We start from the raw sequence: 56,003 nt of genomic DNA on the forward strand, positions 1-56,003 counted from the left end.
CGGCATCCGGCCCCGACGAGGCGTCGTCGACGAGCCCGTCGGAATCGACGATCTGCACGGAGATACTCGGCGCCCCGATGTCCGAGGCCCATCGCTCGACCTGTTGCTGCAGTGAGGGCGGCGGATCAGCGTGGGCGAACATCGTCGCCCCGGAGGCCACCAGGAGGAGCAGAACTACCAGGAACCCACGTCGAACAGCCGTCACCGCACTCGCTCCCACCCGAAGTCGTTTGCCCCTCGAATCTTGACGGCGTAGCAATCCGAGCGCAACCCTCGGCCCACCCAGTGGGCCCGCACCCGTCGGACCAGCAGTTATCATGGTTCGGATAGTTCAAAACTTGTCCAGTTCAGGAGGCCTCATGATCGAGGACCCTGACTTCGACACGGAAGTGAACACGTCCTGGACAGTGTTCGCTGCCCGTCTGGGCCGGTATCTCGACGGCATGCGCGCACCCCAGACCCTCACCCTTCTGTCGGACTCGGTCTGGCAGGTGAGCGGACTGTCGGTGGTTCTCGCCAAGGACCGTGACCTCGTCGACGCGGTGGCGCACGTCCCCAGGTCGCTACTCGACGCACGCACTGCGGAGGAGCGAACGACCCTCGCGTACGCCCGGTGGCGCGCCAGCCCCGCCCGGTCGCACTCGGACGGCACGGAGCTCAGGATCAGCGGCAACGGCACGCCCATTGCCCGCACGGTCATGACACTGTTCCGGGATTTCGGACGGATCAGCCACCCATCGTTTCTGGCGCTCGACGCCACCGGCGCTTCGCCGGGTTGGATCCTCGACGGAAGCCGAGCCCGAACGGACGACGATCTGACCTCGCGTGTGTTCGCCGTGCTAGGACCTGTCGCCGTGGATCGCCTCGTCCGCGACGCGCACATCCGAGTACTCGACGACGAGGCCGTCGTCGAGTACTCGGCAACCTACACCGGGGAGCCGCCCACACCCGCGTCGATACTTCGATTGGCAGAATCGTGGCCCGACATGGCATTTCGCGTCTCGCCCGACGCGGTTGCCGTGGTGGCGCGCGTCGATTGCTCTCCGTTGGTCGAGGAACACCTGGTCCGAAAAACTCGTATGTTCCTTCGATTTCTCGACGAGGCAGGCGCCCGCTTGACGAACCGCGAATCACGGAGCGCAAGCCGTCGACGCTGAGGTCACTCTCCTCCGAAAGTGTCGTTCCCCTGGGCTGCGGACACGACCAGGTTGTTCGCGGTGAGGCTCGATCCGGACTTGACGGCCTCGATCCAGTCCGACGTCGACGCCACCGCGGCGAAGTTGGACTGATAGAGCACCATCAACGTGCTGTGCAGATCCTCTGCCGACACCGTGCCGGCCTCGTTCGCGAGATTGATCGCGCCGGTGGCGTCGGAGAGGATCTCAGCGCTGACATCGAGCGCCTCCGCACCGGCTGCCGTGGCCAGGTCGCAGTTGTTGGTCATGTATCCGACGATCGTGATCGTGTCGATCCGGTTGGCCGTCAACCACTCCGCGACGGAGGTTCCCTCGAACACGCTGCTGAACTTCTTCTCGACGCGTTCGAACGTAGGTTGTACCAGCGCAGCGATCCGCGGATGGAGTTCCCAGGTGGGTGTGCCCTTGACGAATGCGGGCGACCCTTCCGGCATCTCGTGCTGCACGATCGCAACCGGAATATCCTGCGAGGCAGCAACTTCGATGGCGCTGGCAATGTTGGCCAGCGACTCCTCGCGCGGTGGGTACTGAATTTTCAGTACACCGTCGAAGTACTCCTGCTGGACGTCGACGACGATCAGCGCGCGGCGTGGTGCAGTCATGGTCATCCTCCTCGTGTTGGGTAGCTCCGATTCTTCAGCCTGATTCTTGCGCCGACGAGTGGCACGGATGCATACTTTCGATGACTTTGCGCCACAGTTGGAGGGGTATGAAGATTGCGCTGTACGCATTCGATGGAATCACCATGTTCCATCTCGCCGCGCCGCTCATGGTGTTCGGCGAGGTCACTCGACTCGACGAGGCGCAGGACTGGCAAACGCGCGTGTGGTCGGACGATGCACAGCAGGTAAGGACGGCCGAGGGCTACTCGTTGGGTGACCTCGCGGGACCCGAGGCAATCGAATGGGCGGACATCGTGATCGTCCCGTCCTGGCCGGTGTCCCTGCCGCCTGTCGACGTCGAACTCGGCTCACGCATACGACAAGCTCATCGGCGCGGCGCAGAGGTCGCCGGACTGTGCCTCGGCTCCTTTGCGATTGCCGACACAGGCATCCTCGCGGGCCGCCCGGCCGTCACGCACTGGACCAAGATGGCGGAACTGCAAGCGAGGACCACCCAGACACAACCCGACTCCTCGGTGCTCTACGTGGACCACGGCGACGTCCTCACGTCGGCGGGAACCGCGTCGTCGATCGATGCGTGCCTGCACATCGTCCGCAAGCACCTCGGATCCGCCGCGGCCACCTCCGTCGCGCGCAGCCTCGTCGTCGCACCCCACCGCGAGGGCGGTCAAGCCCAGTACATCGAGCGGCCCGTCACGCACGCCGAGGACACGACCATCGCCGACGTCCTGGAGTGGGCTCTTGCACGCTTGCACGAGCCTCTACCGATCGACCGGCTAGCCGAACGTGCGCACATGAGCCGGCGGAGCTTCATCCGGCAGTTCCAGTCGGCAACCGGAACCACGCCCGCACGGTGGGTGCTGGATCGACGCCTCGACGAAGCCAGGAGCCTGCTGGAGACGACGACGAAATCCATCGACGACGTCGCGACTGCCTGCGGATTCGGCAGCACGGTGACCTTTCGCCAGAACTTCGCTTCGGCGTTCGCGGTTGCACCCACGACATACCGAAAACAGTTCGCCCCCAGGCGGTAGCGGGCTCGCTCACTCCCCTCGAGCTCGGCGACGATCCTCCTCCGAGAAGCCCTGCACCGGGGGCGCCCCCATCACCGAGGCGCGCTTGCGACTCTGATAGCTCGCCACCGAATCGAACGCGGACGTGACGCCCACGGTGGTGGACACGTACGTCATGGACTTGTCACGGGCGAAGCCGAGGCCGGTGCCCACGTCCACTGCATCGATGTTGGCGCCGAGAAACACGAAGTCCCACTGATAGTCCCGCTCCTGCTGTTCGATGAGGGTGCGAACAGCCGTGTTGCTCCACTCCTTGCTCGCGTTCTCGTGACCGTCGGTCATCACGAGGAAGGTGACGGAACCAGGACGCTCGTCCTCGGGTGTTGCTGCGAGCTCCGAGCCCACATCGGTGATGAGCCGGCCGATGGCATCGTACAGCGCCGTCATGCCCCGAGGCTCGAGCACGAGAGGCGGAACCGAATCGATCGGTTGCGAGCTGTAGACCATGTCGTAGCGATCGTCGAACTGCGCAAGAGTGACCATCGTGTCACCCTCGTGCGCACGCTCTTTCGCGATGAACGAGTCGAAACCACCGCGAGTGTCATCGGCAATGGCGTTCATGGAACCCGAGCGGTCGAGCAACGCGGCCACCAGAGACAACTGTGGATTCGTCAAAGAAAACCTCCTGAGAAAGTGCGCGGACTCGCGCGGGTGAAGCTGATGAAAAGAACCGTACCGAGGGGTACCGACACGTTTGCCCGCTATTCTCGGACAAGACAAAACGGACACCACGACGAGTAGGCAAATTTCATGGCGATCGACTACACCCGCAAGCCTTCGACCCCGGCAACGCCCGCAGTGAGCCTGAGCAAGGTGACGCTGTCCAAGTCGGCGCCCTCGGTGAACCTGACGAAGGCGGGCGAGTCACAGGGCACGATGCGTGTCAATTTGAACTGGTCGACGGGTGCGACCCCCGCACCGAAGAAGAAGGGCTTTCTGGCGAAGCTGGCCGCGGCGTCCTACGGGACCGGCGGCGTCGACCTCGACCTCGGCTGCCTCTACGAACTCGCCGACGGCTCCAAGGGCGTCATTCAGGCGCTCGGCAACAGCTTCGGCGCGGTCGATCGCGCTCCGTACATCGCACTGGACGGTGACGATCGCTCGGGCACTGTCGTCGGCGGCGAGAACATGCACATCAACCTCGCCCGCCCCGAGATGTTCAAGCGGGTCCTGATCTTCGCGATGATCTACGAGGGCGCCCCCAACTGGGCCGCAGTCGACGGCGTCGTCACCCTGTTCCCGACCTCGGGTCCACAGGTCGAGGTGAAGCTCGAGTCGGACAGCAACTCCGCTCGAATCTGCGCAATTGCGTTGCTGGAGAGCGGGAAACAGGGAGTCACCGTAACCCGCTTGGTGGAATACATCCAGGGCAGCCAGTCGGATCTCGACAAGAAGTACGGCTGGGGCATGAAATGGGCTGCGGGACGAAAGTAGCCGAAGGCGATTGTCCCGCCCCGCGTGGATTCGAGGTTCTACGTCAGCTGGTGCTCGTCGAACGCGGGCTGCTCGGCCGGCTCCTCGGTGACACTGTAGGCAAGGTGACCACCGATGACGCCGCCGAGACCGGCGGCGGTGAGTCCGGCGAGCGCGAGACCCTTCGCGGCTCCGTCCGTGCGACGGCGTCGGCGGAGGAACGAGCCGAGAAACAGGAACACGCCGGTGGCGTTCGCTCCCGCATGGATGATCCCGACTCGGCGTGCACGTGGGCCGCGGGTGGACCAGTCACCCCACCCGGTGGCAATGGTTGCGGGCGCCGACAGCAGACCGAGCCCGATCAGCCGCTGAGCGGCCTTCGACTCAAAGCCGACGAGGTCGAGCACGACGGCGCTCGTCCACGCGCCGACCGTGACGTTCACCAATGCGGGGTGGATGGGGTGGCCCACGAACGACCCGCGTAGGAGCCCACCGACCACTGTGTCGTCGAGTGCGGGCTTAAGGACGCCGTTGATCGCATCGCTCTCCTTGTCCAGGAAGGACGCATCTTCGAGGCTGTTCAATACTCCGGGGAAGCTCATGTGATCTCGCCTACCCCGCGGATCACGACGTCAACCTATGGGTTGCCTAACCAAACCAGAGTTTACCGTACACTGTACGGTATGCTGCGCGAGCATCCCGTCGGATGCGTCGAGCTTGTCGAAAGGTGCCTGCAGAGATGACCACAGCCGAAGCCTTGAACACCATCCTCGTTCGAGGCGCACGCGAGAACAATCTGCACGGCGTGGACCTCGACTTACCCAAGCGTCGGCTCATCGTGTTCGCCGGAGTCTCCGGTTCCGGCAAATCCTCGTTGGTGTTCGACACCATCGCCGCCGAAGCGCAGCGCCAGATCAACTCGACCTTCACCGCATTCGCCCAGACGTTCCTTCCCTCCTACGGCCGACCCGATGCCGATCTGATCGCCAACCTCTCCGCCGTCGTCATCGTCGACCAGAAGCGTCTGTTCGGAGGGCCCCGGTCGACCGTCGGCACCATCACCGACATCGGCGACTGGCTGCGCATGCTGTGGTCCCGCGGGGTGACGCCGTCGATCGGCTACGCGAACGCGTTCTCCTTCAACGACCCGGCCGGCATGTGCCCCGAATGCGAGGGACTCGGGGAAGCGAAGATCATCGACATGGCCGAACTCGTCGACGAATCGAAGTCGTTGCGCGAAGGCCCTTTCAAGCACCCGGACTTCGAGCCGGGCAAGTGGCCGTACCGGGTGTTCGCCGACTCCGGGTTGTTCGATCTGGACGTTCCCGTCGAGCAGTACTCCGCCCGTGAACGCCACATCTTCTTCGATGCCAAGCCCGGTGAGGTCGACGTGGTCAACACCGAGGCCCTCATGAAGAGCTACGAAGGAATCGTTTCGCGCTTTCGCCGCAGCTATCTGTCGAAGGATGCCGATGCGCTGAAGGGCAAAGCGAAGGCAGCGTTCGACCGGATCGTCACACGCGGCGAGTGCGAGGCATGTGGCGGCACCCGCTACAACGAGGCCATCCGCGGCGCGACCCTCCACAGACTGTCGTTACCCGACGCCTTCGCCATGCAAGTGTCCGAACTCGCTGAGCGTATCGCCGGATGGAACCTGAAGGACCTGAACACCTTCCGTGACGAGATCGTGCTGCAACTGCGCAGGCTCGTCGATCTCGGGCTCGGCTACCTCAGTCTGAACCGAGCGACGTCGACCCTGTCCGGGGGCGAATCTCAGCGCATCAAGATGGTGCGCCACCTCGGCGCGACGCTCAACGACATGCTCTACGTGTTCGACGAGCCGACCACCGGCCTGCACCCACGCGACGTGCACCGCCTCAACGACATGCTCCTTGCGCTGCGAGACAAGGGAAACACGGTCCTCGTCGTCGAGCACGATCCGGAAGTGATGGCCATCGCCGATCGCATCGTCGAAATAGGTCCGGGCGCAGGCAAAACCGGAGGGAACGTGGTGTTCGAAGGAACCTACGACGAATTGGTGGCGGCCGACACCAGAACAGGTCGTGCGCTCCGCCGCGACGGTCACTCCATCTCCGCTCCACGAACACCCACCGGCTACCTGCACATCACCGGCGCCGACACCCACAACCTCCGGAACGTCGATGCTGACATTCCACTGGGCATTCTGACAGCCGTCACCGGCGTCGCGGGATCGGGGAAATCGAGTCTCATCCACGGTCATCTGCGTTCGGTCGCACCCGACGCCGTCATCATCGACCAATCGCCCATCCGCGGATCACGGCGTTCCTCCCCCGCAACGTATTCCGGACTCCTCGACCCCATCCGCGCGTACTTCGCGAAGAAGACCGGCCAGCCGGCGTCCCTGTTCTCTCCCAATTCCGACGGTGCCTGCCCCGACTGCCAGGGCAGCGGCATCATCTTCACCGATCTGGGGTTCACGGACCCGGTGTCCAGTACCTGTGAAACGTGCCAGGGACGGCGTTTTCGGCCGGGAGCGATCCGGCACACCGTCGACGATGTCAGTATCGCGGACGTATTCGAGATGTCCGTCGAGGACGCGCAGGACTTCTTCGAGGTCAAGAAGATTCGTGACATCCTGCACCGGTGCTCCGACGTCGGCCTCGGATATCTCTCGCTGGGCCAGAATCTTTCGTCGTTGTCCGGTGGAGAACGTCAGCGCCTCAAGCTCGCGACGGAACTGGTCGGGTCGTCTCCCATCCTGGTCCTGGACGAGCCCACTACCGGCCTGCACCCGTCGGATGTCTCGAATCTCATCGCACTGTTGTCCGGCATGGTCGACGAGGGCCGCAGCGTGATCGTCATCGAGCACAACCTCGACGTCGTCGCAGCGGCCGACTGGGTCATCGATCTCGGACCCGACGGCGGTCTGGGCGGAGGTGAGGTCGTGTTCACCGGAACGGTCGCGGATCTGGTGAACACCGACACGCACACAGGTGTCCATCTCGCCAAGAGCCTGAGGCGCCGACCCGACGGCAGGTAGGTTCGGTGATCATGAGCAGCGACACATCGACCGCCCTGGCCCGCGCCGCCTACACGACGTTCGAGCCGTTTCACATCACCGCCTATTTCAATCCCCTGCTGAAGACGGTCTCCGCGGACGCCGGGGTGGACGGGCACGCGTGGTACGTCGGGTCGCGTGCCGCACCGCTCGGCGAGACCGCGGCGAGTGTCGTCGCGGCGACGTTCTACAACTTCAATCCCGCGCTGATCGAGAGCGTGTGGCCGGCCGCCGTCGACGCCGGGCTGGAGAAGATCACCGAACGCCGCTGGACCATGCTCGACACCGTCCTCGGCGACGCACTGGGCGAACTGGCGTCCGACCCCGATCTCCCCCGTGTGGCCGATCGACTGCGCGACATCGGCGACACCGCCTGTTTCGCAGGTCGGCCACTGTCTGCAGCATGGCACTCGACACAGCGACCGGACGCACCACATCTGGCGCTGTGGCATTCCATCGCCGTGATCCGCGAATGGCGAGGCGACGGGCACCTGGCCGCACTCGTCGACGCCCAACTCGATCCGACGGAAGCCGTCGTGTTCCACGAGGCGGAGCATCCGGACCCGAAAGCTCGACGAGTGCTCGGCAAGCGCATCACCCAACTCACCCGCCAGTGGTCGGACGAGGAGTGGGCCGCTGCCGCGGATCGTCTCGCTTCCCGCGGACTGCTCACGACCACCGACGGGCGAGAAGCCCTCACCGATCGAGGCGTCGAACAGGACGCGCACATCGAAGCCAGGACCGATGCGCTGGCGTCGTCGATCTGGAAGAACGTGCCCGACGCGGAAGCCCTGGTCACCAGTGTCCGCCCGTACGTCAAGGCCGTCATCGATGCGGGCATTCTGCCCGGCACCAAGAAGAAGAGCTGATCGACCGAGCGTCTCCGAGCATGAGGCCCCGTCGACCGTGGTCGGCGGGGCTTCGTGCTGCCCGGGGGAATTAATTCTTGTCGGAGGGAATTGATATCGTCGCGAGCACGTTAATTGAGCCGAAGACGCTCAACCTTGCAGTAGGAGGAACGAATGCCGGCATACCTGGGTCCGCAGGGTCCCCGCCGTATCGACATCAGCCGTTTGATGAGCACGGCTACCCAGTCGCTCATCGGAGATGCAGCCACGTTCGCTGCCGGTCGCGGTGATGCAGAATTGGATGCACTGCACGTTCTGCACGTCATGGCGAAGAACGACCCCACCCAGGACCTCTTGCACCGTGCGGGTGCGACGCCCGACTCGGTGGCGGACGCCGTGGAGCTTCGGCTCCCCCAGGCGCGCGAGACCTCGGTAAGCGCCACCACCCTGAGCAGCACTTTGAAAACCGCCATTCTCGAGGCTCACCACATCGCACAAAGCCTCGGTTCGACGTACATCGATCCCGAACACCTGTTCCTGTCCTTCGCCGCCGATCCGGAGCACATCGCCGGCCGGCTGCTTGCGGACGAGGGCATCACTCCCGAAGGCCTGCAGACCGCACTGAAGGGTGGTTCCGTGGAACCGCAGTCGCAGTCCGAGACGCCGACGCTCGACAAGTACGGCGTCGATCTGACCGAGCGTGCGCGCGAGGGTGGTATCGACCCGGTCATCGGCCGTTCCGACGAGATCGCGCAGACCATCGAAATCCTCTCCCGTCGCACCAAGAACAACCCGGTCCTCGTCGGCGAAGCAGGTGTCGGCAAAACTGCCGTCGTCGAAGGGTTGGCTCAGCGCATCGTCGACGGTGACGTTCCCGATCGGTTGTCGGGCAAGCGCATCGTGCAACTCGACCTGTCGTCCATGGTCGCGGGCACCCGCTACCGCGGTGATTTCGAGGAGCGCTTGACCAAGGTGATCGACGAGATCGTCGCGCACTCCGACGAGCTCATCGTGTTCATCGACGAGGTGCACACCATCGCCGGCGCGGGCGGAGGCGCCGAGGGCGCCATGGATGCCGGAAACATCCTCAAGCCCAAGCTCGCTCGCGGCGAACTGCACATCGTCGGCGCCACCACCCTGGACGAGTACCGCACGAACATCGAGAAGGACCCCGCCCTCGAACGCAGGTTCCAGCCGGTGACGGTTCCCGAGCCGAGCGTGGACGACGCCAAGGCCATCCTCACCGGGCTGCGTAGTCGGTACGAGGAGCACCACGGTGTCACCTTCACCGACGAGGCAATCAGTGCCGCCGTCGAACTCTCCGATCGCTACATCGGTGACCGCTTCCTCCCGGACAAGGCCATCGACCTGATCGATCAGGCGGGTGCCCGCAAGCAACTCGCCAGGCCGAGCATCGACGTCGACGCGATCGAGAAGAAGATCGCCGCAGTGGAAGTCGAGAAGGCGACGGCCATCGAGAAGGAAGACTACGAGCGCGCATCTCAGCTTCGCGACGAAGCACAGCGGCTGCAGGACCGCCTGAACGGAAAATCCGATGACGATGCACCCGAGGTGTCCGCCGAGGACATCGCCGACATCGTCTCGCGGGCAACCGGCATCCCGGCAAGCCAGATGACGCAGGAGGAGAAGGAACGTCTACGGCGTCTGGAATCCGAACTGCACGAGCGCGTCGTCGGTCAGGACGAGGCCGTCGAGGCCATCGCCCGTGCGGTCCGGCGCAGCCGGACCGGCATGAGCGATCCGGACCGTCCCGTCGGCAGCTTCCTGTTCCTCGGTCCGACCGGCGTCGGCAAGACCGAACTCGCGAAAGCCTTGGCTTCGTCTTTGTTCGGTGACGAGAAGAAGATGCTGCGCCTCGACATGAGCGAGTTCGGCGAACGCCACACCGTCAGTCGACTCGTCGGTGCACCTCCCGGATACGTCGGTTACGGCGAAGCCGGTCAGCTCACCGAGCAGGTGCGGCGCAATCCGTACTCGGTGGTGCTGCTCGACGAGATCGAGAAGGCCCACCCCGACGTGTTCGACACACTTCTCCAGGTGCTCGACGACGGCAGGTTGACCGACGGTCAGGGCCGCACGGTGAACTTCAGGAACACCGTGGTGATCATGACCAGCAACCTCGGCTCGGACATCATCTCCAGCAAGTCCGGCGGCACCGGATTCAACACCGGTGTCCTCGACGAGAAGCCCTTGCGTGCGCGAGTCATGGGACGCCTCCGTGAATCGATGCGACCGGAGTTCCTCAACCGCATCGACGAAATCGTGGTGTTCCGAAAGCTCGATACCGAGCAACTGCATCGCATCACCGATCTGATGCTCGCCGAAAGCCGGGAACGTCTCTCGGCCAAGGGCATCGAGATCACGTTCAGCGACTCGGCCGTCGACTGGCTGGCGAAGAACGGTCACCAGCCCGAATTCGGTGCCCGGCCGTTGCGCCGATCCATCCAGAGGGCACTCGACGACAAGATCGCCGACCTGCTCCTGGACGACATCCTCGCCGAAGGCGGCAGCGTATCGGTCGACGTCGCGGACGACGAACTCGCCTTGAACGTGGCGTAGCGACGCTGCACGGCCGGTACCGGGGAAGTCACACCTGTCGTGACTTCCCCGGACCGGTTCTGGACCTGAAGTAGCGGAATGCTGTGATGATCGTTGCGAGAAGGGGAACGATCGCCCACGCCGTGAAGAAGTACGCCACCGGCGTCCAGAGCAATCCGCTCACCGCACTCAACACAACAACCCCGATGGAGCGGAACCCCTCGTCTACGACGGTGAACGCCATCATCCCGATCGCGTAGGCCAGAAGGGTCCAGCCCGAAAGTCGCAATCCACAGAGACCAGAACGTCTTTTCCTGATCTTTCTTCATACCGCCCCCGGCTCGGTACTGTACCCCGCTCGGTGAACAATGAGTGCATGATTCTCGAGCACGCTCTCCTTCACGTCGCACCCGCTCGCTCGGAGGAATTCGAGACCGCTTTTGCGCACGCCAAGTCGATCATCTCGACGATGCCGGGGTTCGTGACACTTTCCCTCTCGCGCGGCGTGGAGCAACCAGGGGTCTACCTTCTGCTCGTCGAATGGGAGACCCTCGAAGCCCATACCGAGGGTTTCCGCGGATCAGCGGAGTACCAGGAGTGGAAGGCGTTGCTGCATCATTTCTACGATCCGTTTCCGGTCGTCGAGCACTTCTCGCCGGTTCTTCGGGCCTAGCATGGATGCACCCCTCAGCACCGAAGGAGACCAACCAGTGCCCACTGCAGCGTCGTACACCTCGAAGCAGGATCAGCTCGAGATCAGCACCAATACCTGGCCCACAGCGGTCACTCCTGCTCGTGGTGTCGTTCAGATAGCCCATGGTCTTGCCGAGCACGGCAGTCGATACGCCCGCTTCGCCGGGGCGCTGAACGACGCCGGGTTTCACGTCGTGGCATCCGATCATCGAGGCCATGGCGCGTCGATCGAGCAGACACCGGGCGATCTGGGGGCACGGGGCTTTCCTGCGCTGTGGGCGGACATCGAACAACTGGGCGAGCACCTGTTGAACGAGTACCCGAACCTACCTCTGTTCCTCTTTGCACACTCGATGGGTTCGTTTGCTGCCCAACATGTTCTGATCGAGCGGTCCGATCTGTACGAGGGCGTGGTCCTGTCCGGGTCTACCACCCTCGATGTGCTCGCCGCGGGCATGGTCGACGCCCCGGCCGGTGATCTCAGCGTGTTCAACAGCGCCTTCGAGCACCGCACCGGATACGAGTGGTTGTCGCGCGACGAGTCGGAAGTCGACGCCTACGTCGCCGACGAGCTGTGCGGCTTCGACCTGCCCGCGGCGACGGTGCCCGCGTTGTTCACCGAGGCGGACAAGCTTGCAGATCCGCACGAGCTCGAGGAGATCCGGTCCGATCTGCCGCTGCTGATCACGTCGGGATCCGACGACCCGCTGGCCGGCGGCGGACAGCTGATCGAACAACTGGCCGCGCGCTACCGCGAGGCCGGGCTCAGCGATGTGACGGTGAAGATCTACCCCGGAGCCCGCCACGAGATCCTGAACGAAACGAACAGGGACGAAGTCACCGCAGACATCGTCGGATGGCTGACGAGCCGCCTCACCTGAGCCGGAGCTTCACGGGCTGCCCGTCCTCCGGGAAGGGCAGCGACGTGAAGTTCAGTGGTGCAACGTAACTCGGGTCGACTTCCCAGTCGAATCGGAGCAACAGATGATGCATGATCGTCTTGATCTCCGCTCCGGCGAAGAACATTCCGATGCACTTGTGCACTCCGCCGCCGAACGGCTCCCACGCGTAGCGATGAACCTTGTCCTCGCGTCGATCTGCACAGAACCTGTCCGGATCGAACTTCTCCGGATCCGGCCAGTACTGCGCCATGTGATGAGTGAAGTGCGGGGCTACGGATGCGTATGTTCCGGCGGGGACGAACTTTCCCTGCACCTCGGTGTCCTTCACAGCGCGACGAGCCACGACGGGAGTCGGCGACACGAGGCGCAGGCATTCCTTCATGACCAGGTCGACGCTCACCAGTTCGTCGAGTTGATCCAGCGTCGGCGACTCCGTTTCCAGCGCAAGCGATTCGGCTCGGCACTTCTCCCGCCACTCCGGATGCTGCCCGAGATACTGCATCATCGTCGACAGCGTGATGGTCGAGGTATCATGCGCCGCCATCAGCAAGAAAATCATGTGGTCGACCACTTCGTCGTCCGAAAAACGCTGACCCGTATCGGATTCGATGTGACAGAGAACGGAGAAGAGATCATCGGTCTCGCGGGCGCGACGCGCAGGCAGATAACGCCGGAAGAAGTCGTCGAGCACCTTCCGTCCGTCGAGCCCACGCTTCCATCGAGTCCCGGGTAGGCGGTATCGAACGATCGACGTGGCAGCCTGGACGCAGGCCACGAAACTTGCGTTCACGACGTCGATCTCGGCATCGCTGCTGTTCTCGGCTCCCCCCATGAACACCGACGTCGCGACGTCGAGAGTCAGCGCCTTCAGTGCCGGATAGACCTGTACGGCGTCACCGGCATGCCACCCGTCGAGCCCCGAGGCGACCACCGGATTGAGAGAGTCGACCGATCTGACGAGCCTCTCACGGGTGAACGCCTGCTGCATGATTCGTCGATGTCGCAGGTGCTCGTCGGAATCCAACAGCATGAGCCCGCCGTGGAAGAACGGGCCGATGAGCAGCGACCACCCGTCGCTGTTGACGAACGCCTTGTCCTTGTTCTGCAGGACCTCCTGGCATGCGTCCGGCCCGAGGACGGTGATCCATCGCTGCCCGGCCATCGTCAGCCACGACACGTCGCCGTACTTGTCCCATCGACTACGAAACAGAGTCAGGGGATCGCGAATGTATTCGAGCGTGTGACCGACGACGGGCAGTCCCCCGTCACCGGAGACTGCTTTCAACGGGGATCGAGCCGGTGGTTCCGCCAGGATTCGTGCCATTCGCCAGACCTTCCTCGATCTGACAGGGAGCCCTGTCAGATAACTGTAGTGTGCGTCACACTTCTCGCGTCTGTCAACATCTACTCATGTCGACAACCCGCAGATACGCAGGCATGAGCGCCGACGACCGTGCCGCCGACCGTCGGGCACGCCTACTCGAAGCCGGGCTGGAGGTGTTCGCGGCCTCAGGAGCCAACGGCGCAACCATGACTGCGATCTGCGCACAGGCCAAACTCACCGAACGCTACTTCTACGAGAGCTTCACCAGCCGAGACGATTTACTGCGCAACGTCGTCGACGCGGTGTCCGACGAGATCCGCACCGCAGCCCTGGACGCACTCCACTCCCCCGCGGACAGCGTCGAAGCACAGGTCCGACACGCCATCACCGCGTTCGTCACGGTCCTCACCGACGATCGACGCAAAGGCCGCGTCGCGATGATCGAGTCCTCGGCCGTCGAGTCGCTGCGCACGCATCGCCGGGAGTCGATGCGTGAATTCGCCCGCCTCGTCGCCGCAGAAGCCCACGAACTCTACGGCGACCACGCATTGCCCGAGCCCGAGTCGCAGATCACCGGCCTCCTGTTCATCGGAGGCCTGGCCGAACTCGTCGTCGCCTGGTTGAACGACGAGATCGACGTGACCCCGTCACAGATCGTCGACGCCGCAACACGCCAGTTCGTCGCGACGACGCATCGCTGAAACGTCAGAGGTCGAAGTGCGCCTTCGGAATCTGCCCGTGCACTCCGACGGTACGGTCGACGACCTGCGAGACGGTGAAGTTCGCCGCCGCCGACAGGTAGGCGTACGCGGTTGCGCGATCCATTCCCAGATCGGTCTCGAGAAAGTCGAGTGCGTTGACCACCGCACGACGCATCGCCGCGTTCAGGTCCGAACTCTGGCCGCCGACGGCGCCATCGGGGTCGGACAGGCCGATAGGAATCCACGAATCCTCGTTCTCAGCAAAGGGATACGAGTACGCAACCGAAGGAGCGTCACCGCTGCCCGGCGTGCAGACGGTGAGACGGAACGTTCCACGCAGTGAACCCTCCATCGCAGTGAGGGCAACTTCACCATCGCCCATCGCCATGTGCGGGTCACCGACGTAGAACAACGCACCTTCGGCGAAGACTGGAAGGTAGAACGTGGACCCGACACCGAGCAGGCCGACGTCGATGTTGCCACCGCCCAAGGTCGGCGGGATGGAGTTCGCGTTGGGCGAGGTCAACCCAGGATCGCTCGCATAGGCGACACCCATCATTCCCATGAACGGTCGCAACGGAAACCTCACTGCCGCATCCCCGTACCGCATCACTCCCTTGCCATCTTCGACAGCGGTGAACGTCGAGACGTTGCCGTACGCCGTCGGGTCACCGGAACTGCGTCCGTCACCGTCGATGGGGGGCATGACCTCGTCGAGCCCGATCCCGGCGGGTGCGTCACCCGATGCCGTTACGGCCAGCGCCCCTTTACCGTGTCTGCTCGACACGACTCCGTATGGCACCCGCGGCGTTGCCTCCAGAGTTTCGATCTTCAACACATCGCCCGGCTGCGCACCCTCCACGAAGACCGGACCCGTCACAACATGAGGGCCGTCCACGTCGAAGTTCCTCTCGGTCCGGTCGTATTCGGCCGCGATGTCGATCGCGTCGGACAACACGTCCGATCGCGCGACGCCGTGTCCTCCGAAGTACTCGACCGGATCGCGACCTTGATCCTCGAGGATCCCCTCGTGACTCAACGCGTCGATCGTGATGGTCTCACCCGACTTCATCTGCAGGGCGGGCGTCGACTCGATCGTCGGGACGTAGCCCCACAAAACTTGGTCGACCTCCGAACTCAGGTAGTGATCCCCCGCGATTTCCCCAGCTCCGGGCTGCAGTATTTCACCGAAACCTGGTGGTGCTGCAGCACTGGTCGAGGTGACACTCGACCCGGACGAAGAGCAGGCGGACGCGGACCCAGCGACTCCCACACCCGCGCCGAGCGCAGCCACCGCGCGTATGAAGTTCCGTCTACCGATGCCCTGACTGATGGTCTCGGCAGCCTGTTCCGCGATGGATCGCACCATGAAAACCCTCCTGATTTGTCGGAATCCGAAACGTAAAGGAGGCACGTTTCTCACCAGTTACAACGGTGATTCCGAGGCATGTCACACGCGGTCCCCGATACACAGGGTTACCGTGGACAGGGTGGCCCACACTCGTCGACCGAAGCAGTCGACACCCGCGGACAAGACCTGTGCGTCGTGTGGGCGGCGCATCGAGTGGCGCAAGAAGTGGGAGAAGAACTGGGATGACATCAAGTACTGCAGCGATTCCTGCCGGCGGCACAAGGTGAGCGCGACGGACCGTCAGCTGGAGGACAAGATCCGGGAGCTGCTCGACGCCCGCTCGCGGGATTCGACGATCTGCCCGTCGGACGTAGCGCGCGCGATGTCCGAGAACGACTGGCGAGACCTGATGGAGCCGGTGCGCAAAGCTGCACGCCGCCTGGTCGACGCCGGGGAAGTTCAGATCACCCAGAAAGGTTCGGTCGTGGATCCGTCGACAGCCAAGGGCCCGATCAGGATCCGCTGGACGCGCTAGTCGTCCAACCGCGGGAGCAATGGGGGTTCCGAATGCAACTGCTGCATCACTGATTTCAAGTTTCCCAGGATCCGCGGCAGCGCTTCGGCATCGTCACCCAGTTCGCGCATGGGGCTTCCTTCGCCGACGAGCTCGAGCACCATCGTCGCCATCCGGGCAGTCGCCTTGCTGTACAGGTCGTCGTGCGGGCGTCCGAGCCTGTCGGCGACCGCCTGCTCGAGCATCACGCGCTCGTGCATGTACTGCTCGAACAGCCGTGTCGTGAGCGACGGCGTCACGTCCAGAATCTGCTGAATCTGCACGAAGCGCTCACTGCCCGCCCGAGGCGTGAGGAGCAGCGCACGGAGCGCATGGCCCAACGACACCTCCAGTGGCTCGTCCTCGGGGCGCGAACGCAGCTCGTCCGCCATCTGCCCGTTGAGCTCCAACGGTCCGACGACCAGTAGGTCCTTCGTTGGGTAATACCGGTACAACGTGGTCGTGCCGATCTCGGCCTTGGCCGCGATCTCTTCCATCGTCGTCTTCTCGTATCCGCGATCGAGGAACAGCGAGAATGCCGCGTCGAGTATCAACTCACGCGTCTGCGCCGCGTGCACTTCACGTAACCCCATGCTCAGCAATGTAGCAGCTGCCCCCTTTTCGGTAGTGACTACCGTCACGGGTCAGAAATGTGGTAGTCACTACCAAGTAGGTTTACGCTTCTCAATCAGAGATCACCTCCAATCGAAAGGTGCCACCCATGGCATGGCAACTGTTCAGGCTGGGCCGATGGTCCTTCCTGCATCGCAAACTCGTCGCCGGCGTCTGGGTGGTATTACTGCTGCTCGGAGTGCTCGGCGCGTCCACGTTGAACACCCAGACGTCCGACTCGTTCGAGCTCGACGGCATCGAGTCCACCGAAGCCTTCTCGCTCATCTCCGAGCGCAGCGGTGGATCCGCAGACGGTGCCACCGCACGCATCGTGTTCGAAGCGCCCGAAGGCCAGTCGCTGACGGAACCATCGAATCGAACCGCAGTCGCCGACGCCATCGCGTCGGTCCAGTCCGAGCACGTCGCGTCGGCAACGGATCCGTTCACCGCAGGCACCATCTCGGAGAACGGTCGGGCCGCCTACGCGACCGTCACTTACACGACGCCGGCTATCGATCTCGTCGACGCGGACCGCACCGCTCTCGACGAGGCGAAGACGGTCGGTGAAAACGCAGGACTCACCGTCGCTGTCGGTGGCGACGCCGTCACGGCCATGGGAGAGGTTCCCCTCGGAGAACTGATCGGCATCGGTGTCGCGATCATCGTCCTGGCCATCACCTTCGGATCGCTCGTCGCCGCAGGCATGCCCCTGCTGACGGCACTCATCGGTGTCGGAATCGGCATCATGGGCATCACCGTCCTCGGCGCATTCGTCGAACTCAGCTCGGTCACTTCCGCATTGGGCACGATGCTCGGACTCGCCGTAGGAATCGACTACGCGCTCTTCATCATGTCCCGCTACCAAAGCGAAGTCAGACAGGGACATTCACTGGAGGAAGCGGCAGGCAAAGCCGTCGGCACTGCCGGGTCGGCGGTCATCTTCGCCGGACTGACCGTCATCATCGCGCTCGCCGGACTCTCGGTGTGCGGCATCGGATTCTTGACGCAGATGGGCGTCGGCGGCGCCTTCATGGTGTTCATCGCCGTGCTCGTCGCACTGACGTTGCTGCCCGCGATCCTCGGTTTCGCCGGCAGGAAGGTCCTCGGAGGGAAGATCAAAGGCCTGAAGACCGTCGATCCCGAGAACCCGGAGACACGCACCAACGGGCAGCGGTGGGTCGAGAAGGTGAGCGCGTTCAAATGGCCCGCGCTCGTCGCAGGTCTGCTTGTCGCCGCTGTGGTCTCGCTGCCCATCGCCTCGATGGAACTGGCACTGCCCGACGACGGTACCGCCCCCACCGGCAGTGACAACCGCGTCGCGTTCGACACCATCGCCGACAACTTCGGCCCCGGCGCCAACGGTCCCCTCGTCGTCGTCGTCGACACCGAAGGTGCTGCGGATCCCGTCGCGGCCGTCGGCACCGCCGTCGACAAGCTGGAAGGAATCGGCACCGACATCTCGACCATCGTGCCTCCAGTCGCCGAGGTACTCGAACCCCAGCTTGCTGCAGTCGGATTCACTACGGTGCAGATCATTCCGGACAGCGCACCGTCCGACGCTGCCACCAAAGAGTTGGTCTCGACGATCCGCGACACGATGTCGGACCTGCCCGCCGAAACCGGCGCCCGTGCCCTGGTCACCGGACAGACGGCAGTGGGAGTCGACATCGCCGACGAACTCACCTCGGTGTTCCCGCTGTACCTGGCTGTGGTCGTCGGGCTCGCCTTCATCCTGCTGATGTTGGTCTTCCGCTCGATCCTCGTGCCTCTCAAGGCTGCTCTCGGATTCCTTCTGTCCGTGGCCATCTCGCTCGGAGCGACGGTGGCAGTGTTCCAGTGGGGCTGGTTGGCGAACCTCATCGGCGTCGACACCCAGTCACCCGTCGTGTTCATCCTCCCGCTGCTGCTGACCGGCATCCTGTTCGGTCTGGCCATGGACTACGAGGTGTTCCTCGTCAGCCGCATGCGAGAGGCCTACGTCCACGGCACCCCCGCGAAGCAGGCCGTGATCGTCGGATTCCAGCACAGTGCTCGCGTCGTCGTCGCGGCAGCCGTCATCATGTTCGGCGTCTTCGCCGGCTTCGCGCTGACCGACCAGGTGATCATCAAGACCATCGGATTCGCCTTGGCCATCGGCATTCTCGCCGACGCGTTCCTGGTCCGCATGATGATCGTCCCGGCCGTCATGGCCATCGTCGGCGACAAGATGTGGTGGTTGCCCAAGTGGCTGGACCGAGTCCTGCCGAACCTCGACGTCGAAGGCGAAGGCGAAGGCTTGAACGACAAGCTGGCCCCGGCGAGAACTCCGGAACCTGCACACAGCTGACCTCAGGATCCGTCGTGGCCGCCTCGATCGCCCGAGGCGGCCACTTCGGCTTCGTGCGGGCGGCGTGTCAGCGAAGCAGCCCCGCAGCGGTGGTCGCGTCGATGATCAGCGAGGACACCAACCCGGACTTCAGAACGGACCGAACAGCCTCGAGTTTCTTCTCGCCCGCGACGATGGCGACGACGTCGGCGATCCCCCTCAAGTCCTCTTCCGACACCCCGATCCGGCGATCGTCCAATCCCTCGACGCGATTACCGTCGGAGTCGAGCAACAAAGCACACGACTCGGCAACCACACCTCGCGCCGTCAGTTCTTTCGCCTCAGCCGGCGACACCAAGTCGTAGACCTGAGACAACCCCGGTTGCCACGCGCCGATGGACACAACAGCTTTGGTCACCGACGCATGATGTTTCAGCGTTTCCTGAATGCCACGACTTCCCCGCAACGCGTCGCCGGTTCTGGAGTCGGCCACCACCAGCGGCGCATACATCGACCACGCGTGTCCGCCACCGAGTTCGGTGATCCGACGCACCAACTCGGCCGAGGTCGAGCTGACTGCTCCCGCCATTCCGGTCAACTGCACCACGTCGCACGTCGCGATCGAATCCAGATGCGTCGTCATCCTCGACAACGTTCGACCGCAGTCCACCCCGAGTACGTCAGTGGGAGTGACGATTTCGCTGAGCAGATCAGCGGTGACACGGCCGACGGCGTCCCAGAGAACGCCCTGCTCCTCCCCTCCCGTACGCACTGCGAACGCCATGCGTAACCCGAAGGTGTCCTTGAGCGCACGAGACAGTTCGATGTCGATGGACTCGGGTGCATGAACCTTGATCTCGACCATGCCCGACGCCACGGCGTCCTCGAGTATTCGCGCCACCTTGAATCGGGAGAGCCCCAGTTCCTCGGCGATCTGTATTCGGGTACGGCCGTCGAGGTAGTAGCGCCGCGCGACCAGTCCGCGTTGAGTCAGTTCTTCCGGACCAACCCGCGGAACATTCTGCTCCGGCATGACCCCTCCCTTCGGCTCACATGAGCCTCATCATGATGCCTCATGCTCATATGAGCAACCTCGTTGACATATGAGCAACTAGCCATGCATGATCCTGTTCACAAATCACGTGAGCAGTGAGGTACTACATATGAGCGAGCTCGACGACGCTGAACTGCAGCGTCTCGCGCACACGGTGTTGGTCCGAGAGGCCTCGGGCCTGAACGGCCTGGCCGACACCGTCGAACCGAGCGTCGTTCGCGTCGCCCGGGCACTGGTCGAGACCAGGGGCAAGGTCATCACCACCGGTTCCGGCACGTCCGGGATCATGGCCGAACGACTGGCTCACCTGTTGTCGGTATGTGGAACCCCGTCCCTGTACCTCCCCGCGATGGATGCACTCCACGGCGGGATGGCTGCGATCAGCACCGACGACCTCGTCCTCGCGATCTCGAAGACCGGTCGATCGGCCGAACTCACACAATTGACGAGCCGACTCGTCGGTCGCGGGATTCGAGTCGTCGCCGTCACGGAAGCTGCGAACTCTCCGTTCGCCCGGGCAGCAACCGACATCGCCGAACTACCCACCACCGCACCCGATGCCGATCCCGGCAACATGATCGCGCTCGCCAGCACCTTGGCCGTCGGCGCATGGGGCGACGCAGTCAGCGTCGTCGCCATGGCGCTCACCGGCCACACCCTCCACGACGTCGTCAACTCGCATCCCGCAGGGGGCGTCGGCACCCGTGAGGACGTATTGGACAGCAACGACGCACCGGTGGTGGGACTGTGAGCCGCAGCGTCGTCATCGGCATCGACTCGTCCACCCAGTCGTGCAAAGCGGAGGTCCGCGACGCCGACACCGGTGACCTCCTCGGCTCCGGCACTGCGCCGCACACGCCCGCATTCCCGCCGTGCAGCGAACAGGATCCACGGTCGTGGTGGGACGCCCTGGTCACCGCCGTCCGCGCCGCGCTGGCGGCCGCAGGCGACGTCTCGGTCTCCGCGATGTCGGTGGCAGCACAATGCCACGGATTGGTTCTTCTGGGCGCGGACGACGAACCCCTACGTCCTGCCAAACTGTGGAACGACACGACCGGCGCCGACCAGCTGGCGAAACTCGTCGAGCGAATCGGCGGGCCGGAATGGGTGCGCCGGATCGGGTCACTGCCCACCGCCGCCTTCACGATCGCGAAGCTCGCATGGGTGGCCGAGCACGAACCCCGTGTACTGGATGCCGCGCAACGCGTTCTTCTTCCGCACGACTACCTGACCTACCGCCTCACCGGCCGAGCCGTGACCGATCGCTCCGACGCGTCCGGCACCGGATACTTCGACGCCACGACCGATTCCTGGCTACCCGAGTACCTCGATGCCGCTGCCGGCGCACGTGACTGGCTTCCGATGCTGCCGACTGTCCTCGGCGGCGCCGACGCGGCAGGCCACGTGACCGAGCGCGCAGCCACCGAGCTCGGCATCACCGGACCGGTACTCGTCGGCGCAGGTGCAGGCGATCAGCACGCCGCGTACCTCGGTCTCGGCCTGCGCGACGGCGATCAATACGTCGGTCTCGGCACGTCGGGCGTCGTCGCGACCTCCACGCGCACCCCGGTGTTCGACGAAGGCGGCGTCGTCAACGGGGTCGCCGACGCGACGGGCGGTTACCTACCGCTCATCTGCACCCTCAACGCGGCACGGGTAGGAGACACTGCGGCCAGGATCCTCGGAACCGATCACACCGGCCTCGCCGAGCTCGCACTCGCCGCGGGACCGACTGTCGGCCCCACGCTGGTGCCGTTCCTCGACGGCGAACGCACGCCCAACCGTCCCCACGCCCGTGGGCTGCTGTCCGAGATCACGTCGGCGACGACGCGCGAGGAAATGGCACGTGCATTCCTGGAAGGCCCCCTGCTGTCCCTGCTTTCGGGCCGAGACGCACTACGCTCGTTCGGCATTCGCTGCGAAGGCCCCCTGACGGTCGTCGGAGGCGGTGCCCGGTCGCGGGCGACCCTGCAACTGCTGGCGGATCTCGCCGGCGACACGGTGACCGTGCCCGACGCCGACGAGGCGACCGCTCGCGGCGCGTGCGTACAGGCCGCGGCGGTCGCTGCGGGTCACGACATCGACGGCATGGTCGCGCTCTCTCAGCGCTGGACGCCCACGGACCGCGCGACGGTTGCGCCCCGCAAGACCGAGCGCGACATCGACGCGGTTCGCGAGAACTGGCGTCGGGCAGCAGCTGTGGACGTGCTCGATCGGAGCGACGCGCCATGACCGTCGCGCTCGCTCCCTGGCACACCGGCCTCGAAAGCATCCTGGCGGGAAGCATCTACGCTGCTCCATCCGGCTCACGCATCGACGCCGCGCGTGCCCTCGTCGCCGCGGGAATCTCGGTGCACGTCGACGTCATGGCGCCAGGGGAAGGTCTGCCCACCGGCATCGACCCCGCCGAGCTCGCCGAACTCGCCCAAGTTGTTCCGCAGCCCATGATGGGGATCCATCTCATCGGCAGCGCCGCAGGAGTTCGCATGATGCTGCCGACGATCCCGGACTGCGGAGATCTGTACGTACCCATCGGGATTCGGGACGAACGCAACTGCCGATTCTGGGCAGCGGTCTGGGACGAGTTCGACGACACTCCACCCACCACCGAGGATCTGCAGGGATACCACGGGGTGCTCGTCATGCTTCTGGAGCCGGGTACATCCGGCACTGCAGACCCGGATCGACTGGAGTCCGTGCGAACGTTCTCCGCCCACGGTGACGTCACTGTCGACGGCGGTGTCACACCCGACCTGATACCCCGCTGCCGCTCCGCCGGCGCCACGACGCTCGTCGTCGGCCGCGCCCTACTCACCGATCCCTCACTGCCGGAAGGACAATCATGACCACCGCCACACCCACACCTCCCGCATCGTCGATGCGCGCGAGCGTGATGACCGGCGTGCGCACGCTCGAGATCGAGGACAGACCCGTCCCCACCCCGGCACCGTACGAAGTTCTGATCGAGGTCGCTGCTGTCGGCGTCTGCGGCTCGGATGTGCACTACTACCGGGAGGGACGCATCGGCGACTTCGTCGTGAACGACCCGATGGTGCTCGGCCACGAATTGTCCGGCCGCATCGCCGCTGTCGGTGACGGTGTCGACACCGCGCGGATCGGCCAGCGCGTCGCCGTCGAACCACAGCATCCGTGCCGCCGCTGCGCGCAGTGTATGGCCGGCCGCTACAACCTGTGCCCCGACATGAAGTTCTACGCGACACCGCCGATCGACGGCGCGTTCTGCCGGTACGTCACCATCGACGCCGACTTCGCACACCCCGTCCCGGATTCGCTGTCCGACGAGGCTGCTGCACTTCTCGAACCGCTGTCGGTGGCCGTCACGACGATGCGCAAAGCGGGCATCGTGCCGGGATCGTCGATCCTGATCGCCGGAGCCGGACCCATCGGCATCATCACCGCCCAAGCAGCGCGTGCATTCGGGGCGGCACGCATCGTGGTCTCCGATCCCGTCGAGTCGCGGCGTGAACGCGCCCTCACCTTCGGCGCGACCGAGGTCATCGACCCGATGACCCAGGATGTCGCAGCACTCGCCCCCCAGGTCGACGCGTTCGTCGACGCCAGCGGCGCAGTCCCCGCCGTCCAGAGCGGCATCCGCGCCGTCGGCCCGGCAGGCCGTGTCGTCCTCGTCGGGATGGGCGCCGACAACTACCCACTGCCGATCAGCCATATCCAGAACCTGGAGATCACCGTCACCGGCGTGTTTCGTTACACCGACACCTGGCCGGCGGCAATCCATCTCGCGTCCAGCGGGCTCGTCGATCTCGATCGACTCGTCACCGGACGCTACGACCTCGAACACGTCGCCGACGCGCTCGAGAGCGACACCGACCCTGCCAGCCTCAAGTCGATAGTGGTGCCAGCATGAGCAAGAATCCTTTCGATCTGACCGGACGAACCGCAATCGTCACGGGCGGCAACCAAGGACTCGGACGCGCGTTCGCGTTCGGTCTCGCCGCTGCGGGCGCCCACGTCGCCATCGCCGGACGCAGCGCAGAACGGAACGAGAAGGTCGTCGCCGAGGCCGCAGCCGAGGGATACACGTTCGAGGCCATCACCGCCGACATCACCGAACGTGCCGACATCGAGCGCATGACTGCCGAGGCACTCGAGAAGCTCGGTCGGATCGACATTCTCGTCAACAACGCCGGCACTTGCTACCACAACGATTCGTGGGACGTCACCGAGAACGAGTGGGACAACGTCTTCGATCTCAACGTCAAAGCATTGTGGGAGTGCAGCATTTCTGTCGGCGCACACATGCGCGAGCGCGGCACGGGCTCGATCGTCAACATCGGGTCCATGTCCGGCATCATCGTCAACCGCCCCCAGATGCAACCCGCGTACAACGCATCGAAGGCAGCCGTGCACCACCTCACCAAATCACTTGCCGCGGAATGGGGAACGCTCGGAATACGCGTGAACGCAGTCGCACCCGGCTACTGCAAGACGGAGATGGCACCCGTCGACCGGCCCGATCTGCAGCGCTACTGGATCGAGGATGCACCGATGCAGCGCTACGCGATGCCCGAGGAGATCGCCCCGAGCGTCGTCTTCCTCGCCAGTGACGCCGCAAGCTTCATCACCGGATCGGTTCTCGTCGCAGACGGAGGCTACACAGCATGGTGAGCACCGAAACTGCAACCGTTCGACGCATTCTCGTCGAAGGAATCGACGACGTCAGCGTCGAGACCGTCGACGTTCCCGAAGCCGGACCCGGTGAAGTGCGGGTGCGCAGCACGGTCGTCGGAATCTGCGGATCCGACATTCACGCCGCGCACGGCCGTCATCCGTTCATCGACCTGCCGTTCCGCCCCGGCCACGAGGTCGTCGGCGTCGTCGACGCCGTCGGTGACGGTGCCGACGCCTCGCTCGTGGGCACCCGCGTGGTGATCGAGCCGAACCTGGCGTGCGGGCACTGCACCCAATGCCGCGCGGGACGCTACAACATCTGCGCCGAACTCGCCGTCTTCGGATGTCAGACCCCTGGCGGACTCACCGACGCCTTCACCATCGCCGCGGATCGCGTCATCCCGCTGGCCGACGGCCTGGACGACCGCCACGCCGCCCTCATCGAACCTCTCGCCACACCGGTGCACGCCGTACGCCGCGCAGCGGGTCTGGTCGGCGGTCTGGAGGGCAAACGCGTCGCCGTCCTGGGTGCGGGGCCGATCGGACTGTTCGTCCTGCTCGCCGCACGCCGCGCCGGTGCCGTCGTCGTCGTCGCGGACCTGCTCGATTCCAAGCGGGCACGCGCCGAACGTCTCGGCGCTGTCGGCAGTTTCGATCCGACGTCGGGCGACGCCGTCTCTGCCGCGAAAGACGCTCTCGGCGGGCCGGCCGATGTGGTCATCGACTGCGTGTCCCGTGAATCGTCGGTTGCGCAGGCGATCGACATCGTCGACAAGGGCGGCGCCGTACTGATCGTCGGTGTCGCAGCCGGCGCCACCCCGGTCCCCCTCGATCTGATCCAGGACCGCGAGATCGTCGTCGCCGGATGCCTCATGTACGTGCGAGAGGACGTCCAGGAAGCAATCGACATGCTCACCGAGGGCACGGTCCCGATCGACGAGTTCGTCACGGCGGAGTTCCCGCTGGAACGCGCAGCGGACGCGTTCGCCGCCTCGACCGACCCCGAGCACGTCAAGGTCCTGATCACCGTCGGTGACCGACCATGACCGGGCTGCTCGAATGTCGGGACGTGACCAAGAGTTTCGGCGGCGTTCCCGTGCTGAAGGGAATCACCCTCGAGCTCGAACCCGGCACCGTCACGGCTCTGGCCGGCGAGAACGGTGCGGGCAAGTCGACGCTCATGAAGATCGCGACCGGTCAGCTGCGCGCCGATACCGGCACGGTCACGATCGGCGAGCACACGCTCTCCTCCGGTGATCCCCGCGACGCAGTGCGTCACGGCGTCGCGATCGTCCCGCAAGAGCTGGCATCGATCGACGACATGACGGTGTACGAGAACATGTTCGTCGGACGCGAGAAGCGGCGCGGCCTCTTCCTCGACCGTCGCGCGATGATCAAGGAAGCCGCCGAGACCCTCAGTGTCTTCGACGTCTCCATCTCCCCCACCGCACGTATGGGGTCGCTACCGGTCGGCCTTCGACAGATCATCGAGATCGTCAAGGCCGCCCGCACGGGTGCACAGGTGGTCATGCTCGACGAGCCGACCTCGGCCATTTCCGAGCGGGAAGTCGAGGGGCTGTACAAAGTCATGCAGCAGCTCCGCGACCGCGGAGTCGCCATGGTGTACACCACCCACAAGATGGCCGAGATCCGCGCGATCGCAGACCGTGTCGTCGTTCTGCGTGACGGCAAGTTGATCACCGACGAGAAGCTCACGGACATCACCGACGACGACATCGTCACTGCGATGATCGGCCGGGAACTGGAGAATCTCTTTCCTTCCGTCGGCAAGGACACCGGAGACGTCGTCCTGGAAGTCGAGAACCTTCAGGTCGTCGGCGCATCCGAGCCGGTGAACCTGACCGTCCGCCGCGGCGAGATCGTAGGCCTCGCCGGGCTTGTCGGCGCCGGCCGCACCGAGTTGCTCGAAGCGCTGTTCGGCATGCGCGCGGTGACGTCGGGAACCGTGAAGGTTTCCGGCAAGACGGTTCCGAAAGGTAAACCAGCGGCGGCGATCACCGCAGGGATGGCCATGGTGCCCGAGGACCGCAAGGTCAACGGTGTGGTGCTGTCGATGAGCGTGCTGGACAACGGTTCCCTGCCGAGACTGTCCTCGTTCAGTATCGCCGGATGGCTTCGCACCAAGTCCCGCTCCACGGCAGTGTCCGACGCCATGGACTCGGTCCGACTCCGTAGCCGTGGACTCGGCCAGAGCGTGGGAACTCTGTCGGGCGGAAATCAACAGAAAGTCGTACTCGCACGCTGGCTTACCGGTACCGTCGACGTGTTGCTGCTCGACGAGCCCACCCGCGGCGTCGACGTCGGAGCTCGCTCCGAGATCTATCGCATCATCACCGAATTCGCCAGCCGCGGAATGGCCGTCGTCATGGCGTCGTCGGACATGCCGGAAATCGTCGGACTGTCTCATCGTGCGTTCGTCATGCGCGAGGGTGCCTTCGTCGGTGAACTGGACCGAGATGCGCTCGATCACCCCGAAGTTCAGGACTCGGTGTTCAGGCTGGCCACGGCCCTCGACACCCGGACCACCGACACCGTTGCGACCGACACCCGGACCACCGATACACCGAGCGACACCGTTGCGACCGACAAGCGGTCGACATTCGAGGAGGCACCACAGTGACAACACCCGTCGCTGAACCGGACGAGAAGACGTCCGTATCGGCCATCACAGGGGAACCGGTGCGCCGGTTCTCCAGCGCGTGGGCCGGCGCGCTCGCGCTGCGCTATTCGATGGTCATCGTCATGCTGCTGGTGATCGCGTATTTCTCATACCGCAGTGCGCGATTCGGCACCGTCGACAACCTGCAGACCATTCTCGTCGCGGCTGCACCGTTCGCGCTGATCGCACTCGGTCAGACGCTGGTGATCCTGACCGGTGGAATCGACCTCTCGGTCGGCAGCGTCATCGCAGTGTCCGCCATGGCGTCCGCTGCTGTGGCCAAGGCCAACCCAGGACAGGTCTGGCTGACCGTGCTGGTCGCGATGTTCGTCGGCCTCGTCGCAGGTTCCATCAACGGATTCCTGGTTTCCCGCATCAATGTTCCTCCGTTCATCGCGACACTCGGTATGCTCACCGCAGGTTCAGGTTTCGCGTATGTGATCGGTGGTGGCGCTCCGATCAACGGCCTTCCGGCCGAGTTCGGCCAGATCGCCAACACCAAGATCTTCGGACTTCAAATTCCCGTCCTCGTGATGATCATCGGCATCATCGTCCTGGCAGTGGTGATGAAGCGGACCGCCTACGGCATGCGTGTCTACGCGGTCGGTGGAAACCGTACCGCTGCAGAGATCGCGGGCATCAATGCCAAGAACGTTCTCTTCAGCGTCTACGCGCTGTCCGGAGTGCTCGCCGGATTGTCCGGTGTGATGCTGGCGTCGCGCGTAATCTCCGGTCCACCGAACCTGGGCCAGGGCTACGAGCTCGACGCCATCGCGGCCGTCGTCATCGGAGGCGCAAGCCTCATGGGCGGACGCGGCACCATCTGGGGAACTGCGCTCGGCCTGTTCATGATCCAAACCCTCAACAACGGTCTCGACCTGCTCGTCGTCCCCGCGTACTGGCAGGACGTCATCAAGGGCGTGCTCATCGTCGCTGCCGTCTCGGTCGACGTCTGGTCGTCCAAGCGAAGAACCTGACCGCTCTCGTCCCTCACCTCACTACCCACCGATCCGGAGAAGAACAATGAAGTTTGCTTCCAAGATGCTGACCGTGGCGGCCACGGGCATCCTCGCCGTCGGCGTCACTGCCTGCGGCGCAGGCGACACCAGCGCCCAGGACGGCAAGACGCGCATCGGCGTCACCGTGTACGACATGAGTTCCTTCATCACCGCAGGCAAGGAGGGCATGGAAACCTACGCTGCGGCCAACGACATCGAGCTGCTGTGGAACTCGGCGAACAACGACGTCTCGGTCCAGGCCAGCCAGGTCGATTCCCTCATCAACCAGGGCGTCGACGCCATCATCGTCGTTCCGGCACAGGCTGATTCGCTGGCACCTCAGGTCCAGTCCGCCAAGGACAAGGGCATCCCGGTCATCGCCGTGAACGCCGAACTCGAGACCGACCAGATCTCCGGCAACGTTCAGCCCGACGACGTCGCAGCAGGCGCGCAGGAGATGCAGATGATGGCCGACGAGCTCGGCGGGCGCGGCAACATCGTCATCCTGCAGGGACCGCTCGGTGGCTCCGGTGAGATCAACCGCGGTGCGGGCATCGATCAGGTACTCGCGAACTACCCGGACATCAACGTGCTGGCCAAGGACACCGCCAACTGGAAGCGCGACGAGGCCGTCAACAAGACCAAGAACTGGCTCTCGAGCTTCGGCGACCAGATCGACGGCGTCGTCGCGCAGAACGACGACATGGGCCTCGGCGCGTTGCAGGCGCTGAAGGAAGCCGGACGCACCGACGTCCCGATCGTGGGAATCGACGGTATCGAGGACGGCCTCAACGCCGTCAAGAGCGGTGAGTTCATCGGCACGTCCCTGCAGAACGGCACCGTCGAACTCTCGGCAGGTCTGGCAGTCGCCCACAAGATCGCGCAAGGCGAAGACGTCGACACGGCACCGGTGTACGTCATGCCTGCCATCACCGCAGACAACGTGGACGTCGCCATCGAGCACGTCGTGACCGACCGTCAGGCGTTCCTCGACGGACTGGTGGATCTGACCGCTCAGAACCTCGAGACCGGCAACATCGCCAACGAAGGAATCCCCGGGCAGTAACTTTCCCGGTTCCGATCTTCGAGGCGGGGCGGCAGCTCTCCCCCTCCAGCCCGCCCCGCCTCGAATGCCACCTGTACAGAGAAAGGCCCGTCTTCATGACCGCACTGCCCGCCCCCGTCGATCTGTCCCTCGACGGCAAGGTCGCCGTCGTCACCGGCGGTGCGTCGGGCATCGGCGCAGCGATCGGCGCGGCCTACGTCGCCCAGGGAGCACGCGTCGTCCTGCTCGATCGCGACGGAGATGCGGCAGCGAAGCAGGCCGACGACATCGGCGCGCACAGCGTCGAGTGCGATGTAGCCGACCGATCGTCCGTTGCACACGCCGCACACAAGGTCGTCGAAGACTTCGGACGCGTGGACATCCTGGTCAATTCAGCTGGAGTCGCCCGACTCGCTGCCGCCGAGGATCTCTCCGACGACTTCTGGAACCTGACGATGAACGTCAACCTCACCGGAACGTTCCTCGTATGTCAGGAATTCGGGCGCGTCATGCTGGATGCAGGCAGCGGCCGGATAGTCAACATCGCGTCCCAGGCGGCAACTGTCGCCATCGAAGAACATGCGGCCTACTGCGCGTCGAAATTCGGCGTACTGGGTTTGACGAAAGTCCTCGCTGCCGAATGGGCGGGCCGCGGCGTCACCGTCAACACCATCTCCCCCACCGTCGTGATGACACCGCTGGGCCGAGACGCGTGGACCAATCCGAAGGGCGACGCTCTCCGGGCGCGTATCCCGGTGGGCCGCTTCGCCGAGACCGACGACATCACCACGGTGGCCGTCTTCCTGGCTTCCCCTGGCGCGGCCATGATCAACGGCGCCGACATCCTCGTGGACGGCGGTTACACGATTCTGTGACCCGAAGACGGTGACGGGTCAGATGTTTCGCGGCAGCCAGCTGGTCAACTTCTCCGGGTTCAGCATGAACCAGACGTCGACGATGTGGCCGTCCACCACGCGGAAGCTGGCCGTCCCGACTGTCCGGTCATCCGCTACGAGACGGTAACCGAGGCCGTCCGCCATCCGGGTCTCCTCGACACGCAGAGCGGGCTGCTTCCCGACGACACCGAGCACGAAGCGCGCCACGCGGTCGGAGCCGAGAACCGGCCGTCTGGCGGCACTGACGAATCCTCCACCGTCGGAACGCAAGGTCACGTCGGGCGCCAGCACCTTCATCAGCTCGCCGATGTCGCCACCGCGGCTGGCCGCCAGAAACGACCGAACCGTCGCGTCGTGGTCGGATTCCGCCACGAGAGTCGAGCGTCGCTCGCGCACATGCCGTCGAGCGGCCGACGCCAATTGCCGGGTTGCCGCGGGCGAGCGGCCGACGATCCCCGCGATCTCGTCGAACGGCACCGCGAACACGTCGTGCAGTACGAACGCCACCCGTTCGGCAGGAGTCATCGCTTCGAGCACCACCAGAAGCGCTGTGCCGACGGCGTCGTCGAGGGTGACACGGTCGGCCGGATCGATCTCCGCAGCAGTGCCGGCGAACAGGTCAGCCGGCACCGGTTCCGGAAGCCACTCTCCGACATAGCGTTCACGCCTCGCTCGTGCAGAACCGAGGAGATCGAGTGCCACCCGACTCCCGACGCGCGTCAACCACGCCGCCGGATTCGCGATCTCCGCCCGTTCCTCCTCGCTCAGTCGATACCACCGCAGATACGTCTCCTGCACCACGTCCTCGGCGTCGGACAGCGTCCCGGTCATCCGATAGGCCATCGACAGCAACCTGCGTCGCTCGTCGTGGACGTCGCCGAGATGTGCAGGCAAGAACTCGGTCTCGTCGTCCATCACCGGATCATGCCACTTCCCCGTCGACGTTCGCGCGCGGTTGCCCGGCCCTCGTGAATGCATCCCGCGGGGCCACGGTCGCCGCGAGCGAGGCAATGTCGCGGCGACCGACGAACGCGCCGACCCAGCCGAGCAGAACCCGAATCTTGCGCTCCCACGTCGGTACCGCAAGGACGTGGTACCCGCGGTGCATCGCCCATGCGGGCCATCCCTTGACGACGATCCACTTGTACTGGAACAGACCGTGTCCCCGGCCGAGAGTCGCGACCACCCCGAGGCTGCTGTGCACGTAGTTCTTCGGTTCGCGGCCGCGCACACTTGCAACGATGTTGGACGCCAGCCTTTTTGCTTGCCGAACCGCGTGCTGCGCATTGGGAACCGTCGTCGCGCCGTGCCCGACGGCGAGGTCCGGCACCACCGCGTTGTCGCCTGCCGCCCAGGCGTCGGCGACGGTCTCTTCCTCGGTTCCGACGCGCAGGTCCGCACGTGTCACAAGGAATCCTCGTGCGTCGACGGGGAGGTCCGTGTGCCGTGCGACGACGCCGTTCGCAGCGTTGCCCGCAGTCCAGACGATCAGATCCGAGTCGAACTCTTCCCCCGTCGACAACACGACGTGGCCGCCGACGGCCGACACCATCTGGGCGTTCAGGTGCACGTGCGCGCCGCGACCCCTCAGATGCCGGACGACCCAGCGTCCCGGCCCGTCGCTCACCTCGGGCAGAATCCTGCCCTGCGCCTCGACGAGGTGGAACGCAAGCTCGCGGGCCCCGATCTCCGGGTAGTACGTCAGCTGCTCGGTCGCGAGAGACAGCGCCTCCGCGAAACCTTCGACTCCCGAGAATCCACCGCCGACGAACGTCACGGTCAGCAGGCGGGCACGCTCGGGGCCGTCGGGCAGAGCAGCTGCCCGGTCGAACGCGGTGAGCAGCCTGTCCCGGATCGCGACGGCCTCCTCGACGTTCTTCATGCCGATCGCCTCGTCGACGAGACCCGGAATCGGGAACGTCCGCGTGACGGCACCCGCCGTGACCACGACGATGTCGTAGTTCAGTTCGATGTCGCGGCCGTCGAGGCCGTGGGCTCGGACGAGCTTTCGTGCGTGATCGATCCGGTCCACGGTGGCGGCAACGAGGGTGGTGCGGCGCAGGTGCCGACGCAGCGACACGACGGTGTGCCTCGGCTCGATCGCGCCGGAGACCACCTCGGGCAGAAACGGCTGGTAGGTCATGTAGGGGCGAGGATCCACCAGAGTCACGTGCGCCTCGTCGCGGTGAAGCTTCTTCTCGAGATTCAGCGCTGTGTAGAGCCCGGCATACCCGCCGCCGACGATGAGGATCTCCGTCATGTCCCGCCTCCGATTGTGTCTGTACCTCTACGACGACACAGCCGACTCATATGTGAGGAGGCATCAAGTGGTGCGGGACTCGGCTACTTCAAAACGTCGACGTTGGTCCGCAGCAGCAGCACGTTGTAGTCCGACCACCGTGACGCGGTGAAGTAGAGGTCGTTGCCGCTGGACAGTGGGTGGATGTACGGCGCGTAGATTCCGCCGCTGGTCTGCCGGCTGTTCAGGAGCGTCTTCGGCGCACTCCACGGCCCTTCGGGCTTCTCCGACGTGCGGGCCACGATGGTCCTGTCGACCTCGTTGCCGTACAACATGACATACCGCTTCAGAGTGTCGTTCCAGGCCACCGACAATTCGCTGACGGGTTCCGTCACCACCGACTTCGAATCGGCCACATTCGTCGACCAGGGCTTGGCCTGATCCTGCGTCGAGTACTCGTACTTCGTCAGGTCGAGGATCTCCTCCGGCTTCACGCGGGCAACGAACGCGGCGCCGAAACGACCGTTGGGCGTACCGAATTGGTAGACGTAGCCGTCCTGACCTTCCGCGTAGGCGTTCATCTGGTACTTGCCGTTGCTCTCCTCGACCTGAGGGAACGCCGGAATCGTGATGCCTGCGTTGACCCGGATCGTCGCGGCCGCAGTCTGCCAGCTCTGCCCGTTGTCCTTCGACGTCGCGATCGCGGAGAAGTTGGTGACCCACCGACCGGGTGCTCCCCACGAGCGCACCGACATGTAGTTCATGTACTGCACACCGCCGATCGAGATGGCTGCAGTAGGAATGACGGTGTCCTCGACGCCTGCGACGCCCAGACTGGGTACGACCTCGCTGGCGAATCCTGCTGGTTCGACGACCGCGCCCGACGTGGAATCGCCCGGCACTCCGTCGGCTACGGTGATGCCGTCGGCGAGGTTCTTGTCGTCCGACCGCAGCAGAACGTTGCTTCGCCACTGCGCCCCGGTCACCGAGCAATTACCGAACGTGTCACCGAACGCCATCAGCGTCTGCCCGGACCCGTTGTCCCAGCTGATGCCCAGATCCGTCCCGGAGATGCCGAACCGGTCGTAGGTGTTGTTGGGGCTCAACGGCCCGGTGACCCATGCAACCGACGTCGCGTTGCCGGAGATCGCGGGAAGCTGGCCCTGCGGTCCACGCGGATTCTTCTCGGGTCCACCACCCGCGCTACCCGAGGACCCGAACAGCGGCGACGAGCCCGGCCCGCCGATGCCTCCACACGGTTCCGCACTGGCGGTGGGTGACGAGAGAACGGTGAGTCCACTCGCCGCGAGGGTAAGAACAGCGCCGATCGCCATCTGCCGAGTACGTGCGCGCATGAACGCTCCCACCGTGTCGTGTGACTCGTGTTACTCATGAGACTGATGGGGTGAGTGTTACGTAAATCCTCACTTCTCGCAAGGCGTCCGGGCACGACAAATACACAAGCAGCAGAATGACATCCGTGTAAGTTGGCCCAGTTCAGGCCCGATCCTGACGCTCCACTATCGACTCGAATGCGCGGAAAACCGCAGATTCGTCCAAGGAATGGAGCGTCAGGCACCCCTGCTGCGTCTACGGCGCCGCACAACGCCGACAATCTGATCCGCCACGGCGTCGACATCGCGGTACACCGTTGCAGCGGAGTAGCGGAGCACCAACCAGTCGTCGAGGATCATCCGGTTTTGTCTGACCCTGTCGTTGTCGAAAGGCCCGGGCGCGATGTGGTACTCGCGCCCGTCGATCTCCACGTCGACCTTGGCGTGATAGTCCACGAGATCTCCGAGGTACGGGCCGATGGGTGCGTTGATGTTCATCCGAACACCGCGAGCCCGGACGGCCCTGGCAACCATCCGCTCCGGTTCGGAGAATGTGCCTGGGCAACAGTGTTCCAACTGACGACGAACCTCACGCATGCCCTTCATTCCTTTCGTGGCAACGATGTGGTCGGTGACCGCTCGCCACGACACCCGTGCGCCGATATTGCGGTCGAAGAACTGGTCGAGCGGATCACCGGTCAGTGTGGACGCGACATCCACGAAGCACTGGGCGGCGAATACCACCGGTAGGCCGTGCCTTTCGGTCGACGACACGGACCGGCGGTGCAGCACGAATCCGTCGACACTGCTGACCCGTACCGATACCGGCACGGTCGCGTGAACCGTCGACGGCTCGTCGTCGAGCAGGCCCCAGAGCCACGCTGCGCTGTCGTGACTGAGTACTGCATCGCTCCGCCACAGGGTGAGGGCGGTGCACAGGTCGAAGTAGGATGGTTCGGGATCCGAATAGATCCGAGGAAGGACCCTGAACAAGCGACCCGTCCGTACCCTCCGTGCGATGCCGGACCGTGCAATCCCCTGACTCTCCAGTTGTGCACGCGTGTAGACCCCCATGGCTCGTCACTCTGCACTGCCGGCCGCGCGCCCAACCCTCGGCGAACACCCGCCTGTGGATAACGAGAACGCCTGTGGATGAACCAGCTGCAGTCGAATTTCGTACCGACAGGACGATCGATTGGGAATGGTTGCCCGCATGTAGTTGGATCGTCAGTCATGGCGGCAACCGAGCGTTTCACCTTTCCGACCGAACGAGCCCAGCGCACGACGGTGCTGACCGGCACGGCGTCCGGCCACCGAACCAGGTACTGGGAACTGTCCGATCACATCGCCTATCCCGGCATCCGCAACATCGTCGCGGACTACATCAACGCCACGATCTCCGACCCGGCGAACACCGTCCGGCACGGGTGGACCGTCGCCGCGCTTCCCTCGGCAGACTCACCCGCCCACGAGCGTCGACTCCTGACCCTCACCTGCGGCGGCGTCGACACCCTCGTCGTCACCGAATTCAGCGACGACGAAGACGACTCGATCGAACTGGAAATGCTCGTCAACACCGACACTGCGAACGGGTACTCCGACGAGCAACTCGACTTCTCCACCGAATTGGTCACCGCCACACGAGAAACGGCAGACACCGCGGACGTCTGGTCGTGGCGAATCGACATCGGCGCACTCCTCACCGACGACGCCGACATCGACTTCGGAATCTCCGACGACGAATTCGACGACCTGGCCTACGCACTCAACTCACGTTCGATGGCCGACCGCGCACCCGACACCAGCGACCACAGCGACGATCTTGCCGGCGACCTGCTCGCCGAGGCCTATCGGCAGCTGCGGGACGCCGACGACGCTACCGTCGACTGACACGTCGAAGGAATGGGGAACATGACACATCGACCGGTGCGCATACCGACAGTTCTGGCCGTGATGGCGGCGACCGTTGCCTTGACTGTCTCGGGGTGTGGGAGCGATACGACCGACGAACAACCCGCGGATAAGGCCGCCGGCGACGGGACGTTTCCCAGGACCGTTGCGTCCGACGTCGTGATCGAGTCGAGGCCGACGTCCATCGTCTCACTGAGCCCGACTGCGACGGAGACGTTGTTCGCCGTCGGTGCAGGCGAGCAGGTGGTCGCGGTGGACAGTCAGTCCGACTTCCCGACCGACGCACCCAGAACCGAGCTGTCCGCGTACACACCGAGCTTGGAGGCGATCATCGGCTACGACCCGGATCTGGTGGTTGCCTCCGACGACATCGACGGCCTCGTCGCCGGTCTGGACGCAGCCGATGTACCGGTACTGCTCCTTCCCGCCGCGACGAGCATCGACGACACCTACGCCCAGATCGAGACCATCGCCGACGCCACCGGTCACGACACCGAAGGTGACGCAGTGGTCGCGGACATGCGCACACGCATCGATGCCGCGGTGGCGAGCGTTCCCCAGTCGAACGCGACCTACTTCCACGAACTCGATTCGATGCTCTACACCGTGACGAGCGAGAGCTTCATCGGCCGAATCTACGGCCTGTTCGGCTTGACCAGTATCGCCGACGGTGCCGGCACCGATTATCCGCAGATGTCCGACGAAGGTGTTGTCGCGGCCGACCCCGACATCGTCTTCCTGGCCGACTCGCAGTGTTGCGGGGTGACGGCGGAAATCGTTGCAGCTCGGCCGGGTTGGGCGTCGACCACCGCGGTACGTGACGGTGCGATCATCACGATGGACGAGGATCTGTCGAGCCGGTGGGGTCCGCGCGTCGCGGATCAGGTCGAAGCCGTCGCCACTGCGCTCAGCAGCTAGTCACCGGCCGACGCGAGCGCCTCGGCCAGTTCGTCGTACGACGGTGCCGTACCGAGAGCGTAGGACGGCGCCGGCTCTGCGTTCGGTGCCACCTGCGTGCGCCCGATGATCACCTGGCCGTCCGAATCACGATGCACAGGCGCATACCCCGCTGATCGAAGCGCCTCCAGCGACGCCTCGATCGGCGCGGTGAACCCGACAACCGTGGGCGCGAGAACAACCGGACCGAGCTTCGACAACCGTCTGTTCGCCGTGATCTCCGAGATCAACGCTTCGTCGGGCGCCACCACTGCACAGGCAAGCGTGTAGGCACCGATGCTGCCGTGCGTGCGGGCTACATCGTTCACCAGATAGGTCAACGCCTGCGGGATGCCGCCGGTCGAGAACCTGTCGAGACCCTCGAGCACCTCGGTGACGGAGAGGCCGTCGTCGAAAGCCTCACGGACACTGGCCTGATCGAACCGCCACGTCGTCGCGGCCCCGGTCGCCTCGCGTACCGCGACACTGTCGAAGAAGTGGGCCAGCGTGGTTCCGGGTGGCCCGAACACCACTGCCGTCAGATCCGCGCCGACGGTCGCGCGCATGTGCGCTGTGGACACGGCCCGCTCCACTGCGTCGAATACGTTCTCGGACAACAAAGCTCGACCCAGTTCGGTGCCGGCGCCCAGCGCCCGGGCGCCGACGAGTTCCGCCTCACGCTGCGTCATCTGCAGTATGTCCAGGCCCTCCTCGACGGGAAAGCACGGGAACGTCCACCCGAGCATCGTCACCACTGCCCCGTCGTCGGCAAAGGCGTGTCCCGCCTGAACGAGTTCGTGTGCCGACACGACCGCGCGGCGCAACAATCTCGGCGGGATCTGGCGCGATTCGTCGGCAACGCCTTCGTACTCCGCGAGATACACGGCGTCGGCGTTCCACCATGTCTGGAGCAATGATGCAGCCTGGGTACCCGGATCACTTGCCAACCACCGGACCGATCGGTCCGTCGCGACCAGAACATGCGAGGCCGGAGCGTGCCTTCGGCCCTTCGGCGCCGGCAGAGCTTCGAAGTCGAGCAGACGGTCGCCCAACGCGAGTTCCAGAGCCATCTGGACGGCGTCGACCTCGCCGTGTAGATCCTTGGCCATCGCACGCACCGTGCGCACGCCGACGGCATTGGATTTGAGCAGCTGGATCGGCGTGGTCGATGCAGATTCGATCGCCCCGGTCACGAGCTCCACCATGCGAAGAACGCGCGCCGACGCTTCCGCCTCCACGTGCCCCGCGTCGACCGGTTCGGAGTCGACCTCGGGCGGAGTCGGGCTGAATGGTAGAACGAAATCGGCACCGAGAAGCGCCCGGGTCAGCTGCACCGGCATCGACACCGGCCCGTTCGCGACCTGCCATGCCAATCCCCGCTGCACTGCCCATGCACCGGGACGCGCGGCCGTCAGATACACCGGATCCGCGTAGAGGATCGAGTCTCGGCGGGCAGCGTCGTACAGAAACTCTTTCTCGGCATCCGGCGCAGACTCCACCACACTCCGCAGTGCATCGGGGTCGTCGAACAACGACACGAGCTGTTCCACCACCTCGGGCCGGGCCCCGTCTCCGCGGAGACCCAGCTTCGTCGAGACCGAACGCAGCACCGGAAGCGCAGCCGCATCCAAGGACCGGCGAACATCGGTGCCGTAACTCCGAACCGCGTACACCGGAAGAGGATGTACCGCTGTCAGCACCCCATCCGACACCCACGCGATCTGCAGTTCGGCCAGATCCACCACTACAGCCTCGAAGCCCGACTCCGGATCTCCCAGCAACCGACGGACGGCATCGACCGTCGCCGGCATCCGCAGCTGCTTGCACAACGCAACCGCGGACAGCACCTCCACCGCCGGCCGCGGCAGCGTCAGGTAGACATCTGCGAACGAATCGCCCCCGACCAGATGACGTGCCAGCTCGTCGAGGTCCTCGGGAGCATCCGTCCGCGCCACATGTCGGCGCCGCAGCAGCAACGCCAGCGCATCCACGTCCAAAGCCGCAATTCGCTCGCGAACGGACTCCTCGACAGCGGTAAGCATGACCGCAACCCTAATCCTGGCCGCGGAAGTTCCCGAACAGCAGGAACGTGACCTGCAGAACGATGTCCGGCGTTACGTCCGGTCGTTCACGAGCGCGGCCCCGCGGCCGGCCCGGGCGGTGAAGATCGTCGGGTCCGGGAAACCCCGCTCGGCGATGTCGGACGTCACCGCTGTGGTGATGCGGTCGACGTCGGGTGCCGGAACGAGTGCGATCACGCATCCTCCGAAGCCGCCCCCGGTCATGCGTGCGCCGAGAGCTCCGTGTACACCGAGTGATTCGGCGATGAGATCGATGTGGGGTGTGGTGATCTCGAAGTCGTCGCGCATCGAGGCGTGGGACTGGTCCATCAGAGTTCCGACTCGACGAAAGTCACCGCTCGCCATGGCTTTCGCGCACTCGAGTACGCGTTGATTCTCGCTGAGGACGTGACGAACTCTCGCCCGGTCGACCGAATCCCCGATCCGCTCCAGAACGTCCTCGCCCTGCACCTCTCGCAGCGAGTCGACGCCCAGTTCTCGCGCCGCGCGGGTACACGACTCGCGACGTGCCCGGTACTCCCCGGTCGAGTGCTGATGCGCTGCATTGGAATTGACGACCAGCAGCACCAGATCGTGCGCGTCGAGCTCGAACGCAACCGGTTCGACGGACGAGGTCTCGAAGTCGATGAGCAGCGCCCGGTCGACCTCGCCGCCCAGAGACGCCAACTGATCCATCAGGCCCGTCGGCGCACCGACGAAATCGTTCTCACCGCGCTGCGCGAGCCGTGCTACGTCCAGACGGTCGAGTTCGGTTCCGGTGGCCGCGTTCATACTCAGGAGCACGGCGCATTCGAGGGCCGCCGACGAGGACAGACCCGCTCCGATGGGCACGTCGCTGTGAACGCTCATCGCGCCTCCGACGACGGGGTGTCCCGCCTGCGCGAGAGCCCAGACCACACCAGCCGCGTAGGACGCCCAGCCGTCGACGTCGCCGGGCTGCGCGGTCACGTCGAACGCGGAACCGACGCCCTCTTCGTCGCTGGCCAGCGTGATTCGGTCCGACCCGTCCGGCTCGAACGTCACCGTGGTGCGTTCCTCGAGCGCGATGGGCATCGCGAAACCGAGGTTGTAATCGGTGTGCTCGCCGATCAGGTTGATCCGCCCGGGCGCGTACGCCGTGTACGTGGTCACAATGCCTTCAATCTGTCGGCCATCTGCTCGGGGGTGACGTCGGTGATGAACGCGTCCATGGCCGATTCGGATCCGGCCAGGTACTTGAGTTTGGTCTCCGACCGTCGGACCGACATCAGCTCGATGTGAAAGTACCCGTCCGCCTGGATTCCGTCCGACCGATACTGGTGCAGGGCCGAGATGTACGGCAGCGGTGCCGGATACATCCTGTCGAAACGGCCCAGAACGTCGAGGTAGACATCGGTCAGCGAGTCGAGTTCGTCCTCGGTCAGATTCAACAGACTGTGGACGTGTCGATTCGGGTAGATGTGCACCTCGACGGGCCAGCGAGCCGCGAACGGAACGAATGCCGTGAAGTGCTCGCCGGACACCAGCACCCTACGACCGTCGGCGATCTCCTGCCCGAGAATGTCGGCGAACAAGTTGCGTCCGTGGACCGCGGCGAACTCGCGAGCCTGACGCAGCATCGACGTCGTCCGCGGCGTCAGGTACGGGTACCCGTAGATCTGCCCGTGCGGATGAGACAACGTGACGCCGATGTCCTCCCCTCGGTTCTCGAAACAGAAGACCTGTTCGATACCGTCGCGTCCCAACAGATCTGCGGTTCGCTCGCGCCACACGTCGACGACAAGACGTGCATGGTCGTGAGACAGATCAGCGAATGACGCGGTGTGATCACTGGAGAAGCAGATGACCTCGCAGCGCCCGATTCCGGGAGCCTGCAGATCACCGTCGTGCAGAATCGGTGCATCGGGGCCTGCGTGCGACAGGCTCGGAAAGCGATTCTCGAACACGACCACGTCGTAATCCGCTGCGGGAACTTCACTTCGGTCTCCGCCCGGCGACGGACACAGAGGGCACTGATCTGCGGGCGGCTTGTACGTGCGGTCCTGCCGCAACGCCGCGATCGCAACCCAATCACCGGTCTGACGGTCACGCCGTACCTCCGACTGCGCCCCGTTCGGTCGCGCGGCCAGAGGCCGAACGTCCGGAACCGGGTGAGCGACGTGGCCGGGCAACGAGAAGAAGAGGATCTCCCGGCCGTCGGCGAGATCGGCTCGAACGGGGTGCTGCGTGGTCATGATTTCTCCGTCTCGGCTACCAGGATGTTCTCCACGTGCGGCGCCAGCGCGGCCCTGTCGGCCACGTCGAGACCGTCGTCGACGACGAGTGTGTCGATGTCCGACATTCGCCCGAACACGTTGGTGCCCACTTCTCGATACTTGGTGTTGTCCGCCAACACGAACAATCGTCGGCTGGTTGCGATGAGCCGACGATTGGTCTCGGCCTCGGCGATGTTCGGTGTGGTCAAGCCGGATTCGATGTCGAAACCGTGCACACCGAGGAACACTGCGTCGACACGGAACACGTCGAGAGCTGCGTTGGCGATCGGCCCGACGAGCGCGTCCGACGGGGTGCGTGAGCCGCCGGTGAGGTAGACGACAGGATTGGGCTCGTCGGGGTGCCCGGTCAGCTCCTGAAAGATCGAAATCGAATTGGTGACAACAGTGATGGCGTCGCGGCCCCTGAGCAGTCTCGCCAGTTCCAGCGTCGTCGTGCCGGCACTGACGGCGATGGTCATTCCATCCTCGACTGCTCCGAGGGCGGCACGGCCGATAGCGACCTTCTCGGCGTGCTGCCGTGCTGCCTTCGCCGTCGACGGTGGCTCGATACCTCGGTTCCCTCGCACGATCGCACCGCCGTGGACCTTGCGCAGCACTTGACGCTCGTCCAGAACGTCCAGATCACGCCGGATCGTCATCTCCGAGACGCCCAGGAGATCGGCCAGTTCGACCACCTTGACTGCGCCGTCGGTATGCAGCGCCGCCAGGATCGCGGAGTGTCGTTCCGCTGCCAGCATCGGCACCTACCTCTGATTTCGGGGCACGACTGAATCGGTGCACCAGCGACCTTGATGAATCGAACATTACCAAACAGAACCGGACACAAATGCGGGAACGGATGTACGTAATTGTTTGAACCTGTTACTTTGTGTTCACATCGCTCACACCAGTGAGCCAGCTCACTCAACCAGGGAGGTTGACGCGTGACGTCGACTCTTGCGGCAGAAGGCGTGCTTTCGTTCAACACGAACGCGCTGGACTACGTGCTCATCGCCGTGTACTTCGTGTTCGTTCTCGGGATCGGCTACGTCGCCCGCCGACAGCTCTCCACCAGTTTGGACTTCTTCCTTTCCGGACGCAGACTCCCCGCGTGGGTCACCGGCATCGCCTTCGTGTCCGCGAACCTCGGCGCCGTCGAGATCATGGGCATGTCCGCGAACGGCGCCCAGCTGGGCCTCGCCACCATGCATTACTACTGGATCGGTGCGATCCCCGCGATGCTGTTCCTCGGCATCGTGATGATGCCGTTCTACTACGGCTCCAAGGTGCGCAGCGTCCCCGAGTTCATGCGCAAACGATTCGACACCAAAGCCCACCTCGTCAACGCCATCAGTTTCGCCGTCGCACAGATTCTCATCGCGGGCGTCAACCTGTTCCTGCTGGCCACCGTCGTGAAAGTCCTTCTCGGATGGTCGCTGTGGGTCTCACTCATCGTGGCCGCAGCCATCGTGCTCACCTACACCGTCCTCGGTGGCCTCTCCGCAGCGATCTACAACGAGGTGCTGCAGTTCTTCGTCATCCTCGCCGCCCTGGTTCCGCTGACGGTGATCGGTTTGATCAAGATCGGCGGGTGGTCCGGCCTCAAGGACAAAGTCGTACCGACGGTCACCGACGGCACCGTCACTGCGTCGGCGGGAGAACAACTCTCGTCGTGGCCGGGGCAAGCGCTGAGCGGGTTCGACTCACCGATCCTGTCCGTGATCGGCATCGTGTTCGGTCTCGGATTCGTCCTGTCCTTCGGATACTGGACGACCAACTTCGTCGAGGTACAGCGCGCGATGGCGTCGAGCTCGATGTCCGCAGCGCGGCGCGCACCGATCATCGGTGCGATCCCGAAGATGCTGGTGCCCTTCGTCGTCGTGGTCCCCGGCATGATCGCTGCCGCCGCGATCGGGGACATGATCAACCTGAAGGAGAACGGAACCGGCGACATCACGTACAACGACGCGATGCTGCTGATGATGCGAGACATCCTCCCCAACGGCCTACTGGGCGTGGCCGTCGCCGGCTTGATGGCTGCCTTCATGGCAGGTATGGCCGCGAACATCTCCGCCTTCAACACCGTCTTCAGTTACGACCTGTGGCAGCAATACATCGTCAAGAACCGCGAGGACGGTTACTACATCACCGTCGGTCGCGTCGCGACTGTCGCTGCAACGATTCTCGCGATCTTCACCGCGCTCATCGCGTCGGGCTACTCCAACTTGATGGACTACCTGCAGACGCTGTTCGGGTTCTTCAACGCTCCCCTGTTCGCCACCTTCATCCTCGGTATGTTCTGGAAGAAGATGACGCCCGCAGCCGGATGGATCGGACTTGTCTCGGGCACGTCGGCAGCGGTCCTCGTCTTCATTCTGTCCGAAGTCGGCGTGATCAACCTTCCAGGACAGGGCATGCCGTTCGTCGCGGCGTCGGCTGCATTCGTCGTCGACATCGTGGTCAGCATCGGCGTCAGCATGGTGACACAGCCGAAACCGGTGAAGGAACTCGTCGGATTCGTCTACTCGGAAACTCCGCGAGACATGTTCACCGACCCCGAAGACGCCACGAACCCCTGGTACAAGCGACCGGTTCCCCTGGCAGGCTTCGCGCTCGGCCTCGTCGTCGTCCTCAACATCGTCTTCCACTAGAGGAGAACCGGAAATGACTACACCCGACAAGAATCCCGGCCTGGTGGCGCGGTTGTTCGACATCCGCTCCGTCATCGGCGCACTGCTCGGCATCTACGGGATCCTGCTGACCCTCGCCGGCCTGTTTCCATCGGTCTTCGGCAACAAGACCCACTCGTCGCCGTCGAACAACGTCGTCGACATGAGCGTCGGTACCAGCGCCAACCTGTGGGTCGGACTGGTGATGCTCGCAATCGCACTGATCTTCGGCGGCTGGGCAATCGCCCGTCCCGCAGTCGTGGGCGACGCACCGGCCGAATAAGCGCTGGGTTTAGAAGCCCGTCGAACCGTCAATCCACGACTTCGAGCGGGGACAGCCCCTCGTTCCCAGAAGTCAGGTCGACCGGAAGGTTTTCGATGAGCATCAACGACGACGACATCACCACCAGCGGATCCGGCGGAGAAGGCCCCGCTGACGGTGGATCCAACCCCAACGGCCACGACGGCGGAGCCGACGGCACCGCAGGCCCGGGTGAAGGACCCGCAGACGGCGGATCCAACCCCAACGGCCACGACGGCGGAGCCGACGGCACCGCAGGTCCGGGTGAAGGACCCGCGGACGGCGGTTCCAACCCGAACGGACACGACGGCGGTGCGGACGGCTCGGCTTGAGCGACATGCACGCAGACCAGCGCGGACCGGAATTCCGGTCCGCGCTCGGTCGTCTGATCTCCATTCCCGAGCGCGCTTTCTCCGACGAGGTGTGGGGGCGCACGCCGTTGCTCACCCGCGCCTCGGAACTCGACCGCACATTCGAGGATCTGCTGACTCCGTCCGACGTCGACGAGCTGGTGTCGCACCGCGGCGTCCGCACTCCCTTCGCACGGATGGCCAAGGACGGCGCGCTGCTGGACAAGTCCGAGTTCACGTCGTCGGCCGGCTTCGGGGCCGAGATGCCGGATCAGCTCGACTCGTCCGCGGTGTTGTCCGCGTTCGCCGACGGACACACGCTGGTGTTGCAAGGACTTCATCGCCTGTGGCCGCCGCTGATCGACTTCACCCGTGATCTGGTGGACGACCTCGGTCATCCGAGTCAGGTCAATGCGTACATCACCCCCGCCGCCTCGACGGGGTTCTCGCCGCACTACGACGTGCACGACGTGTTCGTCCTTCAGATCAGTGGCGAGAAGCGGTGGATGATTCACCCTCCCGTTCATACGCATCCCTTGTCGAACCAACCGTGGTCCGACCGGCGCGAAGCCGTCGAGAAGCAGGCCAGCAACACGCCGTACCTCGACACAATCCTGACGCCGGGTGACGTCCTCTATCTGCCGCGGGGATGGATTCATTCCGCGGAAGCATTGGGCGACACGACGATTCATCTCACCATCGGCGTGGCGTCGTTCAACAACTACGACATCGCACATCGCGTTCTCGGCGCGCTCCAGGACGACGCGCGCATCCGCGAGCCATTGCCCGCGGGACTGGACCTGACGGATCCGGACTCGACCGCACCACACGTGGACCGCGTACTCGACGACGTCGCAGCGGCATTGGAACGCATCCGATCGGATCCGGATGCCCGCCGTGCGATCGCCGACGAATTGGCCGCGCGCCTGGTCGCGATCACTCGACCGGCACCGGTCGATCCGCTGCGCACGGTCGCGTTCATCGCCGCCCTCGACGCTGCTTCCGTGGTCCGATGGAGGCAGGGGCTGTCCCCTCGCATCACCCGCAGCAACGGACGGGTCCACGTCGGCCTTCGCGACAAGACGATCTCCCTGCCCGACGAGTGCGCCGGTGCACTCGACGATCTCCGCAGCGGACAATCCCGCCGTGTCGCGGACATGCGCGGTCTCGACCCCGACAGCGCGCTGGTGGTGGTGAAACGGCTACTCAAAGAGGGCATCGTTGTGCCGTCGGAGTGATCTGCTCCCGCACGTATAGTTAGCCGAGTGAACGGAATCGCAGGTGGCCGCCGCGTCTCACTCACAGCAGCCGCGGGACTCGCCGCAGCGATGGGCGTCGGCCGGTTCGTCTTCACCCCTCTCCTACCGATCATGGTGGACTCCGCCGGAGTCACGCCGAGCAGCGGCGCAGTCATCGCGACGGCAAACTACACCGGTTACCTCGTGGGAGCGATACTTCTGTCGCTCCGACCCACCCTCAACAGCACAACGGCGTTCCGTGCCTGGGTCGCCCTGCTCGTCGCCAGCGAGGTCGCGATGGCGTTCGCCGACGGCACCCTCGTGTTCTCGATACTCAGGTTCGTCGCCGGTCTGGCGAGCGCCGCCGTGTTCCTCGGCTGCGCGAGCACCGTCGCGCGGCACGTCGGCGCGTCACCCGGCATCGCGTTCGGCGGTGTAGGAGCGGGAATCGCCGCGTCCGGCGTTCTCACTCTCGTTGCAGCACAACATCTTTCGTGGCAGGCATTGTGGATTGCGTCCGCCGCACTGACCGCCGTCGTGATCTCACCTACGTTCGCGCTCGAAATTCGCGCCGAGTCCAGGCGGCCCAGCGGCAACGTCGGGCCCTCGCCACAGGGACACCGAATCTGGCGAGTTCTGCTTGCTGCGTACTTCCTCGAAGGACTCGGATACATCATCGTCGGCACCTTCCTCGTCGCCGCCGCCGGCGGACACGGAAGCTCGTCCGTCGGCCCCGTGGTGTGGATCGTCGTCGGGTGCGCCGCAGTTCCGGCAACCGTGCTGTGGCACGCGGTCGCCCAACGCATCACACCGCCGCGAGCACTCGTCGCCGCCTTCGGCCTGCAGACGGTGTCCGCGATCCTGCCTGCAGTCAGCGACAGCCCTGCGGTCGCGCTCGTCGCCGCAGTTCTCTTCGGCGGCACGTTCATGGGCATCACCATGCTGACCATGGGCATGGCCGCCGGGCTGCCCATCGGGAGAACGGCCGCAACACTGACGACCGTCTACGGCATCGGACAGGTCATGGGCCCCCTCGTCGTCGCCCCGGCGCTCGGCGACTCCTACTCCACCGCCTTCGTGGTGGCGGCCGTCGTGTTGGCACTGGGCACGGCGGGAGCCGTCCTCGCCGCGCGACTGCACACGAACTGAACGAACCCTGGCACCATGTGGTCATGAAGGCCATCGCTCGACTACTGCTCGGCGCATTCCTCATGTTCGCGGGCTTCAGCCATCTGTTCTGGGCGCGCACAGAATTTGCCGCACAGGTGCCGACGTGGGTTCCTTTGGACACCGACTTCGTCGTTCTCGCGTCGGGCGTAGTGGAGATAGCCCTGGGACTGGCGCTCGTGTTCGTCCGTAGGCCGGCTGTGGGCTGGATCGTCGCGGCATTCTTCGTCGCGGTGTTTCCGGGAAACATCAGCCAGTTCCTGACGCACACCGACGCGTTCGGTCTCGATACCGACGCCGCACGCGGAGTCCGGTTGCTGTTCCAGCCACTGCTGATCGTGTGGGCGTTGTGGTGCACCGATGCGATCGGACGACGGCGAAGAGTAGCGTCGCGATCATGACGTCCTGGCGGGAATCCGAGTCGGTGAATCTGATGCTCGACGACCTCGACACCTGGGCCGTCGTGGGCCTGTCCGGTAATCCGCAGCGCACCGCCTACGAGATTGCTTCCCTCCTTCAACGCAGAGGCAAACGTATCGTCCCGATTCACCCGGACGCGCCGACGGTTCTCGGCGAACAGGGATACGCGACGCTCGCCGAGGTGCCGTTTCCGATCGATGTCGTCGACGTGTTCCGTCGATCCGAGCAGGCAGGTCGGTTCGCCGACGAGGCCGTCGCGGTGGGCGCGAAAGGCGTGTGGTTTCAGCTGGGCGTCATCGACGAAGCCGCCTTCGCTCGTACTCTCGCCGCCGGGGTTCCCATGGTGATGGACACCTGCCCGGCCATCGAGTGGCGTCGCCGCTGAGCTCTCGATCGGTACCCCGATTTCCCTTGTGCTCCTCGCCGGGGTCAGTATGAAGAGAAGAACTGATTACTTGGACCAAGCAACGAGGTAGGCATGAGCGACGCAGCAGCGATCGGGGACGGCATCCTCCAGATCCCCGTCCCCATCACCGACAGTCCGCTCGGCCACACGCTTGTCTACGCCATGGAGTCTCCCGGCGGCCTGGTCCTCGTCGACGCGGGATGGGACGACGACAACGCTTGGGCCGGCCTCACCTCCGGTTTGGAAGCCGTCGGACGCTCGATCACCGACGTCGAGGGCGTGGTGCTGACGCACTTCCATCCTGATCACACCGGCCTGTGCGGCCGCGTCCGCGAGGCATCGGGAGCATGGATCGCGATGCACGAGGCCGACCACGCAGAGTTCGAGGACATGACGACACCGCGAGGCCCCGAGTGGATCGAGCGCCAGCGCGCGAACATGACCGCCGCCGGCGCACCGAACGCCGACATCGCCGCATGGGAGGAACTCGAACTGCAACCGCCGACCGGGCCCGACTCGGCGCCCGATCGCATCCTTCGCGACGGCGAAACGATCGCGCTGACCGGACGGAATCTGCAGGCCGTGTTCACCCCCGGCCACACCCCGGGTCACGTGTGCTTTCATCTGCCCGACGCCGACGTCATGTTCACCGGCGATCACGTCCTGCAGAAGACGACACCCCACGTCGGCAACTTCGTCTACCCGCTCGAGGAGCGAGATGCGCTTGCAGAGTTCTTCGACTCGCTGCGCCACGTGCAGTCCATGAACGTGACGCGCGGACTGGGTTCCCACGGAATAGGCATCGACGACGTCGGAGTGCGCGCGGGCGAACTCATCGAGCACCACGAAGAACGACTCGACCATCTCCGTCAAGCATTCGCCGACGACGAGATCACCGTCTGGGAGGTCGCCGAACGCATGAAGTGGTACAAACCTTGGAGCGACATCTCCCCGTTCCACAAGACACTCGCACTGTCCGAAGCTGCCGCGCATCTTCGACACCTGGTGTCCCGCAACCAGGTTGTTCAGGTCGCCGGCTCGTCACCCGCGCTCTTCGCCAGGGCCTGAACCAGCGGGAGGCGTCATCTCGAGGCGCACGCCCATGAGGCGTACCTTGCGCGAGTGGTCCAACCTCTGCACCAACGCGGCCGCCGCGTCGGAAATGATCTGTGTGTCGAAGGTGGGCGGACCGTCGAGGGCAGCTGTGGTGGTGTGGGTTTCGAAAGGCGCGTAACGCACCTTCAGCGTTACCCGCACAGCAGGTCTGTCCTCTGCGACGAGGTCCTCACGCACCTTCAGCGCCAGAGCCCTCACCTCCTCGGTGATCGCCTCCCAATCCTCCAGGTTCTCCTGAAACGTGGTTTCCCGGCTGTGAGAACGAGCAATCCACGGCGCCGCGGACACCGGCGACAGGTCGACCCCTCGCCCTTTGGTTCCGATCCACGGCCCGGTTTTCGGACCGAACGCAGCTGCCAGCGCGGAATCGTCGGTTGCCGCCAACTCCGACACCGTGGTGATACCGAGACTCGCAAGCTTCTTCGCGGTCTTCTTCCCGATTCCCCACAACGCATCCGTCGGGCGGTCTCCCATCACCTCGAACCAGTTGGCGGACGTCAAGGTGTAGATACCCTGCGGCTTGCCGAAATCCGTTGCAATCTTCGCGCGTAACTTGTTGTCCCCGATGCCGACCGAACAATGCAGCCCGGACGCATCGAACACCGTGTCGTGAACCCTGCGTGCGAAGGACACCGGATCCTCGGTCTCGACGCCGAGAAACGCCTCGTCCCAACCCATCACTTCGACCACCACGTTCAAGCTTCGGAGTGCGTCCATCACGATGTTCGACGCCGCCGTATATGCCTCCCCGTCGACCGGCAGGAAGATCGCGTCGGGCAGCTTCTTGAACGCGACCCGCAACGGCATCCCCGATCCGACGCCGAACGCCCGCGCCTCGTAGGAGGCCGTCGACACCACTCCCCGTTCGGTCGGGTCCCCCCTACCGCCCACCACGACCTGCTTCCCCGCCAGCTCGGGATTTCGCAGCACCTCCACCGCCGCAATGAACTGGTCCATGTCCACATGCAGCACCCATCGTCGGCGCACGGATGCGGTCATGCCGCCCATTCTGCGCCAACCTCGCACCGCGCGTCGATCCCCCGGTCGGGGATGTCGCCGCGGGTCGGGTAGACACGCGTCGTTCGCTCGAATGAAGCGCTACCCCTTGTGTGCCACACTCCCATCATGGAGTCGAACCCTGTCGAGATCACGGTCGTCGGCCGAGGCCAGGCGACGTACCCGCCGGAGCGATGCACGGTGTCCCTGGCGGTTCGAACCGACGGCCGCACAGCCGAGGCTGCGGCCGAACCTGCTCACCGCCTGGTCAGAGAGCTGACCGGATTGATCGATCCGCTGTACAACCCTTCGAGCGGCCCGATCGACGCATGGGCTCTGGATCAAGTGCGGCACTCGCGGTCCAGGCCGTTCAACCACAACGGGGAACAGTTGCCGTACGTCTATCAGGCACTTGCGTCGATCGAGGTGAAATTCAGCCAGATCGACGTGGTCGACGCGTTCGTCTATGCGGTGTCGGCGCTCGACGGGGTCGACATCGGCCACTTCGATTGGTCGCTGACCGAGGCGACGTCGGCCGAGAACACCCGTCGAGTCCGCGCGAGTGCCGTCCAGGACGCACAGAGCAAGGCAGAGGTGTTCGCGCACAGCGTGGGCCGATCGACGGTCAGCGCCCGTGCGATAGCGGACCCGGGACTCCTCGGTGTTGCAGCAGCATCCCATCAGGACTATGTGGTCGCATCTCGAGCCTATGCCGCACCCGACGACGGATTCGAACTCAAACCACAGGACATCGTCATTCGCGCCGAGGTTCACGCACGGTTCGTCGCAACCTGACACCTCGATGCAGTCGTCGGGAGGTGGCCGTGACGCCCCACTGGCATCACGCCGTCGGATCGAATCCCGGAACCGAGGACAGTGTCTCGAATGTGCGCTGCCGACCCCATTCGACGTGTGAGTACGCAACGGCCGCAGCAAGTTCGGGATTACCTTCGGCTATCGCATCGACCAACGAGAGATGTTCGTTGTGCCTGACGCTGGGGTCGCGTTCCATGTTCGCGACGTTGAGCCGGTTGCTGCGTTCCCGCAAAGGTTCCATGATGACGACGAAAAGCCGGTTGCCTGCGAGTGATTCGATCGCGGCGTGAATGCCGCCACTCTCGCGATGGAACGACGGCAGGTCGCCTGCGTCCAACGCATCTCCGGCGCGCGTCACCGCACCGACGAGCGCCGACACATCAGCACCCACCGCGACCGCGGACGCAGCCTTTCGGGCCGCGAGCGGTTCCAGCGCTGAGCGCAGATCGTACAGTTCGTCCACTCCGCTCCGCGTCACCATTGTCACGACGGCGGGTCGACGCGGCGACAACGCAACGAGTCCGGCGGCCTCGAGCATAGGAAGCGCCTCACGGATCGGCACCCTGGACACATCGAGTTCGGCACTGAGATCCCGCTCGCGCAAGGGTTCACCGGCCGGGATTCGTCCATCGAGTATGCGCGCGCGAATCTCGTCGAACACACGGCGGGACAAACTCGCCGACGCTGCACCCTGTTCCATGCACTGTCCTCCATCATTGCTCGCCCATGTGTACCAGCACCAACAGCAACACCACCTCAGGTATACCAAGTGCCGAACTCGATGATGCAGCCCAACACGCGGCGACGCCAGCGAGCTCGTGTTACGCCATCTAGTCGCCGCTCTTACATGTGTTTAACAGAACGGAAACCCAACAGTGGACATCCGGCCGTAGATTCTCGCTCATCATTTGGTATACCAATGACGGTATCCATCGACCACCAGCCGCGAAAGGCACACCGGGATGAGCACCCTGCCCTCGTCGATGAACTCTCCACAGGATTCACCCGCCGAACGAACGACACTCGGCACACAGATCGAATCCGCGTACTCACGTATCGGCCTCACCTCCGCTCACATCGGGATCGTCGCCATGGTGTTGTTCGGCGTCTTCTTCGACGCCATCGAGCAGAACGCCGTCGGCATCTCCGGACCGGTCCTCCGCGCCGACTGGGGCCTCGGGGGCACCGAGATCGGGTTGCTCAACACCGCTACGTTCACAGCGGTTGCCCTCGGTCGCATTCTCGCAGGTGTCGTCATGGACCGTCTCGGCCGTCGAACTCTGTTGGGCGCCAACCTTCTGGTGTTCGCCTTCGGATCGCTTCTGTGCGCTGTCGCGCCCAACTACGAAGTTCTCGTCGCGGCGCGGTTCCTCGTCGGCCTGGGACTCGGCGGCGAAATAGCCGTTGCGGTCATCATGCTGTCGGAGTTCTTCTCGGCTCGGCACCGAGGGACAGCCGTCGGGCTGATCAACGTCGCCGCGGCAGGACTGGGCAACATGCTCGCCCCTCTCTTCGGCGTCATCGTGTTCGCCATCTTCACCGGCGAGGACCGCTGGCGATGGCTGTTCGGCATGCTGGTTCTGCCTGCACTCGCAGTGGTGTTCTATCGGAGGTCACTGCCGGAGACTCCCCGATACCTGGCGGCCACCGGACGAATCGACGAGGCCAACACCGTCATCAACCGCCTTGCTCAAGGCAAGCTCCGCGGAATTCTCGGCTCCGAGGAGGTCTATTTGGACAAGACAACGCTCGCAGCGGACACGGCTGCCCCCAAGGTTCGGTGGACCGAGATGTTCGGTGCGCGCTATCGCCGAAGCACGCTCGCCTTGGGTGTCGCAGTCTGCATGTCGTACGCCGCGCAAATCTCCATGCTGACGCTCATTCCCATCATTCTCACCGAACGTGGGATGTCGATCACGAGTGCACTCTGGTACACGCTCGTCATGCAGTCGGGTTCCCTGATCGGCGCGGTCACCGCGGCCCTGATCGCGCGAAAGCTTCCCCGCAAGATCACCCTGACGGCCGGTGCAAGCCTCGGTACCGCCGCGGCACTCGGTTTCGGTTTCTTCGCCACCGACATCGGACTGGTGTTGTTCTTCGGTGCACTCTTCAACTTCTCGGTGATTGTTCTGAACACCACCATCTGGCTGTTCGCCCCGGAGCAGTACCCGACTCGCATTCGCGGACTCGCCACCTCCGTCATCCTTGCCATCGGCTCTCTCTCGGGTGGTCTGTTCCCCTTGATCGCCGGAGCGGTACTGGACAGCTCAGGAGTCCCCGCGATGTTCGCCGTTCTCACCGCACTCTTCGTCGTATGCGCCGTCGCAGTTCAGTTCCCCCGAGAAACCTTCGGACACCCCATGCCAGAGGATGATTGATTCATGAGCAGCGTGCCCACGATTCTGGTGGTCAACCCCAACACCAACGCCTCGACCACCGACATGCTCGTCGCGGTTGCCGAGAAAGTTATGGACGGATCGAGATACGACGTCGTCGGAGTCACCGCAGCGGCGGGTCCGAGCATGATCGTCGACGCCGAAGCTCTCGACGAGGCGGCCGAACACACCGTTGCTGCAGCGCTCTCCGGTATCGACGTGCACAGGCCCTGCGCGGTGATCGTCGGCGCCTTCGGAGATCCTGGAGTCGCTGCCCTTCGGCAGCTCGTCGACATTCCCGTCGTCGGAATCGGGCAGGCCGCAGTGTCGACAGCAGCTTGCGGAGGGCGACGATTTGCCATCGCGACCACCACACCGCTGTTGGAGCCGTCGTTGCGGACGCTGGTACGACACTGCAGCCCCGATGCTGATTTCGCAGGAATCTTTCTGACGGATTCCGACCCGCTCGTCCTCGCCCGAGATCTCGACGCCACCGTGGACGAACTCGGCACAGCGGTCGACGACGCCGCCGCGGCGGGCGCCGAAGCAGTGATCATCGGCGGCGGTCCGCTCAGCGACTCAGCTCGGCAGCTCGCCCTCCGTACCGACGTGGTGATCGTGGAACCTGTTCCAAGCGCTGCATTGTGGGTGCTCGAACGCATGGAATCGAACCACGACCTCGATCAGGACGAACCGAACACACCGCTCATCGGGACATCTCGCCGATAGGTGACGCGATCGAACTCGCGGCCGTACTCGTCGATCGCGGAAATCTTCATCTCGCTCGGTGTGATTCCGGGAATCCCGGGAGCGACGTCGACGGAGACGAACGAGTAGTTTCTGAAGCGAACCCGAGACCACCCGACGGCTTCAGTGGCCTTCTCACCGTCGGGCGTCCAGACGTAGCTGTTCGGAACAGCGTTGTTCGGCAACTCGTTTCCTCTGTACGTCTCCTGCTCGGAGGGCTGAAATGTGTACCGAGGCCGGCCGCCACCGCCTACCGTGTAATACACCGTCCCGTCGGACTTCGGATACACGACGGCGTGGTCGGCCGCCGTCCGTGTCGGATGGCCGGCCCGGATGGGGTCGGTTCGTTCGAACACGTGATTGTGCCCTTGCAGAACCACATCCACCTCGTAGCGGTCGAACAACTTCGTCCATGCGTCGCGAACACCACCGTCGGATGCATGGGCTTCGGTAGTCGAGTAGGCACAGTGGTGGAAGAAGCACACCACGAAATCGATGTTCGGATCCGCCCTGAATCGTGCAAGGGACCTTTCCACCCATGTGTTCTGCCTGCCGCCGCTATAGCCGGTGTTGGCCTTGATCTCGTACGACACATCGTTGGCGTCGAGCGACAGCACGGCGACGTTGCCGTACACGAACGAATAGACCGAAGGGCAGCCAGCAGGACCGTTCTCGGGTTGATCGAGCCTGGCCGCATGTCCCCCGTACCCGTTCGCACCGTACAACGCTTCCATGTCGTGGTTACCCGTGGCGAAGAACCAGGGTGTGCTCGCCGCACTTCGCTCGATGGCTGCGAAGTAGCCGTCCCACACGAAAGGGTTGTACTTGTCGAAGCCTTTCGGCTGAGTCACCCCGCTGGGAGCGAACTGAGCAGGGAGGCCGGCGCCCGACGGATCCGCGTACGCGATGTCGCCCGCCAAAACATGAAAGTCCGGTCTGCGCGTCGCGATCTGCCCGACGATGTTCGCCGCATGACGAACGGATGGCTCGTTGTCGGCTTTGTAGTACAGATCGTCGTAATCCCCTGCCTTCAGGCCCGGCGGCCGAGAGGGTGTTTCATCGACACCTTGATCGCCCATCATCGTGAAGCGGAACGGAGCACTCCGTCCTGGAGGCAACGCTGTCCACACCGTCTGCACATCACTGACGTAGCCGTCGTTGGTACGCCAGCGATAGAAATGCGGAGTCTTGCAAGCCAGACCGTCGACGGGCACGTGAACGTAGAACTGCTCGGCACCGAGGATGCCGCCGTCGGTCTGCGGCACCTGACTGACCAGATTACGAACCTCCGCTGCAGTTGTCGCCCCCAGCGCCGGAGTCGGCCCATGATCGAGGAACACCCCCGTCACCCCGGGATTTCGCGACAACTGAGCCGAGAATCGGAGCTGCGTGGCCGAATCCACACCGAACGACGTGTGACGACCACCCACCGCCAGCGGCGCATCCTGCGCATACGCACGACCGGACCACGCTGCATTCCCAACGGCAGCCGCCGCAGCAGTCGCCGCCGAGCCAACCAGAAAGCGTCTCCGGGATACAGGATTCCGCTTCAGAAACGAACGAATCCAATCGTGCTGCTCCGCCATGGTCATATCAGCAGCAAGAGCCTCCGGAACCCCGGCGGCGACGGTTTCTCCTCGCGGATTCATCGGCACACCCCGACTGTTCCGCTGCAAAGAATACTTACCGACGCAAAAGATCGACCTGTCGATGAAGTCGACGTGAACAGCGAAGAAGAACGGGACGAACGAGTATCAAAAGGACCTTGCTCGACCTGCGTCTCAAACGCTCACCGTTGTGTCGGGTGCACGGCGTAGTGCTAGCACTGGGGTGAGGGTCCGGCACGTGGGTGACCGTCTGCGTCTCTACCTGGCGGCGGGGTGGTGGATTCACCGTCCTGTTGTGCGTGTGGTGGTGATGTCAGCGCACATTCGGGGGGTGTTTTTGCGGTGGGTGTGTCCTCGACGGGTGTCCGAGGGGGATGCACGGTGGAGTGTGTTTGGTGCGGGTATGCAGAACACCCCCGGGGACCGTGTGGTTCCCGGGGGTGTTCTGTGAAAGTGTGTTCGGCGGTGTCCTACTCTCCCACACCCTGTCGGGTGCAGTACCATCGGCGCTGGAGGGCTTAGCTTCCGGGTTCGGAATGGGACC

At 64.5% G+C, this 56,003-nt stretch carries 54 protein-coding genes, 1 rRNA gene and 1 pseudogene (1 of these 56 only partly in view); 35 read left to right on the top strand and 21 right to left on the bottom strand.

From position 1 onward, the window contains the following. Window positions 1-205: the 5' portion of a serine hydrolase domain-containing protein gene (locus CH289_RS17705; RefSeq protein WP_256977303.1), read on the bottom strand. 1,181 nt of this gene lie to the left of the window's left edge; only the first 205 of its 1,386 coding nucleotides appear in the window; it begins with the start codon at window positions 203-205; its stop codon lies beyond the left edge, outside the window. Window positions 206-359: 154 nt separating this feature from the next. Here CH289_RS17705 and CH289_RS17710 point away from each other — a divergent pair, with 154 nt between their 5' ends. Next, complete coding sequence (locus CH289_RS17710; protein ID WP_094654637.1) at window positions 360-1,157, top strand: TY-Chap domain-containing protein; 798 nt, start codon at window positions 360-362, stop codon at window positions 1,155-1,157. Between the two features lie 2 nt (window positions 1,158-1,159). On the opposite strand, the gene CH289_RS17715 is transcribed toward CH289_RS17710, so the two are convergent. Further along, window positions 1,160-1,798: an isochorismatase family protein gene (locus CH289_RS17715; protein ID WP_026347465.1), complete on the bottom strand. Its 639-nt coding sequence runs from the start codon at window positions 1,796-1,798 to the stop codon at window positions 1,160-1,162. Window positions 1,799-1,905: 107 nt separating this feature from the next. Between CH289_RS17715 and CH289_RS17720 the strand changes: the two genes are divergently transcribed. Continuing rightward, complete coding sequence (locus CH289_RS17720) at window positions 1,906-2,853, top strand: GlxA family transcriptional regulator (protein ID WP_020112744.1); 948 nt, start codon at window positions 1,906-1,908, stop codon at window positions 2,851-2,853. Between the two features lie 9 nt (window positions 2,854-2,862). On the opposite strand, the gene CH289_RS17725 is transcribed toward CH289_RS17720, so the two are convergent. Beyond that, the gene (locus CH289_RS17725; protein ID WP_306427526.1) at window positions 2,863-3,507 is read right to left on the bottom strand and encodes a vWA domain-containing protein; all 645 of its coding nucleotides are present in this window, start codon (window positions 3,505-3,507) and stop codon (window positions 2,863-2,865) included. Between the two features lie 135 nt (window positions 3,508-3,642). Here CH289_RS17725 and CH289_RS17730 point away from each other — a divergent pair, with 135 nt between their 5' ends. Beyond that, window positions 3,643-4,326 carry a TerD family protein gene (locus CH289_RS17730; protein WP_033187935.1) on the top strand — a complete coding sequence of 228 codons (684 nt, stop codon included), beginning with the start codon at window positions 3,643-3,645 and terminating at the stop codon, window positions 4,324-4,326. A gap of 38 nt (window positions 4,327-4,364) precedes the next feature. Here the strand turns inward: CH289_RS17730 and CH289_RS17735 are convergent, their stop codons facing one another. Beyond that, on the bottom strand, window positions 4,365-4,907 hold the full coding sequence (locus CH289_RS17735) for a DUF2231 domain-containing protein (RefSeq protein WP_094728276.1): 543 nt from the start codon (window positions 4,905-4,907) through the stop codon (window positions 4,365-4,367). Between the two features lie 137 nt (window positions 4,908-5,044). On the opposite strand from CH289_RS17735, the gene CH289_RS17740 reads away from it, so the two are divergent. From CH289_RS17740 to CH289_RS17750, 3 genes are all read left to right on the top strand, one after another. After that, a complete protein-coding gene (locus CH289_RS17740) occupies window positions 5,045-7,327 on the top strand; it encodes an ATP-binding cassette domain-containing protein (protein WP_094728277.1) in 2,283 nt (760 codons plus the stop codon). 11 nt (window positions 7,328-7,338) lie between these two features. Next, entirely contained in the window at window positions 7,339-8,214 is an 876-nt protein-coding gene (locus tag CH289_RS17745) for an SCO6745 family protein (protein ID WP_462052403.1), read from the top strand. A 153-nt stretch (window positions 8,215-8,367) separates the two neighbouring features. Next, complete coding sequence (locus tag CH289_RS17750; RefSeq protein WP_094728279.1) at window positions 8,368-10,773, top strand: ATP-dependent Clp protease ATP-binding subunit; 2,406 nt, start codon at window positions 8,368-8,370, stop codon at window positions 10,771-10,773. A 28-nt stretch (window positions 10,774-10,801) separates the two neighbouring features. On the opposite strand, the gene CH289_RS17755 is transcribed toward CH289_RS17750, so the two are convergent. Beyond that, a complete protein-coding gene (locus CH289_RS17755) occupies window positions 10,802-11,041 on the bottom strand; it encodes a hypothetical protein (RefSeq protein WP_143545108.1) in 240 nt (79 codons plus the stop codon). Window positions 11,042-11,128: 87 nt separating this feature from the next. Between CH289_RS17755 and CH289_RS17760 the strand changes: the two genes are divergently transcribed. Together CH289_RS17760 and CH289_RS17765 are read left to right on the top strand one after the other, a co-directional pair. Continuing rightward, window positions 11,129-11,425, top strand: coding sequence for an antibiotic biosynthesis monooxygenase family protein (locus tag CH289_RS17760; RefSeq protein ID WP_094728281.1), 297 nt, complete (start codon window positions 11,129-11,131; stop codon window positions 11,423-11,425). 37 nt (window positions 11,426-11,462) lie between these two features. Beyond that, complete coding sequence (locus CH289_RS17765) at window positions 11,463-12,326, top strand: lysophospholipase (protein ID WP_256977306.1); 864 nt, start codon at window positions 11,463-11,465, stop codon at window positions 12,324-12,326. On the opposite strand, the gene CH289_RS17770 is transcribed toward CH289_RS17765, so the two are convergent. Further along, window positions 12,319-13,671 carry a cytochrome P450 gene (locus tag CH289_RS17770; RefSeq protein ID WP_020112725.1) on the bottom strand — a complete coding sequence of 451 codons (1,353 nt, stop codon included), beginning with the start codon at window positions 13,669-13,671 and terminating at the stop codon, window positions 12,319-12,321. The two genes, CH289_RS17765 and CH289_RS17770, sit on opposite strands and share 8 nt — an antisense overlap. Before the next feature lie 86 nt (window positions 13,672-13,757). On the opposite strand from CH289_RS17770, the gene CH289_RS17775 reads away from it, so the two are divergent. Beyond that, window positions 13,758-14,372, top strand: coding sequence for a TetR/AcrR family transcriptional regulator (locus tag CH289_RS17775; protein ID WP_371828051.1), 615 nt, complete (start codon window positions 13,758-13,760; stop codon window positions 14,370-14,372). Between the two features lie 4 nt (window positions 14,373-14,376). On the opposite strand, the gene CH289_RS17780 is transcribed toward CH289_RS17775, so the two are convergent. Further along, window positions 14,377-15,741: an acetamidase/formamidase family protein gene (locus CH289_RS17780; protein ID WP_094728283.1), complete on the bottom strand. Its 1,365-nt coding sequence runs from the start codon at window positions 15,739-15,741 to the stop codon at window positions 14,377-14,379. Here CH289_RS17780 and CH289_RS28775 point away from each other — a divergent pair. Beyond that, window positions 15,740-15,991, top strand: a pseudogene (locus CH289_RS28775) (DUF2256 domain-containing protein); the annotation flags it as partial. The gene CH289_RS17780 and the pseudogene CH289_RS28775 sit on opposite strands and share 2 nt — an antisense overlap. Before the next feature lie 15 nt (window positions 15,992-16,006). Next, window positions 16,007-16,258, top strand: coding sequence for a DUF3253 domain-containing protein (locus CH289_RS28780; protein ID WP_230594088.1), 252 nt, complete (start codon window positions 16,007-16,009; stop codon window positions 16,256-16,258). On the opposite strand, the gene CH289_RS17790 is transcribed toward CH289_RS28780, so the two are convergent. Then, entirely contained in the window at window positions 16,255-16,869 is a 615-nt protein-coding gene (locus CH289_RS17790; protein WP_033187951.1) for a TetR/AcrR family transcriptional regulator, read from the bottom strand. The two genes, CH289_RS28780 and CH289_RS17790, sit on opposite strands and share 4 nt — an antisense overlap. A 128-nt stretch (window positions 16,870-16,997) precedes the next feature. Here CH289_RS17790 and CH289_RS17795 point away from each other — a divergent pair, with 128 nt between their 5' ends. Beyond that, complete coding sequence (locus CH289_RS17795) at window positions 16,998-19,214, top strand: MMPL family transporter (protein WP_094728284.1); 2,217 nt, start codon at window positions 16,998-17,000, stop codon at window positions 19,212-19,214. Window positions 19,215-19,281: 67 nt separating this feature from the next. Here the strand turns inward: CH289_RS17795 and CH289_RS17800 are convergent, their stop codons facing one another. Then, on the bottom strand, window positions 19,282-20,226 hold the full coding sequence (locus CH289_RS17800; RefSeq protein ID WP_019667701.1) for a sugar-binding transcriptional regulator: 945 nt from the start codon (window positions 20,224-20,226) through the stop codon (window positions 19,282-19,284). Between the two features lie 130 nt (window positions 20,227-20,356). Here CH289_RS17800 and CH289_RS17805 point away from each other — a divergent pair, with 130 nt between their 5' ends. The 10 genes from CH289_RS17805 to CH289_RS17850 all read left to right on the top strand — a co-directional run bounded on the left by CH289_RS17805 (window position 20,357) and on the right by CH289_RS17850 (window position 30,495). After that, a complete protein-coding gene (locus CH289_RS17805; RefSeq protein WP_230595456.1) occupies window positions 20,357-20,998 on the top strand; it encodes an SIS domain-containing protein in 642 nt (213 codons plus the stop codon). Then, window positions 20,995-22,479 (top strand): xylulokinase, encoded by a 1,485-nt coding sequence (gene xylB, locus CH289_RS17810; RefSeq protein ID WP_037182047.1) that lies wholly within the window; start codon window positions 20,995-20,997, stop codon window positions 22,477-22,479. The genes CH289_RS17805 and xylB overlap by 4 nt, the downstream gene beginning before the upstream one ends. Next, a complete protein-coding gene (locus CH289_RS17815; RefSeq protein WP_094728285.1) occupies window positions 22,476-23,093 on the top strand; it encodes a beta/alpha barrel domain-containing protein in 618 nt (205 codons plus the stop codon). Before xylB ends, CH289_RS17815 begins: the two co-directional genes overlap by 4 nt. After that, window positions 23,090-24,133, top strand: coding sequence for an NAD(P)-dependent alcohol dehydrogenase (locus CH289_RS17820; RefSeq protein WP_037138612.1), 1,044 nt, complete (start codon window positions 23,090-23,092; stop codon window positions 24,131-24,133). Before CH289_RS17815 ends, CH289_RS17820 begins: the two co-directional genes overlap by 4 nt. After that, window positions 24,130-24,894, top strand: a complete 765-nt coding sequence (locus tag CH289_RS17825) for an SDR family NAD(P)-dependent oxidoreductase (RefSeq protein ID WP_019667696.1) — start codon at window positions 24,130-24,132, stop codon at window positions 24,892-24,894. Before CH289_RS17820 ends, CH289_RS17825 begins: the two co-directional genes overlap by 4 nt. After that, entirely contained in the window at window positions 24,888-25,943 is a 1,056-nt protein-coding gene (locus CH289_RS17830; RefSeq protein WP_037138599.1) for a zinc-dependent alcohol dehydrogenase, read from the top strand. Before CH289_RS17825 ends, CH289_RS17830 begins: the two co-directional genes overlap by 7 nt. Beyond that, window positions 25,940-27,538 carry a sugar ABC transporter ATP-binding protein gene (locus CH289_RS17835; protein WP_019667694.1) on the top strand — a complete coding sequence of 533 codons (1,599 nt, stop codon included), beginning with the start codon at window positions 25,940-25,942 and terminating at the stop codon, window positions 27,536-27,538. Before CH289_RS17830 ends, CH289_RS17835 begins: the two co-directional genes overlap by 4 nt. Then, on the top strand, window positions 27,535-28,554 hold the full coding sequence (locus CH289_RS17840; protein ID WP_020112716.1) for an ABC transporter permease: 1,020 nt from the start codon (window positions 27,535-27,537) through the stop codon (window positions 28,552-28,554). The genes CH289_RS17835 and CH289_RS17840 overlap by 4 nt, the downstream gene beginning before the upstream one ends. A 46-nt stretch (window positions 28,555-28,600) precedes the next feature. After that, the gene (locus tag CH289_RS17845) at window positions 28,601-29,641 is read left to right on the top strand and encodes a substrate-binding domain-containing protein (RefSeq protein WP_019667692.1); all 1,041 of its coding nucleotides are present in this window, start codon (window positions 28,601-28,603) and stop codon (window positions 29,639-29,641) included. Between the two features lie 95 nt (window positions 29,642-29,736). Further along, complete coding sequence (locus tag CH289_RS17850; protein WP_019667691.1) at window positions 29,737-30,495, top strand: GolD/DthD family dehydrogenase; 759 nt, start codon at window positions 29,737-29,739, stop codon at window positions 30,493-30,495. Between the two features lie 18 nt (window positions 30,496-30,513). On the opposite strand, the gene sigJ is transcribed toward CH289_RS17850, so the two are convergent. From sigJ to CH289_RS17870, 4 genes are all read right to left on the bottom strand, one after another. After that, window positions 30,514-31,431: an RNA polymerase sigma factor SigJ gene (gene sigJ / locus CH289_RS17855; protein WP_019667690.1), complete on the bottom strand. Its 918-nt coding sequence runs from the start codon at window positions 31,429-31,431 to the stop codon at window positions 30,514-30,516. Between the two features lie 7 nt (window positions 31,432-31,438). Then, a complete protein-coding gene (locus tag CH289_RS17860; protein ID WP_037138591.1) occupies window positions 31,439-32,776 on the bottom strand; it encodes an NAD(P)/FAD-dependent oxidoreductase in 1,338 nt (445 codons plus the stop codon). A gap of 83 nt (window positions 32,777-32,859) precedes the next feature. Then, a complete protein-coding gene (locus tag CH289_RS17865; protein WP_094728301.1) occupies window positions 32,860-34,089 on the bottom strand; it encodes a DUF4185 domain-containing protein in 1,230 nt (409 codons plus the stop codon). Between the two features lie 237 nt (window positions 34,090-34,326). Beyond that, a complete protein-coding gene (locus CH289_RS17870; RefSeq protein WP_027498970.1) occupies window positions 34,327-35,163 on the bottom strand; it encodes a type IV toxin-antitoxin system AbiEi family antitoxin domain-containing protein in 837 nt (278 codons plus the stop codon). A gap of 159 nt (window positions 35,164-35,322) precedes the next feature. On the opposite strand from CH289_RS17870, the gene CH289_RS17875 reads away from it, so the two are divergent. Both CH289_RS17875 and CH289_RS17880 read left to right on the top strand, forming a co-directional pair. Then, complete coding sequence (locus tag CH289_RS17875) at window positions 35,323-35,979, top strand: hypothetical protein (protein WP_094728286.1); 657 nt, start codon at window positions 35,323-35,325, stop codon at window positions 35,977-35,979. 12 nt (window positions 35,980-35,991) lie between these two features. Continuing rightward, a complete protein-coding gene (locus CH289_RS17880) occupies window positions 35,992-36,918 on the top strand; it encodes an ABC transporter substrate-binding protein (RefSeq protein ID WP_094728287.1) in 927 nt (308 codons plus the stop codon). Here the strand turns inward: CH289_RS17880 and CH289_RS17885 are convergent. From CH289_RS17885 to CH289_RS17900, 4 genes are all read right to left on the bottom strand, one after another. Beyond that, window positions 36,915-38,978, bottom strand: coding sequence for a helicase-associated domain-containing protein (locus tag CH289_RS17885; RefSeq protein ID WP_094728288.1), 2,064 nt, complete (start codon window positions 38,976-38,978; stop codon window positions 36,915-36,917). The genes CH289_RS17880 and CH289_RS17885 overlap by 4 nt on opposite strands. Window positions 38,979-39,050: 72 nt before the next feature. Continuing rightward, complete coding sequence (locus CH289_RS17890; RefSeq protein WP_094728289.1) at window positions 39,051-40,148, bottom strand: galactokinase; 1,098 nt, start codon at window positions 40,146-40,148, stop codon at window positions 39,051-39,053. Further along, the gene (gene galT / locus CH289_RS17895) at window positions 40,145-41,230 is read right to left on the bottom strand and encodes a galactose-1-phosphate uridylyltransferase (protein WP_094728290.1); all 1,086 of its coding nucleotides are present in this window, start codon (window positions 41,228-41,230) and stop codon (window positions 40,145-40,147) included. Before galT ends, CH289_RS17890 begins: the two co-directional genes overlap by 4 nt. After that, window positions 41,227-42,009, bottom strand: coding sequence for a DeoR/GlpR family DNA-binding transcription regulator (locus CH289_RS17900; protein ID WP_019667681.1), 783 nt, complete (start codon window positions 42,007-42,009; stop codon window positions 41,227-41,229). The genes galT and CH289_RS17900 overlap by 4 nt, the downstream gene beginning before the upstream one ends. Window positions 42,010-42,195: 186 nt before the next feature. On the opposite strand from CH289_RS17900, the gene CH289_RS17905 reads away from it, so the two are divergent. The 8 genes from CH289_RS17905 to CH289_RS17940 all read left to right on the top strand — a co-directional run bounded on the left by CH289_RS17905 (window position 42,196) and on the right by CH289_RS17940 (window position 48,870). Continuing rightward, window positions 42,196-43,902, top strand: coding sequence for a sodium:solute symporter family protein (locus CH289_RS17905; protein WP_371828052.1), 1,707 nt, complete (start codon window positions 42,196-42,198; stop codon window positions 43,900-43,902). A gap of 13 nt (window positions 43,903-43,915) precedes the next feature. Continuing rightward, on the top strand, window positions 43,916-44,203 hold the full coding sequence (locus CH289_RS17910; RefSeq protein ID WP_037182014.1) for a hypothetical protein: 288 nt from the start codon (window positions 43,916-43,918) through the stop codon (window positions 44,201-44,203). 95 nt (window positions 44,204-44,298) lie between these two features. After that, window positions 44,299-44,553: a hypothetical protein gene (locus CH289_RS17915; RefSeq protein WP_019667678.1), complete on the top strand. Its 255-nt coding sequence runs from the start codon at window positions 44,299-44,301 to the stop codon at window positions 44,551-44,553. 5 nt (window positions 44,554-44,558) lie between these two features. Then, window positions 44,559-45,809 carry a cupin domain-containing protein gene (locus CH289_RS17920; protein WP_033187978.1) on the top strand — a complete coding sequence of 417 codons (1,251 nt, stop codon included), beginning with the start codon at window positions 44,559-44,561 and terminating at the stop codon, window positions 45,807-45,809. Window positions 45,810-45,836: 27 nt separating this feature from the next. Next, entirely contained in the window at window positions 45,837-46,958 is a 1,122-nt protein-coding gene (locus tag CH289_RS17925) for a YbfB/YjiJ family MFS transporter (protein WP_094728291.1), read from the top strand. A 23-nt stretch (window positions 46,959-46,981) separates the two neighbouring features. Next, a complete protein-coding gene (locus CH289_RS17930) occupies window positions 46,982-47,377 on the top strand; it encodes a DoxX family protein (protein ID WP_037160248.1) in 396 nt (131 codons plus the stop codon). Then, window positions 47,374-47,781 (top strand): CoA-binding protein, encoded by a 408-nt coding sequence (locus CH289_RS17935; RefSeq protein WP_371828315.1) that lies wholly within the window; start codon window positions 47,374-47,376, stop codon window positions 47,779-47,781. Before CH289_RS17930 ends, CH289_RS17935 begins: the two co-directional genes overlap by 4 nt. A gap of 93 nt (window positions 47,782-47,874) precedes the next feature. After that, window positions 47,875-48,870, top strand: coding sequence for an MBL fold metallo-hydrolase (locus CH289_RS17940; RefSeq protein ID WP_094728292.1), 996 nt, complete (start codon window positions 47,875-47,877; stop codon window positions 48,868-48,870). On the opposite strand, the gene CH289_RS17945 is transcribed toward CH289_RS17940, so the two are convergent. Then, the gene (locus CH289_RS17945) at window positions 48,844-49,917 is read right to left on the bottom strand and encodes a DNA polymerase IV (protein ID WP_026348231.1); all 1,074 of its coding nucleotides are present in this window, start codon (window positions 49,915-49,917) and stop codon (window positions 48,844-48,846) included. The two genes, CH289_RS17940 and CH289_RS17945, sit on opposite strands and share 27 nt — an antisense overlap. A gap of 126 nt (window positions 49,918-50,043) precedes the next feature. Here CH289_RS17945 and CH289_RS17950 point away from each other — a divergent pair, with 126 nt between their 5' ends. Continuing rightward, a complete protein-coding gene (locus CH289_RS17950; protein WP_020112673.1) occupies window positions 50,044-50,709 on the top strand; it encodes an SIMPL domain-containing protein in 666 nt (221 codons plus the stop codon). A gap of 46 nt (window positions 50,710-50,755) precedes the next feature. Here CH289_RS17950 and CH289_RS17955 read toward each other — a convergent pair whose 3' ends face one another. After that, on the bottom strand, window positions 50,756-51,430 hold the full coding sequence (locus CH289_RS17955) for a GntR family transcriptional regulator (RefSeq protein ID WP_019667662.1): 675 nt from the start codon (window positions 51,428-51,430) through the stop codon (window positions 50,756-50,758). A 262-nt stretch (window positions 51,431-51,692) separates the two neighbouring features. On the opposite strand from CH289_RS17955, the gene CH289_RS17960 reads away from it, so the two are divergent. Both CH289_RS17960 and CH289_RS17965 read left to right on the top strand, forming a co-directional pair. After that, on the top strand, window positions 51,693-53,108 hold the full coding sequence (locus CH289_RS17960) for an MFS transporter (protein ID WP_019667661.1): 1,416 nt from the start codon (window positions 51,693-51,695) through the stop codon (window positions 53,106-53,108). Window positions 53,109-53,111: 3 nt separating this feature from the next. Continuing rightward, a complete protein-coding gene (locus tag CH289_RS17965) occupies window positions 53,112-53,834 on the top strand; it encodes an aspartate/glutamate racemase family protein (protein WP_020112672.1) in 723 nt (240 codons plus the stop codon). On the opposite strand, the gene CH289_RS17970 is transcribed toward CH289_RS17965, so the two are convergent. Beyond that, a complete protein-coding gene (locus tag CH289_RS17970; RefSeq protein ID WP_462052404.1) occupies window positions 53,789-55,528 on the bottom strand; it encodes a metallophosphoesterase family protein in 1,740 nt (579 codons plus the stop codon). The two genes, CH289_RS17965 and CH289_RS17970, sit on opposite strands and share 46 nt — an antisense overlap. A gap of 388 nt (window positions 55,529-55,916) precedes the next feature. Beyond that, a 5S ribosomal RNA gene (gene rrf / locus CH289_RS17975) occupies window positions 55,917-56,003 on the bottom strand; the annotation flags it as partial.

Source organism: Rhodococcus sp. RS1C4 (genome assembly GCF_002258225.1).
Taxonomy (GTDB): Bacteria; Actinomycetota; Actinomycetes; order Mycobacteriales; family Mycobacteriaceae; genus Rhodococcoides; species Rhodococcoides fascians_E.

Excerpts from the sequence above, each read along its gene's own strand:
- CH289_RS17710 (WP_094654637.1), top strand. The coding sequence starts at position 360 with ATGATCGAGGACCCTGACTTCGACACGGAAGTGAACACGTCCTGGACA.
- CH289_RS17715 (WP_026347465.1), bottom strand. The coding sequence starts at position 1,798 with ATGACTGCACCACGCCGCGCGCTGATCGTCGTCGACGTCCAGCAGGAG.
- CH289_RS17720 (WP_020112744.1), top strand. The coding sequence starts at position 1,906 with ATGAAGATTGCGCTGTACGCATTCGATGGAATCACCATGTTCCATCTC.
- CH289_RS17730 (WP_033187935.1), top strand. The coding sequence starts at position 3,643 with ATGGCGATCGACTACACCCGCAAGCCTTCGACCCCGGCAACGCCCGCA.
- CH289_RS17735 (WP_094728276.1), bottom strand. The coding sequence starts at position 4,907 with ATGAGCTTCCCCGGAGTATTGAACAGCCTCGAAGATGCGTCCTTCCTG.
- CH289_RS17740 (WP_094728277.1), top strand. The coding sequence starts at position 5,045 with ATGACCACAGCCGAAGCCTTGAACACCATCCTCGTTCGAGGCGCACGC.
- CH289_RS17745 (WP_462052403.1), top strand. The coding sequence starts at position 7,339 with ATGAGCAGCGACACATCGACCGCCCTGGCCCGCGCCGCCTACACGACG.
- CH289_RS17750 (WP_094728279.1), top strand. The coding sequence starts at position 8,368 with ATGCCGGCATACCTGGGTCCGCAGGGTCCCCGCCGTATCGACATCAGC.
- CH289_RS17760 (WP_094728281.1), top strand. The coding sequence starts at position 11,129 with ATGATTCTCGAGCACGCTCTCCTTCACGTCGCACCCGCTCGCTCGGAG.
- CH289_RS17770 (WP_020112725.1), bottom strand. The coding sequence starts at position 13,671 with ATGGCACGAATCCTGGCGGAACCACCGGCTCGATCCCCGTTGAAAGCA.
- CH289_RS17775 (WP_371828051.1), top strand. The coding sequence starts at position 13,758 with ATGTCGACAACCCGCAGATACGCAGGCATGAGCGCCGACGACCGTGCC.
- CH289_RS17780 (WP_094728283.1), bottom strand. The coding sequence starts at position 15,741 with ATGGTGCGATCCATCGCGGAACAGGCTGCCGAGACCATCAGTCAGGGC.
- CH289_RS17790 (WP_033187951.1), bottom strand. The coding sequence starts at position 16,869 with ATGGGGTTACGTGAAGTGCACGCGGCGCAGACGCGTGAGTTGATACTC.
- CH289_RS17795 (WP_094728284.1), top strand. The coding sequence starts at position 16,998 with ATGGCATGGCAACTGTTCAGGCTGGGCCGATGGTCCTTCCTGCATCGC.
- CH289_RS17800 (WP_019667701.1), bottom strand. The coding sequence starts at position 20,226 with ATGCCGGAGCAGAATGTTCCGCGGGTTGGTCCGGAAGAACTGACTCAA.
- CH289_RS17805 (WP_230595456.1), top strand. The coding sequence starts at position 20,357 with ATGAGCGAGCTCGACGACGCTGAACTGCAGCGTCTCGCGCACACGGTG.
- CH289_RS17815 (WP_094728285.1), top strand. The coding sequence starts at position 22,476 with ATGACCGTCGCGCTCGCTCCCTGGCACACCGGCCTCGAAAGCATCCTG.
- CH289_RS17820 (WP_037138612.1), top strand. The coding sequence starts at position 23,090 with ATGACCACCGCCACACCCACACCTCCCGCATCGTCGATGCGCGCGAGC.
- CH289_RS17825 (WP_019667696.1), top strand. The coding sequence starts at position 24,130 with ATGAGCAAGAATCCTTTCGATCTGACCGGACGAACCGCAATCGTCACG.
- CH289_RS17830 (WP_037138599.1), top strand. The coding sequence starts at position 24,888 with ATGGTGAGCACCGAAACTGCAACCGTTCGACGCATTCTCGTCGAAGGA.
- CH289_RS17835 (WP_019667694.1), top strand. The coding sequence starts at position 25,940 with ATGACCGGGCTGCTCGAATGTCGGGACGTGACCAAGAGTTTCGGCGGC.
- CH289_RS17845 (WP_019667692.1), top strand. The coding sequence starts at position 28,601 with ATGAAGTTTGCTTCCAAGATGCTGACCGTGGCGGCCACGGGCATCCTC.
- CH289_RS17850 (WP_019667691.1), top strand. The coding sequence starts at position 29,737 with ATGACCGCACTGCCCGCCCCCGTCGATCTGTCCCTCGACGGCAAGGTC.
- sigJ (WP_019667690.1), bottom strand. The coding sequence starts at position 31,431 with ATGGACGACGAGACCGAGTTCTTGCCTGCACATCTCGGCGACGTCCAC.
- CH289_RS17860 (WP_037138591.1), bottom strand. The coding sequence starts at position 32,776 with ATGACGGAGATCCTCATCGTCGGCGGCGGGTATGCCGGGCTCTACACA.
- CH289_RS17865 (WP_094728301.1), bottom strand. The coding sequence starts at position 34,089 with ATGGCGATCGGCGCTGTTCTTACCCTCGCGGCGAGTGGACTCACCGTT.
- CH289_RS17870 (WP_027498970.1), bottom strand. The coding sequence starts at position 35,163 with ATGGGGGTCTACACGCGTGCACAACTGGAGAGTCAGGGGATTGCACGG.
- CH289_RS17875 (WP_094728286.1), top strand. The coding sequence starts at position 35,323 with ATGGCGGCAACCGAGCGTTTCACCTTTCCGACCGAACGAGCCCAGCGC.
- CH289_RS17880 (WP_094728287.1), top strand. The coding sequence starts at position 35,992 with ATGGGGAACATGACACATCGACCGGTGCGCATACCGACAGTTCTGGCC.
- CH289_RS17885 (WP_094728288.1), bottom strand. The coding sequence starts at position 38,978 with ATGCTTACCGCTGTCGAGGAGTCCGTTCGCGAGCGAATTGCGGCTTTG.
- galT (WP_094728290.1), bottom strand. The coding sequence starts at position 41,230 with ATGACCACGCAGCACCCCGTTCGAGCCGATCTCGCCGACGGCCGGGAG.
- CH289_RS17900 (WP_019667681.1), bottom strand. The coding sequence starts at position 42,009 with ATGCTGGCAGCGGAACGACACTCCGCGATCCTGGCGGCGCTGCATACC.
- CH289_RS17910 (WP_037182014.1), top strand. The coding sequence starts at position 43,916 with ATGACTACACCCGACAAGAATCCCGGCCTGGTGGCGCGGTTGTTCGAC.
- CH289_RS17915 (WP_019667678.1), top strand. The coding sequence starts at position 44,299 with ATGAGCATCAACGACGACGACATCACCACCAGCGGATCCGGCGGAGAA.
- CH289_RS17920 (WP_033187978.1), top strand. The coding sequence starts at position 44,559 with ATGCACGCAGACCAGCGCGGACCGGAATTCCGGTCCGCGCTCGGTCGT.
- CH289_RS17930 (WP_037160248.1), top strand. The coding sequence starts at position 46,982 with ATGAAGGCCATCGCTCGACTACTGCTCGGCGCATTCCTCATGTTCGCG.
- CH289_RS17935 (WP_371828315.1), top strand. The coding sequence starts at position 47,374 with ATGACGTCCTGGCGGGAATCCGAGTCGGTGAATCTGATGCTCGACGAC.
- CH289_RS17940 (WP_094728292.1), top strand. The coding sequence starts at position 47,875 with ATGAGCGACGCAGCAGCGATCGGGGACGGCATCCTCCAGATCCCCGTC.
- CH289_RS17945 (WP_026348231.1), bottom strand. The coding sequence starts at position 49,917 with ATGACCGCATCCGTGCGCCGACGATGGGTGCTGCATGTGGACATGGAC.
- CH289_RS17950 (WP_020112673.1), top strand. The coding sequence starts at position 50,044 with ATGGAGTCGAACCCTGTCGAGATCACGGTCGTCGGCCGAGGCCAGGCG.
- CH289_RS17955 (WP_019667662.1), bottom strand. The coding sequence starts at position 51,430 with ATGGAACAGGGTGCAGCGTCGGCGAGTTTGTCCCGCCGTGTGTTCGAC.
- CH289_RS17960 (WP_019667661.1), top strand. The coding sequence starts at position 51,693 with ATGAGCACCCTGCCCTCGTCGATGAACTCTCCACAGGATTCACCCGCC.
- CH289_RS17965 (WP_020112672.1), top strand. The coding sequence starts at position 53,112 with ATGAGCAGCGTGCCCACGATTCTGGTGGTCAACCCCAACACCAACGCC.